Annotated in this window: 21 protein-coding genes and 1 tRNA gene; 20 read left to right on the top strand and 2 right to left on the bottom strand. The window is 72.6% G+C overall.

The annotated features are described in order from the left end of the window. Window positions 1-241 precede the first annotated feature (241 nt). Window positions 242-904, top strand: coding sequence for a GPP34 family phosphoprotein (locus AB0N03_RS44960; protein WP_364386318.1), 663 nt, complete (start codon window positions 242-244; stop codon window positions 902-904). A gap of 72 nt (window positions 905-976) precedes the next feature. Here the strand turns inward: AB0N03_RS44960 and AB0N03_RS44955 are convergent, their stop codons facing one another. Then, the gene (locus AB0N03_RS44955; RefSeq protein WP_364386316.1) at window positions 977-2,038 is read right to left on the bottom strand and encodes an LLM class flavin-dependent oxidoreductase; all 1,062 of its coding nucleotides are present in this window, start codon (window positions 2,036-2,038) and stop codon (window positions 977-979) included. Between the two features lie 236 nt (window positions 2,039-2,274). On the opposite strand from AB0N03_RS44955, the gene AB0N03_RS44950 reads away from it, so the two are divergent. From AB0N03_RS44950 to AB0N03_RS44910, 9 genes are all read left to right on the top strand, one after another. Then, window positions 2,275-3,234 carry a hypothetical protein gene (locus AB0N03_RS44950; protein ID WP_364386314.1) on the top strand — a complete coding sequence of 320 codons (960 nt, stop codon included), beginning with the start codon at window positions 2,275-2,277 and terminating at the stop codon, window positions 3,232-3,234. Between the two features lie 26 nt (window positions 3,235-3,260). Beyond that, window positions 3,261-4,340, top strand: a complete 1,080-nt coding sequence (locus tag AB0N03_RS44945; protein WP_364386313.1) for a hypothetical protein — start codon at window positions 3,261-3,263, stop codon at window positions 4,338-4,340. Beyond that, window positions 4,340-5,422, top strand: a complete 1,083-nt coding sequence (locus AB0N03_RS44940) for an FAD-dependent oxidoreductase (RefSeq protein ID WP_364386311.1) — start codon at window positions 4,340-4,342, stop codon at window positions 5,420-5,422. The genes AB0N03_RS44945 and AB0N03_RS44940 overlap by 1 nt, the downstream gene beginning before the upstream one ends. Window positions 5,423-5,484: 62 nt before the next feature. Continuing rightward, window positions 5,485-5,563, top strand: a tRNA-Trp gene (locus AB0N03_RS44935). A gap of 57 nt (window positions 5,564-5,620) precedes the next feature. Further along, on the top strand, window positions 5,621-6,490 hold the full coding sequence (locus AB0N03_RS44930; protein WP_364386309.1) for an alpha/beta fold hydrolase: 870 nt from the start codon (window positions 5,621-5,623) through the stop codon (window positions 6,488-6,490). Between the two features lie 20 nt (window positions 6,491-6,510). Next, window positions 6,511-7,377 (top strand): VOC family protein, encoded by an 867-nt coding sequence (locus tag AB0N03_RS44925; RefSeq protein WP_364386307.1) that lies wholly within the window; start codon window positions 6,511-6,513, stop codon window positions 7,375-7,377. Beyond that, window positions 7,374-8,738, top strand: a complete 1,365-nt coding sequence (locus tag AB0N03_RS44920) for a M20/M25/M40 family metallo-hydrolase (RefSeq protein WP_364386305.1) — start codon at window positions 7,374-7,376, stop codon at window positions 8,736-8,738. The genes AB0N03_RS44925 and AB0N03_RS44920 overlap by 4 nt, the downstream gene beginning before the upstream one ends. Continuing rightward, window positions 8,735-9,892, top strand: coding sequence for a Rieske 2Fe-2S domain-containing protein (locus AB0N03_RS44915; protein ID WP_364386303.1), 1,158 nt, complete (start codon window positions 8,735-8,737; stop codon window positions 9,890-9,892). Before AB0N03_RS44920 ends, AB0N03_RS44915 begins: the two co-directional genes overlap by 4 nt. Then, the gene (locus tag AB0N03_RS44910) at window positions 9,885-10,472 is read left to right on the top strand and encodes a UbiX family flavin prenyltransferase (protein ID WP_364386301.1); all 588 of its coding nucleotides are present in this window, start codon (window positions 9,885-9,887) and stop codon (window positions 10,470-10,472) included. Before AB0N03_RS44915 ends, AB0N03_RS44910 begins: the two co-directional genes overlap by 8 nt. A gap of 192 nt (window positions 10,473-10,664) precedes the next feature. Here the strand turns inward: AB0N03_RS44910 and AB0N03_RS44905 are convergent, their stop codons facing one another. Then, window positions 10,665-12,083, bottom strand: coding sequence for a UbiD family decarboxylase (locus tag AB0N03_RS44905; RefSeq protein WP_364386299.1), 1,419 nt, complete (start codon window positions 12,081-12,083; stop codon window positions 10,665-10,667). A 190-nt stretch (window positions 12,084-12,273) separates the two neighbouring features. Between AB0N03_RS44905 and aceA the strand changes: the two genes are divergently transcribed. The 10 genes from aceA to AB0N03_RS44855 all read left to right on the top strand — a co-directional run. Continuing rightward, on the top strand, window positions 12,274-13,569 hold the full coding sequence (aceA, locus tag AB0N03_RS44900; protein WP_364386297.1) for an isocitrate lyase: 1,296 nt from the start codon (window positions 12,274-12,276) through the stop codon (window positions 13,567-13,569). A gap of 82 nt (window positions 13,570-13,651) precedes the next feature. Further along, window positions 13,652-14,299: a hypothetical protein gene (locus AB0N03_RS44895; RefSeq protein WP_364386295.1), complete on the top strand. Its 648-nt coding sequence runs from the start codon at window positions 13,652-13,654 to the stop codon at window positions 14,297-14,299. A gap of 62 nt (window positions 14,300-14,361) precedes the next feature. Beyond that, window positions 14,362-14,634 carry an acyl carrier protein gene (locus AB0N03_RS44890; protein WP_364386293.1) on the top strand — a complete coding sequence of 91 codons (273 nt, stop codon included), beginning with the start codon at window positions 14,362-14,364 and terminating at the stop codon, window positions 14,632-14,634. Between the two features lie 29 nt (window positions 14,635-14,663). Continuing rightward, window positions 14,664-16,013 carry an NAD(P)/FAD-dependent oxidoreductase gene (locus AB0N03_RS44885; RefSeq protein WP_364386291.1) on the top strand — a complete coding sequence of 450 codons (1,350 nt, stop codon included), beginning with the start codon at window positions 14,664-14,666 and terminating at the stop codon, window positions 16,011-16,013. Between the two features lie 90 nt (window positions 16,014-16,103). Next, on the top strand, window positions 16,104-17,531 hold the full coding sequence (locus AB0N03_RS44880) for a cation:proton antiporter (protein WP_364386289.1): 1,428 nt from the start codon (window positions 16,104-16,106) through the stop codon (window positions 17,529-17,531). 9 nt (window positions 17,532-17,540) lie between these two features. Beyond that, window positions 17,541-18,755: a macrolide family glycosyltransferase gene (locus AB0N03_RS44875; protein WP_364386287.1), complete on the top strand. Its 1,215-nt coding sequence runs from the start codon at window positions 17,541-17,543 to the stop codon at window positions 18,753-18,755. Further along, window positions 18,752-19,951 (top strand): cytochrome P450, encoded by a 1,200-nt coding sequence (locus tag AB0N03_RS44870; protein ID WP_364386285.1) that lies wholly within the window; start codon window positions 18,752-18,754, stop codon window positions 19,949-19,951. The genes AB0N03_RS44875 and AB0N03_RS44870 overlap by 4 nt, the downstream gene beginning before the upstream one ends. Window positions 19,952-20,071: 120 nt before the next feature. Beyond that, window positions 20,072-31,810, top strand: a complete 11,739-nt coding sequence (locus AB0N03_RS44865) for a type I polyketide synthase (RefSeq protein ID WP_364386283.1) — start codon at window positions 20,072-20,074, stop codon at window positions 31,808-31,810. A 1-nt stretch (window position 31,811) separates the two neighbouring features. Beyond that, a complete protein-coding gene (locus AB0N03_RS44860) occupies window positions 31,812-46,145 on the top strand; it encodes a type I polyketide synthase (RefSeq protein ID WP_364386281.1) in 14,334 nt (4,777 codons plus the stop codon). Between the two features lie 429 nt (window positions 46,146-46,574). Beyond that, window positions 46,575-56,640 (top strand): type I polyketide synthase (locus tag AB0N03_RS44855; protein WP_364386279.1); only part of this gene is annotated, 10,066 nt, incomplete at its 3' end.

Below are 56,640 nucleotides of genomic sequence, written 5' to 3'. Positions count from 1 at the left end.
TGGTCCTGCTTCCGCCGCCGACGACAACACCAAGCCCGCCTCAGCCATTACAAACGACGCGGCTACCCACTCACCTGAATGCCGTTGCAGTACTAAGCCGCGTTGCTCCGCACGCCGGAACAACTAAGGTTGTGAGCCGACAACCTTCCGTCACCGACTGTCAACCTTTGGCCGTTTTTGGGTGGGGGTCAGGTCCGTCAAGATCGAGTCGTACGCAATGCCACAGAAACGGGTGACGACCATGACCGAGACGCCGACCGCCGTCCACTACCGCGCCTACCTGCTCGCTTACGACCTCGAGAAGGAAGACCTGTACGACCGCACCCGCACGGCGTTCCTGACCCGCGCCGGCGTGCTGACGGAGCTGGCGCTGCGCGGCAACATCGCCGATGACGACGGCGACGCCGTGCTGGTCAAGCCGGACCCGACGGGCGACCCGGTGCTCGACCGGCTGCTGGCCCAGATCGGCAACGAGAAGCGCAGCTGGAAGTCGTGGCTGCGCCACGACTACAAGGAGACCCTCGACCAGATCGAGGAGCAGCTCGTGGAGCAGAAGCTGCTGACGGTCCAGGAGAAGAAGGTCCTGGGCGTCGTGCCGAAGACCCACGTGACGGCCACCGACCCGGCCCTGGCCAAGGCGCTGCAGGAGCACGCGGTCGAGGTGCTGCACGGCTCGACCCCGGCCGCCCAGGTCGGCGCGGACGACGCCGCGCTCGTCGCGCTCGCCGCCGCCGGAACGGTGCCGAGCGTCGTCACGCGCAAGGAGAGCAAGGGCGAGTACAAGGACCGGATCGAGGAGCTGACCGACCGCGTCGGCGAGGTCGCCCCGGGCCTGGAGAAGGCCCTGCGCGGCATCCGGCTGACGATGATCGCCGCCCAGGGCGGCCTCGGCTTCAGCGGCTGACCCCGTGGTGACGGAAGGACCCGGTGGCCGCTCGGCCGCCGGGTCCTTCCGCTTCTTCACCCCTGGGAGGGGTCATCCGAGCGCGGGCAGCACCTTGTCCGCGAACAGGTTCAGCGTGCGGGACATCGTTTCGTACGACTGGCCGCCGAAGTCGAGGTTCCACAGGATGACGTCCGGGCCGAGCACGTCGCGGACCTCTTCGATCCGGCCCAGCACCGTGTCCGGCGAGCCGACGACGGCCTTGGATTCCAGGCCGTCGGTCTCCAGGTCGAAGCTGGCCATCTGGCGCGCCATCGCCGTGTAGCCCTCGTACGCGGGCGATTCGACGTTGTGCCAGGACAGGATCGCTTCCTTGAAGGCGTTGAACGACTTCACCATGAACGGCACGGCCAGGTCGCGCGCCTCCTCGTCGGTGTCGGCGATCAGCAGCGGGATGCTCACGGCGAACTTCGGCTCGCGGCCCGAGTCGCCGTGCTCCTCCATGAAGGCGTTGCGGTACAGCTCGACGTACTCGCGCTTGCGGGCCATCTCGTTCAGCTGGGTCGAGCTGATGAGCAGGTTGAAGCCCTTGCGGCCGGTCCAGTCGAAGCTGGCCGGGGTCGCCAGCGCGGCCACCCACACCGGCGGGCCGGGCTGCTGCACCGGCGCGGGCAGCGAATTCGCGTTCTCGTATTCGAAGAACGGCGTTTTCTCGGTGACGTCCTTTTCGTTCCACAGCCGGACGACGGCCTCGATCGTGGCGAGGAACCGCTCGCGGCTGGTGTCCATGTCGACGCCGAAGGCCTCGAACTCGTACGGCAGGAAGGCCCGCGCGAAGCCGACGTCCAGACGTCCGCCGCTCATCACGTCGACCTGCGCGGCGTGCGCGGCGATCTGGATGGGGTGGTGGAACGAGGCCTGGATGCCGCCGGTCATCAGGCGGATGGACCGGGTGCGCGCGGCCACGGCCGACAGGAAGGCCAGCGGGCTGGGGGAATATCCGCCGTAGGAGCGCAGGTAGTGCTCGGTCATCTTGACGTAGTTCAGGCCGAGCTGATCGGCGAGCACACTGACCTGCAGCACATCCTGGAAGTACTGCGAGGCGGTCGTGGTCTCCGGGTCGCAGTCCGGCAACAGCGAGACGCCATACTCCACGTTCTGATACCTCCGGCGAATAGGGTGACGAGCCTGGATGGGCCGGCTGCCACCTTTTTCCCACCCGCTGTAATCGCGATAGCCGCCTTAGCAAGCCAATCCTGGGGGAACTCTTAAAGAGTCCCGCGCCCGGAGCTGAGGTTTTGCCTAGAGACCCCATGCTAGCCGGGATTCCCGTGTGAGGGGATGCGTAGCGTCGCGGAAGCCGCGTCAGACACGTTCGTTAGGGGAATTCGGTGACTCTGGGGTATCTCTTCGGCGCGAACATCTCCGATCCCGACCCGGAACACGGCGCGAAGCTCTACGAGGCGTACCCGGCCATGCGCCGCTCCTACGAGCAGGTGCGCGACTGGACCGGCCTCGAACCCCGCGCCCTGCTGCGCGGTGAGTTCGAGCCGCGGGGCGACCACGACCGCTTCAGCCTCGCCGGCATCCGGCTGGCCGCGCTGGCCTTCGGCATCCACGACGTGCTCGCCGAGTCCGACATCCACCCGGGCGTCGCCGGCGGCATCAGCCTCGGCGGCCTGATCGCGAGCTCCGTCGCGGGCGCGGTCGACCGCCGTACCCTGTTCGACCTGCTGGTGCGCGAGGCCAAGACGCCGCTGCCCGACCCGGCGCCCCCGGCGCAGGGCGCGGCCATCGCCTTCCTCCCGGTGACCGAGGACCCGACTTTCTACTACGGCGCCCGGCGCCCCGGGGTGTTCCTCGGCGGCGACTTCGGCGTGCTCTCGGACGGCACCGCCCGGCTGCTCATGCTCAGCGGCACGGCCGAGGCGCTGGCCGAGCTCGTCGCGCAGAGCCCGCCCGGCATGATCAGCGTCATCGACGGCCAGCCGTTCGCCGTGCATTCCCCGCTGCGCCAGTACGCGACCGACTTCATGGCGCCCGCGGTCGCCGCGATGGCGGTCGCCGACCCGCGGATCCCGGTGTGCTCGTTCCTCGAGGAGCGCGCGCTGACGACGGCCGACGAAGTCCGCGATCTGTTTCAGCGCAACAAGACCACCACGATGAGCCTGCCGCACGTGTGCGCCGGGATGAAGGACCGGGGTGTCCGGCTCGCCTTCGTCCTCGGCCCGACGCTGCCGGTCGGCGTGCTCGACTTCCCGTTCCCCGTCGTGCGCATCACCGAGCCGCACCACGTCACCGAAGCCATGACCGCGATCTACGACCACGCCGTCGACCTGGTCGCCCCCTGATCGGCATGCAGAACAAGGAGAAAACCGTGAGCACCCGCACGCACGAACGTGCCAGCCTGACCGGCCACTGGTTGTCCCTCGACCTCGACGCGTGGACGAGGCACGTGGTGCGGCGGCACTTCAACCCGGAGCTCGGCAGCCCGTACTGGCTCAAGCGGGCGACCGAGCTGTCGTTCGACCCGATGGACATCACCCGGTACGACCAGCTCGCCGAGTTCGGCCCGTTCCCGCCCGGCGACCTGCGCGGCATCGACCCCGGCGACCTGGTGCCGCGCACCGTGCCCCGGCCGCTGATCGGGCGCGTGTGGGAGTCCGGCGGCACCACCGGCGACCCCGTGCGCGTGTTCTACACCGAAGACATGATGACCCACCGCGTCGAATGGCGGCACTGGTCGTACCTGTTCGACGGCTACCAGGCCGGTCGCACCTGGCTGCAGGCGACGCCGAGCGGGCCGCACCAGATCGGCAACGGCGCGATCGAGCTGTCCGAGCAGCTGGCCGGGCTCGTGTACGGCATCGACATGGACCCGCGGTGGATCAAGCAGCTCATCCGCGCCGGCAAGATGAAGGAGCTGGGGGAGTACACCGACCACGTGCTCGCGCAGATCGTCGACATCCTGCGCTCGCAGCACGTCCACTACCTCAACACCACGCCCGCGCTGCTGCAGAAGCTGATCGCGCGGCAGCCGGAGCTGGTCGCGGCGCTCGACGGCGTGCGCCTCGGCGGCACGCACATGAGCCCGCGGATGTACCAGGACTTCGTCAAGGCCCTCGACGGCGGGCTCGTGCGTTCGGGCTACGGCAACACCTTCGGCAACGCGGTGAGCCTGCACCCGGAGGACGGCGGCGCGATCCTTCCCTACGCGCCGACGTACCCGCAGGTGACGATGTCCGTCGTGGACCCGGCAGACTTCCGCACCACCGTCGACAAGGGACAGTCCGGGCAGCTGAAGCTGACCGTGCTGCACGAAGACCTCTTCCTGCCCAACCTGCTGGAGCGCGACGAGGCGACCCGCTACGACACCAAGGGCGAGTGGCCGGTCGACGGCGTCTTCAACGTGCGCCCGCTGCAGGTCAGCCAGGCCGCTCCGGAAGGGCTCTACTGATGCCGCCGAAGGTGGTCGTCGTCGGCGCCGGGGTCATCGGCGCCTCGGTGGCCTACCACCTCGCCCGGCGCGGTGCCCGCGTGCACTGCGTCGACCGCGCGGACCGGGCCGCCTCGGGCACCACGGAGATCGGGTTCGCCACCGCGACGGCCTACCGGCGCTTTCCGAAGTCTTACTTCGAGCTGAACCAGGCGGGCATCGCCGAGCACGCGGCGCTGGCCGGGGAGTTCGCGCCCGCGCCCTGGTGGCACCGCACCGGGACGGTCGCCTGGACCGACGACGAGTCATTCGCCGGCTACCTCGCGCAGCTCGACGAGTGGGGCTGCCCGGTCGACCGGTACGCCGGTCCCGACGCGGCCCGGGCGCTCGGCTCGTCGGTCGCCTTCCCCGCCACGGGCACGGTCGCCGTGCTGCCGGCCGAGGGCTGGATCGACGCGGTCGCGTTCACCCGGCACCTGCTCGACCAGGCCGTCTCCCTCGGCGCCACGCTGGAACTCGGCGCCGAAGTGACGTCGGTGTCGCGCGACGGCGTCGGGCTGGCGGACGGCCGCCGGCTCGAGGCCGAGGTCGTGGTCAACGCCGCCGGCTCGGCCGCGGACGAGATCGGCGCGCTGGCCGGTGCGCGTCCGTTCCTCGGCCCGCCGCGGCGCAGCCTGATCGCGCACCTGCTGGTCGACGGCGACCCGCTGCCGTACATCCTGCGCGCCCCCGAGGTCAGCCTCCGCCCGGACGGGCCCGGGCGGGTGGTCCTGCGCTCGGACCGCGTCGACCGCGGACTGCCCCCGCGCTCGGGCGCGCCGGACCCGGAGTTCGTGAAGGACCTCCTGGATCGCGCGGCGAAGGTGGTGCCGTTGCTGGGCACCGCGACCGTGCGGACGGCCGACGTCGTGGACGCGCGTTGTGCGCATGACGAACTGCCGAGCGTCGGCCCGCTGTCGGCCGTGCCGGGGTACTACGAGGCCGTCGCGAGTGCCGGGGTCACGCTGGGGCCGCTGTTCGGGCGTGCGCTGGCCGGCCGCATCGTCGACGGCGTGGGCGACGAGCTCGTGGACGTCTTCAGCCCGGACCGCCTCACCGGCTGACAAGCTAGGTGGTTCCCCAAAAAATCCGCCGCATAATGATCTCGCACCGGAAAGCGGTGCGAAGGGGTGTAGCTCTCAATTGGCCAGAGCAGCGGTTTCCAACACCGACGGTTGCAGGTTCGAGTCCTGCCGCCCCTGCCACGAACACCAGTGCCACCGGTTCCGGCCGGGCCCGCCGAACCGTTGGGAGTGACCGAGGTGACCATCTGGACCGAGCTGCTCGGCAGCCAGACCCACGTCCTCGGCGAGAAGTACCGGACGCGCGTCATCGAGGCCGGCGACGGCGAACCGCTGGTGCTGCTGCACGGCGTCGGCGGGCACGCCGAGGCCTACGCGCGCAACGTGAGCCGGCTCGGCCGGCACTACCGCACGATGGCGATGGACCTGCTGTGGCACGGCTACTCCGCCAAGCCCGAGTTCACCCACGACGCCGTCGGCACCTACGTCGAGCAGGTGCTCGACCTGCTGGACTCCCAAGGCATCGAGCGCGCGCACTTCGAAGGCGAGTCGCTCGGCGGGTGGGTCGCACTGACCCTGGCGCTGGAGCACCCCGAGCGCGTCGGGAAGCTCGTGCTCAACACCACCGCCGGCATCAAGTGGGCACCGGGCTCGGTCGACGAGCGCCCCGCCGAAGGGCGTGAGGCCCTGCGTACCCGTTCGCTGGCCGCCATCGAGAACCCGACCTCCGAGACCATCCGTACCCGGCTCGAGTGGCTGATGGCCACCCCCGAACGGGTTACCGACGAGCTGGTCGAGGTGCGCCGCCGGATCTACGCCGAGCCCGCGACCAACGCCGCGTTGCGCACGGTGTTCGAGAACTCCTTCGGCTTCGGCTCCGGGCCGAACCGGAAGATCTCCGAAGACCGGCTGGCGACGGTGAGCGTGCCGACGCTGGTGCTGTGGTCGGACCACAACCCCGGCAGCGGGCCCGACGTGGGCCGCCGGATCGCGAAACTCATCCCGGGCGCGGCCTTCCACTGCGTCGCCGACGCCGCGCACTGGCCGCAGTGGGAGCAGCCCGAGGAACACGACCGCGTGGTCCTCGGCTTCCTGGGCCGTGCGGAGTGACCAGCAGGAGGACGGACCCCATGCGCATCCGCAGTCTCGCCTACGTCGGACTGTCCACCCGGGAGCTCGCGGCGTGGGAGACGTTCGCCGCGGACGTCCTGGGCCTGCCCGGCGAGCGGGCGGACGACGGGCGCCTGCTGCTGCGCATGGACGAGCGGGCCTACCGCTTCGACGTGCGCCGCGGCGAGAGCGAAGCGCTGTCCTGGCTGGGCTGGGAGGTGGCGAGCGCCGCCGACCTGGCTGCGCTCGAACACGAGCTGGCCGCGGCGGGCGTCGCGGTGACCCGGGCGACCGCCGCCGAGTGCGCCGACCGGCGCGTCGCGGGCATGGCCTGGCTCGAAGACCCGTCCGGGCTGCGCCACGAGCTGTTCTACGGCCAGGAGGCCGACTTCCGGCCGCTGCGCCTGACCCGGACGCTGGCCGGCTACCGGACCGGCGAGCACGGGATGGGCCACGCCGTCGTCGGCGTCACGAACTACGCCGAGACGCTGGCGTTCCTGGTGGACACACTGGGCTTCGGGGTCAGCGACACGTTCAAGGGCTTCATCGCCTTCCTGCACTGCAACCCGCGCCACCACTCCATCGCGCTGGTGGAGACCGACGAGCCCGGCCTGCGCCACATCATGTTGGAGACGACGACGCTCGACGACGTCGGCTCGACCATCGACGTCGCCTACGACCGCCGCATCGTGACCCGCACGCTGGGCCGGCACACCAACGACCGCGCCGTGTCGTTCTACCTCGAGACGCCGTCGGGCTGGGAGATCGAGTACGGCTGGGACGGCCTGGACGTCGATACTGCCGACTGGTCGACGCGGCAGCTGGCCGGGCCGACCAGCCTGTGGGGGCACCACCACGTGACCGGCACCGAGATCAAGACCTCATGACGCCCGACCCCCTCGACCCGGACATCACGAAGCTGTCCGGCTGGCAGCGGGAGTGGGTCAAGGCCGCCCGCGGCGAGGTCGACGAAGAAGAGCTGGCGCTGCTGTGCCAGTCGGCCGCCGACATCCCCAGCCCGACCGGCTGCGAGCGGGAGCTGGCCGAGTACTTCCGCGACGTGATGACCTCGGCCGGGATCGACAGCCGGGTGCAGGCGATCGACGAACGCCAGGCCAACCTCGTCACCCGCGTCGGCACCGGCCGCACGGGCGCGCAGCTGCTCCTGCTGGCGCCGCTCGACACCGCGTTCGCGCCGGGCCCGGAGGACGCACCGTGGCTCGGGGAACGGCCGCGCGCCGACTTCACGCTGCCCGCGCAGCGCTACGGCGACAAGATCGTCGGGCTCGGCGCGGAGAACCCCAAGGCGTTCGCCAGCTGCGCGCTGGCCGCCGCGCTCGCCGTGCACCGCTCCGGTGTGCCGCTGGACGGGCAGCTGGTGGTCGCGCTGGTCGGCGGCAGCATGCCGGTGCTGGCCGGGGAGCAGTCCTCGCGGCGCAACTCGGGCATGCACGTCGGCACCCAGTTCCTGCTGGACCACGGCCAGTCCTCCGCCGACCTCGCGATCGTGCTCAAACCGGGTTACTCGGTGGTGCACGAGGAGGTCGGGTTCGTGATCTTCCGCGTCGTCGTGCGCGGCTCGGTCGGCTACACCGGCAGCCGGCACAAGGGGCACTACAACAACGCGATCCTCGCCGGTGCCCGGATGATCGGGCGGCTGGAGAGCTGGTTCGCCGAGTACACCGCGCGCAACTCCTCGGGCCAGGTGGCGCCGCAGGGCGCGGTCACCGCGATCCGGGCCGGCGACGGGACCAAGCCGGCGTTCAACCCGGCGACCTGCGAGTTCTGGGTCGACCTGCGGGTCAACCCGCGGACCACGGTCAACCACGTGGCCGGCCAGTTCGAGGCGATCGTCGCCGAGCTGCGCGCGACGGAACCCGCCGTCGGGATCGAAGTCGAGCTGGTGGCCGGCCAGGCGGGCTCGGCCACCCCCGCCGACAGCCCGGTCGTCACCCGGCTGGTCCGGGCCTGGGAAGAGGTCGAGGGCCGGCCGCACGTGCCGGGCAAGCCGGGCAGCGGGCTGTCCGACGGCGGCGTGCTGCGCCGCCACGGCATCCCGACCGCGCGGATCGGCCTGCCCATGGCGGCCGAGCCCGGTCCGTTCGAAGGGTTTTCCATGGGTGTCGCGGACCTGCCGGCCATGCGCCGGCTGGTCGACCTGCTGGTCGGCGTCGTCGTGGACGTGACCACGCGGCAGCGCGCCGAACTGTGTGAGCCTCCCGCGAGTTCTCGAGGAGACAACCGATGACCGACACTGTTGGCGACGAGCAGGCCCCTCCGGCGCGGCGGCAGGCCACCGTCGGCGGCCCCGGCCGCCGCGACTGGTCGACGTGGCCGCGTTACGAGGCGGCGGCGCTCGGCTTCCGCGAGTACTGGTACCCGGTGGCGTGGTCGCGCAAGATCGGCCGCAAGCCCCGCGCGGTCCAGGTGCTCGGCGAGAAGATCATGCTGATCCGCGACGGCGGCGAAGTCCGCGCGCTGCACGACCGGTGCCCGCACCGCGGGGTCCCGCTGAGCCACAAGATGTCCTCGCAGGAGTTCCCCGGCACGTGGAGCTGCTGCTACCACGGCTGGACGTTCGACCTGGAGACCGGCGTGCTGGTCGCGGCGATCACCGACGGCCCGGAGTCGCCGATCTGCGGCAAGGTCACCGTGCGCACCTACCCGGTCGAGGAAGCCCGCGGCCTGGTCTGGGTGTGGCTGGGCGACGGCCCGGCCCGCCCGTTCGCCGAGGACGTCCCGGAGGAGCTGCTCGACCCGGACGCCGTCGTCGTCGGCCGGATCACCGTGCGGGACGGCAACTGGCGCTTCGGGGCGGAGAACGGCTTCGACGACGGCCACGCGAAATGGCTGCACCGCAACGCGTTGTGGACCAAGCGGGTCAAGATGCCGGTGTGGAGCGAGATGAAGGTCATCCGCGACGGGCCGTGGATCACCCGGCGCAAGGACAAGATGCACTACAGCGCGTCGTTCCCCGGCCTCGGCGACTTCCCGAAGAAGACGTGGTACCGGCGGCGCGAGGGCAACAAGACGAAGGTGTCGCTGCGGCTGCCGGGCACGCTGCGGGTGAAGTACGCGGAGTGGTCGCACTTCGAGTGGTGGGTCGCCGCGACGGCGGAGAACCACACGTACGTCCAGCTCGCGGTGATGAACAAAGGCAAGTGGCGCAACCGTCGTTTTCGGCTCTACTACTGGACTTGGGCGCGCTGGGTGTTCCACGGCATGTTCAACGACGAGGACCGGCTGATGGTGGAGGTCACCGACGCCCCACCGGAGCGGCTGTACCGTCCCGACGTCTCGCTGACCGAGTGGCGGCGGATGGTCGAGGAGGAGGCCCGGCGCGGTCCGGTCGAGGTCGTCAAGGAGCGCCAGGCGGAGAAGAGGCGGGCGAAGCATGACTGAGCCGACGCGGCTGGTGATCGGGATGTCCGGCTCCAGCGGGGCGATCTACGGGATCCGCTTGCTGGAGATCTTGAAGGGCATGCCGGAGGTCGAGACGCACCTGGTGGTGACGCCGGCGGCGCGGCAGACGATCGCTTTCGAGACGGACTGGACGCCGGAGTCCGTTGCTTCCCTGGCGGATGTCACTTACCGGCCGGGCGACATCGCGGCGCCGATCTCGAGCGGGTCGTTCCCGATCGACGCGATGATCGTGCTGCCGTGTTCGGTGCGGAGCCTGGGGGCGATCGCTTGGTCGCAGAACGACAGTCTGCTGGTGCGCGCGGCCGATGTGACTCTGAAGGAGCGGCGGAAGCTGGTGGTCGCTTTGCGCGAGACGCCGCTGCATCTGGGGCACCTGCGGGCGATGACCCAGGTGACCGAGATGGGCGGGATCATCGCGCCGCTGATGCCGGCGTTCTATGGGCGCCCTGCGACTTTGGGGGACTTGGTGGACCACCAAGTCGGGCGGCTGTGCGATCTCTTGGGGATTCGGCCGCCGGACGAGCTGGTCGAGCGCTGGCACGGCCCCTCGACCCACTGACCGGCTTCCGGCCCGGATGGCATGAACGACTCTTTCATGTCGTCCGGCGCCGTGAAAGAGTCGTTCATGACGTTCCGGCCCGGCTCGCACCCCCGCACCCGGCCACCGAAAAGGCCCCCTCCGCCGGAGGGGGCCTTCTTCGTCCGTGGTGGAAGATCGCCCCCACCGGCGGTGAGCCGGTGAGGGCGACCTTCAGTCCAAATAGGACGCCAAGGCGTCCCCGTCTTCCAGCAGCCCGCGGTGGTCCACCCGCGCCACCACCTCCGGCGGTACCCGGCACGAAGGCGGGAACACCGCCGGCGGCACGGGCTTCGTGCAGTCGAAGATCAGCTTCGTCTCCATCGGGCCCTTCTCCTCCCGGTTGTGCCCGTAGGTCACCGGGTTGAGCTGGCCGCCGAGGAAACCCGGCATGATCGTCAGGTCACGGTCCGCCTGGAAGCGCGTCGCCAGGCACCACAGCGTCTCGACCTCGTTGAACACGTCCACGTCGTCGTCCACCACGAACACGTGCTTCAACAGAGGGTCGACCGCCAAAGCCGCACAAGCCGCGAGCTTCGGCTCGCCCTCCACGCGCTTGCTCATCGACAGGTACAGGTGCGACCGCGCCATGCCCGACAGCGGCAGGTGCACGCCGGTCACCGTGGGCACCGCATCCTTGACCCGGCGGTAGATGCTGCCCATCCGGGGGAGCCCGCCCAGCATGCTGTGCTCGGTGTGCGCGTTGAACACGTCGACGAAGATGGGCTTGCGGCGCATGGTGATCGCGGTGATCTTCACGTAGGGCTGCGGGCCGGTGCGGGTGTAGAACCGCGGGTACTCGCCGAACGGGCCTTCGACGGCCGTCGCGTCGGGGTCGGTGTCGATCACGCCCTCGATGACGATCTCCGCGCGGGCCGGCACCTCGAGGTCGACCGTCTTGCAGGGCACCATTTCCAGCGGCTCGCCGAGCAGGCCGCCCACGACGTCGAGCTCGCCACCGATACCCTCCAGTTTGGACACCGCGCCCATCAGCAGGGCCGGGTGGTGGCCGATGACCAGCGCCACCTCCATCGGCTGCTTCTGCTCGCGCAGCTTGCGCAGCACGTAAGCCGTGTGGTGGGCCGGGTTGACCTGGATGCCGACCTGGTCGCGACCCTGCTGCTGGTGGCGGAAGATGCCCGCGTTGATCTTGCCGCTGTCCGGGTCGCGGCAGATGGTCACCGCCGAGGTGATGTACTTGCCCGCGTCCAGCTCCTGGTGCTTGAGCAGCGGCAGCAGGCCGACGTCGATGTCGTCGCCGGTGAGCACGACGTCCTGCACCGGCGCGGTGTCGACCGTGACGGGCTTGATCCCGGACCCCTCGCGCAGGGCGTACTCCGGCACCATCGAGTGCACGTCCGAGCCGATGCTGCGCGCGAGCCGCTCGTAGGTGCCGTGCAGGTTGATGAGCAACGGGATCTCGGAACCGCCGACGTTTTCGCACAGCACCGCGGGGAAGCCGGGGTACGCGGGGTCGTCCTCCATGCGGTCGACGAGCGCGGTGACCTCGAACTCGGGGTCGACCGGCTTGCGCACGACCTTGATCTGGTCCGGGTCCAGCTCGGCCAGGAATGTCCGCAGATCCTTTGCCATCAAACGCCTTCCGTTCGCAAGGTGGCTCGCCGGCCGATTATCGGCCCCGGTCACGACGCCGGCCGGGCCCGACCGGCAAGAACTAGGGGAATGCTTCGTCCTGACTCCGGGGTGACGCCGGGCCGGGGTTGCCGGGTGCTAAATGGTCTCGTCCACGAAGCCGCGCGTCGTCGTACGTCAGGAGAACGACATGACCGTCACCGCAGCGCCGCCCCGCGAAGCCGCGGCGGCCGAACTGGCCCGGTCCTGGGCCGAGGACCCCCGGTGGCGCGGAGTCCGCCGGGACTACTCCGCCGAGGACGTCCTGCGGCTGCGCGGCAGCGTGACCGAGGAGCACACGCTCGCCCGGCTCGGCGCGGAGCGGCTCTGGAAGCTCCTGCACACCGAGGACTACGTCCACTCGCTCGGCGCGCTGACCGGCAATCAGGCCGTGCAGCAGGTGCGCGCCGGCCTCAAGGCCATCTACCTGTCCGGCTGGCAGGTCGCCGCCGACGCCAACCTGTCCGGCCACACCTACCCGGACCAGAGCCTCTACCCGGCCAACTCCGTCCCGCAGGTCGTGCGCCGGATCAACAACGCGCTGCTGCGCGCCGATCAGATCAGCTGGGCCGAGGACGAAAAGGACGCCCCGCACTGGCTGGCCCCGATCGTCGCGGACGCCGAAGCCGGCTTCGGCGGCGTGCTCAACGCCTTCGAGCTGATGAAGGGCATGATCGCCGGCGGCGCCGCCGGCGTGCACTGGGAAGACCAGCTGGCCGCGGAGAAGAAGTGCGGCCACCTCGGCGGCAAGGTGCTCATCCCGACCTCCCAGCACGTCCGCACGCTGCAGGCCGCGCGCCTGGCCGCCGACGTCTCCGACGTCCCCAGCCTCGTCATCGCCCGCACCGACGCCCAGGCCGCGAACCTCATCACCAGCGACGTCGACGACCGGGACAAGCCGTTCCTGACCGGCGAGCGCACTCCCGAGGGCTACCACCGCGTGCGCGGCGGCATCGAGCCGTGCATCGCTCGCGGTCTCGCCTACGCGCCCTACTCCGACCTGCTGTGGATGGAGACGTCCAAGCCGGACCTCGAAGTCGCGCGCCAGTTCGCCGAAGCGATCAAGGCCGAGTACCCCGACCAGCTGCTGGCCTACAACTGTTCGCCGTCGTTCAACTGGAAGCAGCACCTCGACGACGCGACGATCGCGAAGTTCCAGCGCGAGCTCGGGCACATGGGCTACAAGTTCCAGTTCATCACCCTCGCCGGGTTCCACGCGCTGAACCATTCGATGTTCGCCCTGGCGCGCGACTACGCCGACGAAGGCATGACGGCCTACGTCGAACTCCAGGAGCGCGAGTTCGCCGCCGAGGCCGCCGGCTACACCGCGACGCGCCACCAGCGCGAGGTCGGCACCGGCTACTTCGACCTCGTCAGCACGGTCGTCAACCCGTCCAGCAACACCGTCGCGCTGATGGACTCCACGGAGAAGTCGCAATTCTACTGAGCATTTCCCCAGCCGGACCCGTGCTAGAAACGAATAGACGACACATCAGCCACGCGAAAACTGGAATTCAGGACGGTTGCCCATGCGCATGCCCGAGAACCTCGAAGACATGGTGTACGGAGTCTATGGAACCACTGAAATCGCGGTGAAGCCATGCCCGTTCACGCAGGCCGAGATCGATGAGCTCGAATCCACCAACGAAATGCTCATCTACGTGCCCCAGGAGATCTCCGAGGCGCAGATGATCGAGACCGGCAAGCTCAACACGAACTTCCGCTGGGAAGTCGAGCAGAACATGATCAAGAGCCCGATGACCGACGAGTCGCACTGGCTCGTCTGCTCGGCCTCGCCGATCCCCGAGATGCTCGGCCAGAGCACCCAGGCCATTTCCCGCGTCTACGACGAAGAGGGTCTCGACGGCATGGACTTCCGCCGTTACCTGGCCTTCGTGCTCACCTACCGGCACCTGACCAACGAGTACCCCGACTTCCGCCAGTGGTGCCTGCTCGTCGGCGGCCACTACGACCGCAGCGGCATCTCGCTGGTCGGCTTCGACAAGCACGGCAACTTCGGCCACCACGGCTGGATGAAGAACTTCAAGGCCAAGATGTCCGGCGGCCGGTACGTCGCCTTCGCCCCGCGCAAGCACATCAACGCCGAGACCGAGCGGCTCGAGCGTCCCCGCCGTGGCGCGCGCAACAAGGCCACGCACGACGCCGGCACCGACTGACCCTTTCCCGGATCCCAGCACAACCCTGTGCGTGGAGCTGTGCCGTCACTGGAGGAACAACCATGGCAGACGACGAGCGCGTGGACATCACGCGGAAGCTCGTTGAGTTCGTCGAGAAGCACCTGTTGGACGGCAAGGACGTGGGAGAACTGACCACGACCACGCCGTTGCTGGACTGGGGCCTGCTGAACTCGATCGAAACCACCCGGCTGGTCGCCTACCTCCGTGAGGAGTTCTCCGTGCGGGTTCCGCCCACGGAGATGGTGGCCCGTCACTTCAAGGACATCGAAAGCATCGCCGACCTGGTGATTTCGCTGCGCGCGCCGGTCGCCTGACCCCTGTTTCGATCTAGAACGGAGAACCTGTGTCTTACGACTACGATGTCGGCATCATCGGCGGTGGCCCGGCCGGTTCCACGGCGGCGTCCTACCTGGCCAAGGCCGGCCTTTCGGTGGTGGTCTTCGAGGGCGAGACGTTCCCTCGCGAGCACGTCGGCGAGTCCCTCGTCCCCGCGGTCATCCCGGTGATGCACGACATCGGGGTCATCGGCAAGGTGGAAGCCGCCGGCTTCCCCCGCAAGTACGGTGCCGCGTGGACGTCTTCGGACACCCGCCCGACCAGCACGCTCGACTTCGACGCCGGGTCGCACGGCCTCGGCGTGGCGGAAATCGCTTACGAGGAGCGTGACCAGAACGGCGTGGACCGCGTCTACGCCTGGCACGTCGACCGCGGCCAGTTCGACTCGATGCTGCTGAAGCACTCCGAGGAACTCGGCGCCAAGGTCTACCAGGGCGTCCGGGTCAACCGGGTCGACTTCACCGACCGCGACCGGCCGGTGCTGCAGGCCAAGATCGGCGACCAGCCCCTCGAGGTCGCCGTCCGCTGCGTGCTCGACGCCTCCGGCCGCCAGACGCTGCTGGGTCAGCAGCTCAAGGTCAAGGTGCCGGACAAGGTGTTCAACCAGTACGCGGTGCACACCTGGTTCGAGGGCCTCGACCGCGCGTCGCTGGCGCGCCGTCCCGAGGACGCGGACTACATCCACGTGCACTTCCTGCCGCAGGAGAACACCTGGGTCTGGCAGATCCCGATCACCGAGACCATCACCTCGATCGGCGTCGTCACCCAGAAGGAGAAGTTCAAGGAGCACAAGGACGACCTCGAGGGCTTCTTCTGGGATTCCGTCGGCACCCGGCCGGAAATGCTCGACGCGCTCAAGAACGCCAAGCGCGTCCGGAAGTTCAAGACCGAGGGCGACTACAGCTACGGCATGAAGCAGATCGCCGGTGACGCGCTGGTGCTCATCGGCGACGCCGCCCGCTTCGTCGACCCGATCTTCTCCAGCGGCGTCAGCGTCGCGATGAACAGTGCCCGCCTGGCGGCCAAGGACGTCATCGCCGCGCACCAGGCCGGTGACTTCCGCCGCGAGCGGTTCGACAACTACGTCACCACGCTCCGCAAGGGCGTCAACATCTGGTACGACTTCATCTCGATGTACTACCGGCTGAACGTGCTGTTCACCGCGTTCATCGACGACGACCGCTACCGCAAGGACGTCATCCAGATGCTCCAGGGCGACGTCTACGACGCCGAGGAGCCGGCGGCCCTGACCGCGATGAAGGAGTACGTCGCCGCCGTCGAGGCCGACCCCACGCACCTGTGGCACGGGCACCTCGGCAGCCTCAAGGCCTCTTCTTCGGCACTGGCGCTGTTCTAAGCAAGACACCGGTCGTGAGTGAGAAACAGTGTTCCAACACTGTTTCTCACTCACGACCTTTTCCGGCGGCGTTGATCGGAGAGGCCAGTCATGTCATCGCTCGACGAGCGCACCACCGAGTCCGCGACGCCCGCCACCCGGCGGGGCCGCGCGTGGATCGCCTACTTGGCCATGGTGGTCCTCCCGGTCGTGGCCGCGTTCTTCCTGCTGCGCACCGGCGGCAGCGGCGACGGACACGCGCCGGCCGGGCACCCCGGCGGCGCGGCCGACCCGGTGGCCAAGCTCCTGTTCGCCCTGCCGATCATCTTCCTGGCCTGCCGCCTGCTCTCGGCGGCGGCCCGGCGGCTGGCGCAGCCGACGGTGATCGGCGAGATCTTCGCCGGGATCCTGCTCGGCCCGTCGTTCCTCGGCTGGGTGTGGCCCGCCGCCTACCACTGGATCTTCCCCGACTACCTGGCCTCGACGATCAACACGCTCGCCCAGATCGGGCTCGTGATCTTCATGTTCCTGGTGGGCTACGAGCTCGACGTCGAGCTGGTCCGCCGCCGCAGCAAGGCCGCGGTGCTGGTGAGCCACGTGAGCGTCGCGATCCCGTTCCTGTCCGGGGTGCTGCTCGCGTTCGTCCTGCACCCCACGCTCGGCGCCGGCGTCGACCGGCTGCCGTTCTCGCTGTTCCTCGCGATTTCGATGAGCATCACCGCGTTCCCCGTGCTGGCGCGGATCATCACCGACCGCGGGATGACGAAGCTGCCGATCGCCGCGCTCGCGCTCAGCTGCGCGGCCGTCGACGACATCACCGCGTGGTGCCTGCTGGCGCTCGTGGTCGCCATCGCGAGCGCGACGTCGATGGCCGCCACCGCGCTGACCATCGGGCTCACCGTCGCGTTCTTCGCGTTCATGCTGTTCGTCGTGCGCCCGCTGCTGCGCCGGCTGTTCGCGCCCACGGAGCAGGGACAGAAAGCGCTGCCGACGACGGCGGTGGTGTCGGTGCTGCTGGCCGGGCTGCTGCTGTCCGCGCTCGCCACCAACGCCATCGGCATCCACCCGATCTTCGGCGCGTTCCTCTTCGGCGCCGTGACGCCGCGCGGCTCGCTGCCGATCCGCCAAGCCACCGAACAGATGCACGCGCTGACGGTCACGCTGCTGCTGCCGCTGTTCTTCGTCTACACCGGACTCCGCACGAAGTTCGACCTGATCGGCGCCGACCCCACGTTGTGGCTCTGGTGCCTGCTGATCGTCGCCGTGGCGATGCTGGGCAAGTGGGGCGGGAGCCTGGCCGCCGCGCGGCTGTCGGGGATCGGCAGACGGGACGCGTGGTCCCTCGGCGCGTTGATGAACTGCCGGGGCCTCACCGAGCTGGCGGTGCTGAACATCGGCCTCGACCTCAAGGTGATCAGCCCGACGATGTTCGCCATGTTGGTCGTCATGACGCTGGTCACCACCGTGGCCACCTCGCCCGCGCTTTCGCTCATCGAACGCTACAAGCGGCGGACCGGCGATCCCGTTCCCGCCGGGTAGGAGCCGGTCTTGACCCAGGCACGCGACATCACCTTCCTGCCCTACCCGGCCTACGGGCACATGACTCCGGTGCTGCCGGTGGTCGCCGAGCTCGTCCGCCGCGGTCACCGGGTCACCTGTTTCACCTCCGGCGAATTCGCCGAGCGGGTCGTCGCTCTCGGCGCCCGTGCCGAGGCGTACGGCTGCGACTTGTCCACCGCGCAGCCGGACATCACCGACGCCGACGAGGCCGCCCGGGCCCCGCTGCACCTGCTGGAGCAGAGCATGGCCGTGCTGCCCGCCGTGGAGCGCGCCTTCGACCGGGGCGCGCCGGACCTGCTCGTCTACGACACGACGCTGTGGGCGCCGGGACGGCTGCTGGCCCGCAAGCACGGGCTGCCGACCGTGCAGCTTTCGGCCACCGTGGCGTCCAACGAGCACTTCTCGCTCACCAAGGAGAACCAGGCCTACGGCGAGCCGGTCGACCCGGCGCACCCGGCGATCGCCCGGTTCGTCACGCGCCTCGGCGAGCACCTGGCCGCCCACGGTCTCGGGGACCTGACCCTGGAGGAGTTCTTCACCGGCGGCGACGAGTTCACGCTGGTGTTCCTGCCGCGAGCGTTCCAGCCGGCCGGCGAGACCTTCGACGAGCGGTTCGCCTTCGTGGGACCGTCCGCCGGTCCGCCGTCCGGGGCGTGGCAACCGCCCACCGACGGCCGGCCGGTCGTGCTGATCACCTTGGGCACGACCGTCAACGACCGGCCGGAGTTCTTCCGCACCTGCGCCGAAGCCTTCGCGGACGTGCCGTGGCAGGTGGTGCTCACCCTGGGGAAGAAGGTGGACCCGGCGACGCTCGGGCCGCTTCCGACCCATGTGGAGGCTCATCGGTGGGTCTCGCACGGCGACGTCCTCCCGCACTGCTCGGTGTTCCTCTGCCAAGGCGGCATGGGCAGCCTGATGGAGGCGCTGTCCTTCGGCGTCCCCGTGATCGCCGTGCCGCACCACCCGGAGCAGCACATCAACGCCCGGCAGATCCGGCGGCTCGGCCTCGGTGCCTCCCTGGACAAGGAAACCGTGACCGCCGAACGGATCCGCGACACGGTGCTCGCCGTCGACCGGGACGACGCCGTGCGCCGGCGCGTCCAGCTGATGCGGCGTGAGGTGCACGCCGCGGGCGGGGCCGTCCGCGCCGCCGACGAGATCGAGGCCCGGGTCGCACCCCTGGCCGGAGGGAGCCGGAAGTGACCGAGCCGTCGTCGTTGCCCGTCAAGCGGAGCTGCCCGTTCGACCCGCCCGACGAGTACCGGGCGCGGCCGGGAATCAGCCCCCTCGCGTTCGACGCCAGTCCCGGCCCGGCCACCGGCTGGCTCGTCACCAAGCTGTCCGACGTCCGCGCGGTGCTCGCCGACGCCCGGTTCAGCCACCGCAACGACCTCGTTGCGCTCGCCGTGCCGCCGCCGTTCCCGATGGACACCTACGAGCCCGAACCGGCCGCACCCGGCGCGTTCCCGAAGATGGACGGCGCGGACCACGCGCGGTACCGGAAACTGATCGCGAAGTACTTCACCGTGCGGCGCACCAGGGAGCTCGTCCCGGCCGCGGAGCGGATCGCCGGCGAGCTGCTGGACGCCATGGCCTCGCGGGGTACGGAGGCCGAGCTGGTCGCCGCCTACGCCGAGCCGCTGGCGACCCGGCTGATGTGCGAGCTGGTCGGCGTCCCCGAGGCGGATCGCGAGGAACTGCTGCACCACCTGAACGTGGTCGCCCGGATGCGGTACTCCCTCGAGGAGCTGATCGCCGCGATCACCGTGGTCGGCGGCACGCTGGAACGGCTCGTCGACGCCGCGTTCGACGCGCCGGGCGACGACCTGCTCGGCGAGCTGGCCCGCACCGGCGAGCTGGACCGGCCGGAGCTGGTGAACCTGGCGTGGGCGCTCGTCGGCGGCGGGTTCGACACGACGACGAACATGCTGGCGCTGGGCACCTTCGCGTTGTTCGACCACCGTGACCAGCTCGAGCGGCTGCGGGCCGACCCGGCGTTGTGGCCCAACGCCGTCGAAGAACTGTTGCGGTACCTGACGGTCTCGCACCTCGGCGCGAGCCGGGCGGCGCTGGAAGACGTCGAGCTGGGGGAGCAGGTGATCCGCGCGGGCGAGACGGTCGTCGTCGCGCTGCCGGCGGCCAACCGCGATCCCGAGCGCTTCCCGGACCCCCACCGGCTCGACATCGGCCGGGTCACCCAGGGCCACGTCGCGTTCGGCCACGGCGTGCACCAGTGCATCGGCCAGCACCTGGCCCGGTTCACGATGCAGGCGGGGTTCCAGGCGCTCTTCACACGCTTCCCGTCGCTGCGGCTGGCCGTGCCGCCGGAGCAGGTCCCGCTGCGCGACGACATGTTGCACTACGGGGTCCACGCGCTGCCCGTCACCTGGACCTCCTGAGTCCTCTAGGCACCGCACTAGACCTGACCTGTCCGCCGTGGACAGCGTTGCCGCGCCTGTGTTGCCGTGGACGTCGAGCAGTCTCCCCAGGAAGGAAGCCGCCCGCCGATGGAGCGTGAGATGACGGGTTTTGCGAGCACTCCGGGCGAGCCGGTCGCCGTGGTCGGGCTTTCCTGCCGCCTCCCCGGCGCGGACGGGCCCGCCGCCTTCTGGCGGCTGCTGACCGAGGGCCGCAGCGCGATCACCGACGTCCCCGCCGGCCGGTGGGACGCCGCGGAAACCGGCGTCCGCCGAGGGGGGTTCCTCGACGACGTCGACCGCTTCGACGCCGCGTTCTTCGGAATCTCGCCGCGTGAGGCCACGGCGATGGACCCGCAGCAGCGGCTGGTGCTGGAACTCGCGTGGGAAGCCCTCGAGCACGCCGGGATCGTGCCCGCGAGCCTCGGCGGAAGCTCCGCGGGCGTGTTCGTCGGCGCCATGTGGGACGACTACGCCGCGCTCGTGCACGCGAGCGCCCCCGAAGCGATCACCCACCACACCATCACCGGCGTCCACCGCAGCCTGCTGGGCAACCGTGTCTCCCACCTGCTCGGCGCGCACGGCCCGAGCTTCACCGTCGACTCCGGGCAGTCGTCCTCGCTCGTCGCCGTCCACCTCGCGGTGCAGAGCCTGCGCCGCGGCGAGTGCCCGGTCGCGCTGGCGGGCGGGGTCAACCTGATCTTCTCGCCGGGCAACGCGGTCACCACTGCTCGCTTCGGTGGGCTTTCGCCGGACGGGCAGTGCTTCACCTTCGACGCCCGCGCCAACGGCTTCGTGCGGGGCGAGGGCGGCGGGCTCGTCGTCCTCAAGACGCTCTCGCGGGCCCGGGCCGACGGCGATGAGATCTTCGCCGTCATCCGCGGCACCGCGGTCAACAACGACGGCGCCGGCGACGGCCTGACCGTTCCGGACGCCCAGGCCCAGGCCGCGGTGGTGCGCGGCGCCCACACCGACGCCGGGATCGAGCCGTCCGCCGTGGGCTACGTCGAACTGCACGGGACCGGGACCAAGGTCGGCGACCCGATCGAGGCGGCCGCGCTCGGCGACGTCTTCGCCGCCGGGCGCGACGAACCGCTGCCGGTCGGCTCCGTCAAGACCAACCTCGGGCACCTGGAGGGCGCGGCGGGCATCGCCGGGCTGCTCAAGGCCGTCCTTTCCGTCCGGCACGCCACGCTGCCCGCGAGCCTCGACTTCGCGACGCCGAACCCGGCGATCCCCCTGGACGAGCTGAAGCTGCGCGTCGTGGCGGAGAACGCCGGCTGGGACGCCGAACGCCGGATCGCCGGAGTCAGCTCGTTCGGCATGGGCGGGACCAACGCCCACGTCGTGCTCGAAGCGGCCGATCCGGTCGCGCCTCGCGAGGCGACGGACGCGACGGCGCCGTGGCTGCTCTCGGCCCGTACCGCCGTGGCTTTGCGGGCGCAGGCGGCCCGCCTGCTGTCGCATGTGGACGAGCACCCAGGACTGTCCGCTGTGGACGTCGGGTGGTCGCTCGCCAACCGCCGCACGGCGTTCGCGCACCGCGCGGTCGCCGGCAGCCGGGACGCGCTGCGCGCGGTCGCCGACGGACTGGGCCTCGTCCAGGGCGTCACCGCCACAAGCGACGATCGCGTCGTCTTCGTCTTCCCCGGGCAGGGCGGCCAATGGGCCGGGATGGCCGCCGAACTGCTGGATGGGTCGCCGGTGTTCGCCGCGCGGCTGGCCGAGTGCGCCGCCGCGCTCGCGCCGCACCTCGACTGGGACGTCATCGATGTCCTCCGCCAAGGGACGCCTTCCCTCGACCGCACCGATGTCCTACAGCCCGTGTTCTGGTCCGTCGCGGTGTCCCTGGCCGCCGAGTGGCGGGCGCACGGCGTGGAACCCGCCGCCGTGCTCGGCCACAGCCAGGGCGAGCTGGCGGCCGCCGTCGTCGCGGGCGCGTTGTCGCTGGAGGACGCGGCGCGGATCGTCGCGCTCCGGGCCAAGCTCCTCGCCGACCGGATGGCGGGCCACGGCGGAATGCTGTCGGTCGACCTTCCGGTCACGGCCGTGACCGAGCTGCTCGAGGCGTACCCCGGCCGGCTGTCGGTCGGCGCGGTCAACGGCCCCGCGACCACCGCGGTCTCCGGCGACCTCGACGCCCTCGACGAGCTCCAAGCCGAGCTGACCGCGCGCGAGGTGCGTTCGCGCCGGATCGCCATCGCCTACGCGTCGCATTCCGCGCAGGCCGAGCCGCTCAAGGACGAGCTGCCGCGGCTGATCGCCGGGATCCGGCCGAGGGCTTCGGAGATCCCGTTCTACTCCTCGACCGCGGGCGGCCTGCTCGACACCGAGCGGCTCGACGCGGACCACTGGTTCGCGAACCTGCGGCAGCCCGTGCTGTTCGACCCGGCCGTGCGTGCCGTGCTGGACGCCGGGATCGGTGTGTTCGCCGAGATCAGCCCGCACCCGGTGCTCGTCGGCGGCCTGCTGGCGACCGCGGCCGACCACGACCGCCCGGCCGCCGCGGTCGGCACCCTCCGCCGGGACGACGGCGGCCCGGCCCGCTTCGCCACCTCGGTCGCCGAGCTGTGGACCCGCGGCGGCGGCGTCGACTGGACGGCCGCGTTCCCCGGCGCGCGCCCGGTCGACCTGCCGACGTATGCCTTCCAGCGCGAGCGCTTCTGGCTCGAAGGCGACATCGCCGAAACTGTCGGTGCCCACCGATACGCTGGAAGCCGGGGGCCGGAGGCGCGCCCCGACCCGGCCGCACCGCCGGTCCGCGACGTCCTGGAAACCGTCCGCGCCCACACCGCGCTGGTGCTCGGCCACCCCGGCCCGGAGGCGATCGATCCGGCGGCGTCGTTCAAGGACCTCGGCTTCGACTCGATCATCGGCGTCGAGTTCTGCACGCGCCTCTCGGCCGCCACCGGCCTGAAGGTGGCCGCCACCTCGGTCTTCGACCACCCGACGCCCGCCCGGCTCGCGGCGATGCTGACCGGCAGCTCGAAAACCGTCCGGACCGAGGTCACGACCCGCGCCGACGAGCCCATCGCGATCATCGCGATGAGCTGCCGGTACCCGGGCGGCGTCCGCTCGGCGGACGAGCTGTGGCAGCTCGTCGCCGACGGCCGGGACGTCATCGGCGGCCTGCCCACCGACCGCGGCTGGGACCTCGACGACCTGTACGACGCCAACCCGGGCAAGGCGGGCAAGTCCTACGCGCGCCACGGCGGCTTCCTCACCGACGTCGCCGAGTTCGACGCGGACTTCTTCGGCATCTCACCGCGCGAAGCCCTCGCCATGGACCCGCAGCAGCGGCTGCTGCTCGAGACCACGTGGGAGGCCTTCGAGCACGCGGGCATCGACCCGGCGTCGCTGAAGGGCAGCCGCACCGGCGTCTACGTCGGCGCCACGTCGTCCGAGTACGGCCCGCGCCTGTACGAAGGCGGCGAAGGCTTCGACGGGCACCTGCTCACCGGCACCACCGGCAGCGTCGCGTCGGGCCGGCTGGCCTACGTCCTCGGGCTGGAGGGCCCGGCACTGACGGTCGACACCGCGTGCTCGTCCTCGCTGGTCGCGCTGCACCTCGCCGTGCGCGCGCTGCTGGCGGGGGAGTGCACGCTGGCGGTGGCCGGCGGCGCGGCCGTGCTGGCCGGCCCCGGGATGCTGGTCGAGTTCAGCCGGCAGCGCGGCCTCTCCCGCGACGGCCGCTGCCGGGCCTTCTCGGCCGACGCCGACGGCACGGGCTGGGCCGAAGGCGCCGGCGTCGTGCTGGTCGAACGGCTGTCCGACGCCCAGCGGCTGGGCCACCCCGTGCTCGCCGTCGTGCGGGGCACGGCGGTCAACTCCGACGGCGCGTCCAACGGCCTGACCGCGCCCAACGGTCCCTCACAGCAACGCGTGATCCGCTCCGCGCTGGCCGACGCCGGGCTCACACCGTCCGAAGTGGACGTCGTCGAGGCGCACGGCACCGGCACGCCGCTCGGGGACCCGATCGAGGCCCAGGCGTTGCTCGCCGCTTACGGCCAGGACCGCGAACGGCCGTTGCTGCTCGGCTCGCTGAAGTCGAACCTCGGGCACACGCAAGCCGCGGCGGGCATCGGCGGCGTGATCAAGATGGTCCAGGCCCTGCGCCACGGCGTCGTGCCGCGGACCCTGCACGCCGACGAACCCAGCCCGCGGGTCGACTGGTCCGCCGGCGCGGTGACGCTGGCCTCGGCCGAGCAGCCGTGGCCGGAGACCGGCGCGCCCCGCCGGGCCGGGGTGTCGTCGTTCGGCATCAGCGGAACGAACGCGCACGTCATCGTCGAACAGGCCCCGGAAGCCGTGCCCACGGTGTCCGAAGAGGACGGGTTGGGCGTGTGGATGCTGTCCGGTCGCTCGGAAGCCGCGGTGGCGGACCGGGCGTCGGCGCTGGCGGAGACGGACCACGGCGTCGCCGAAGTCGGCTGGTCCCTGGCGACGACGCGGACCGCCTTCGAGCACCGGGCCGCCGTGGTCGGCGAACGCCCCGAGCTTCTCGAAGGGCTCCGCGAGATCACCACACGAACCCCGGGCGCGTCCGTGGTCACCGGCATCACCGGTCCGGTGGGCCGCACGGTCTTCGTGTTCCCAGGGCAGGGCGCCCAGTGGGTCGGCATGGCGGCCGGACTGCTCGACGAGGCGACGGTCTTCGCCGACCGGTTCGCCGAGTGTGCGGCCGCGCTCGAGTCCTTTGTCGACTGGTCGCCTTTCGACATCCTCCGCGAAGGCGCGCTGGACCGGGTCGACGTGGTGCAGCCGATGTCGTGGGCGGTGATGGTTTCGCTGGCGGCGCTGTGGCAGTCGTACGGCGTCACGCCGGACGCGGTGGTGGGGCACTCCCAGGGCGAGATCGCCGCGGCGGTCGTCGCGGGTGGACTGTCCCTTGAGGATGGTGCCCGCGTGGTCGCCCTGCGCAGCAAGGCGATCGCGGCCGGGCTGGCCGGCCGGGGCGGGATGGCGTCGATCGCGCTGGACGCCGAGCGGGTGAAGTCCTTGCTCGACGACCGGATTTCGATCGCGGCGTTCAACAGCCCGTCGTCGACGGTCGTGTGCGGCGACCCCGCTGCCTTGCAGGAACTGGTCGCGCGCTGCGAAGCCGACGGCGTCCGCGCGCGAGTGATCCCGGTGGACTACGCGTCGCACTCGGCGCACGTCGAGGCGATCGAAGCCGAACTGCGGGACGTCCTGGCCCCGATCCGGCCGCGGACCGGGGACATCCCGTTCTACTCGACCGTGACGGCCGAACCGATCGACACCGCGACCCTGGACGCCGGGTACTGGTACCGCAACCTGCGGCAGCCGGTCCGGTTCCGGGACACCGCCGACGTCCTCGCCGAGCGCGGGCACCGGTTCTTCGTCGAGGTCAGCCCGCACCCGGTCCTCGGCGGCGGGCTCCAGGAAACCCGCGAAGAAGCAGCCGTCGTGGGGACGCTCCGCCGCGGCGAAGGGGGCCTCCGCCGGTTCTTGCTCTCCGTGGCCCAGCTCTGGACGCACGGCCACGACGTCGACTGGTCGACCCTCTACCCGCGGCCGCAGACGGTGAGCCTGCCCACCTACCCCTTCCAGCGACGGCGTTTCTGGATCGAACCGGCGGCCAAGCCCGCCGACGACAGCCGGTTCTGGACCGCGCTCGCCGACGACACGTTCGGCCTGGCCGAGGACACGCCGTGGCGCGACGCACGGATCGCGTTGGCCCGATGGCGGCGGCAAGCCGATCCGGACAGCCGGCGCCACCGCATCACCTGGCGCGCCCTGCCCGAGCCGGCCGCCACCCCGCTCACGGGCACCTGGCTCGTGCTCACGCCCACCGCCGGAGCGTTCTCCGGGCTGGACGCCGATCTCGTCGAGGTGCTCGTCACCGCGGACGACAACCGCGCCTCCCTCGCCGAGCGGCTGACCGGCCTGACTCCCGACGGAGTCCTTTCGCTGGTGACCTCCGCCGACCCGATCCACGCGGTCACGAGCGCGGCCGTGCTCGTCCGAGCTCTTGGCGACGCCGGGATCGACGCACCGCTGTGGTGCCTGACCAGCGGCGCGGTCGCGCTCGACACCGACCCCGCGCCGAAGCCGGCGCAAGCGGCGGTCTGGGGCCTCGGCCGGGTGGCCGCGCTGGAACACCCCGGCCGCTGGGGCGGGCTGATCGACTTACCCGGGACATGGGACGCCGAGGTCGCCGCGCGGCTGGCCGCCGTGCTGGCCGGCGACGAGGACCAGGTGGCGATCCGGCCGTCCGGGGTGTTCGTCCGCCGGCTGGTCCCCGCGCCCCTGCGGGGAAAGGCCCCGGCCCGGACCTGGGAAACCCGGGGCACGGCCCTGGTCACCGGCGGCACGGGAGCGCTCGGCAGGCACCTCGCCCGGTGGCTCGTGGCCCGCGGTGCCGAGCACGTCGTCTTGACCGGTCGCCGCGGCGCCGACGCGCCCGGCGTGGCCGAACTGCAGGCGGAGCTGGGCACGCGGGTGAGTGTCGTGGCCTGCGACGTCGCCGACGCCGACGCCGTCCGCGGGCTCGTCGACGGCATCGAAGACCTCCGCACGGTCGTCCACGCCGCGGGTGTCGGCACGCTCGCCGCGCTCGACGACACCGATCCCGAGGCGATCGCCGAGGTCCTGCGGGCCAAGGTGCTCGGCGCGCGGCACCTTGACGACGTGCTCGGCGACCGCGAGCTGGACGCCTTCGTGCTCTTCTCCTCGATCTCCGGCGTCTGGGGCGTCGCCGACCACGCCGCCTACGCCGCGTCGAACGCTTACCTCGACGCGTTCGCCCTGCGCCGCCGGGCGCTCGGCCGCACCGCGCTGTCGATGGCCTGGGGTCCCTGGGCGGGCGGCGGCATGATCGCCGAGAGCCTGCACGACGTCCTCGCCCGCCGCGGCGTCCCGGTCATCGAGCCCGAACCGGCCTTGACCGGCCTCGGACAGGCTCTGGACCACGACGAGACGTTCGTCGCGCTGGCCGAGATCGACTGGCCGGTGTTCGCCGAGGTCTTCACCGCCGTCCGGCCGAGCCCGCTGCTCGCCGAGCGGCCCGAGGTGAAGCAGCTCCGGGAAGAAGCCCCGGACTCGTCCGGCTGGGCCGCGCAGCTCGCCGCCCTCGCCCCGCCGGAGCGCGAGAAGCTGGTGTCCACTGTGGTCCGGCAGCAGGTCGCCGCGGCGCTCGGGCACGCGAGCCCGGAGACCGTCGACATCCGGCGCGCGTTCAAGGACCTCGGCTTCGATTCGCTCACCGCCGTCGAACTGCGCAACCGGCTGAGCGCGGCGACCGGCCTGAAGCTGCCGAGCACCCTGGTCTTCGACCACCCCACGACCGCCCTGCTGACCGAACACCTGCTGGCATCGGTCGCACCTTCATCCATTGTGGACACTGTGGACGAAACTTCCACGGCGGCCGACGACGACCCGATCGCCATCGTCGCGATGGGCTGCCGCTTCCCCGGCGGCGTCACCACGCCCGAACAGCTCTGGACCCTGCTGACCGACGGCGTCGACGCGATCTCCGGCCTGCCCGCCGACCGCGGCTGGGACCTCGGTTCGCTCTACGACGCCGACGCGAGCCGCCCCGGCACCACCTACGCCCGCCACGGCGGGTTCCTGGCCGACGCCACCCGGTTCGACCCGGCGTTCTTCGGGATTTCGCCGCGCGAAGCCGTCGCGATGGATCCGCAGCAGCGGCTGCTCCTGGAGGTTTGCTGGGAGGTGTTCGAGCGCGCCGGGATCGACCCCGCCGCGCTCCAGGGCACCCCGGCGGGCGTGTTCGTCGGCATGACCGACCAGGCGTACGGCTCGGGGGGTTCCGAGGGCGAGGACTACCTGGTCACCGGCGCGGTGTCCAGCGTCGCCTCCGGCCGGATCGCCTACGTCCTCGGCCTGGAGGGGCCGGCCGTCACGGTCGACACGGCGTGCTCGTCCTCGCTGGTGGCCCTGCACCTCGCGGCGCAGTCGCTGCGCTCGGGCGAGTGCTCGATGGCGCTGGCCGGTGCGTCGATGGTGATGTCGACGCCGAGCCAGTTCCTCGGCTTCAGCCGCCAGCGCGGGCTCGCGCCCGACGGCCGCTGCAAGCCGTTCGCCGCCTCCGCCGACGGGTTCGCCCTCGCCGAGGGCGTCGGCGTCCTGCTGGTGGAGCGGCTGTCCGACGCGCGCCGCCACGGGCACCCGGTGCTCGCGGTGCTGCGCGGGTCGGCGATCAACTCCGACGGCGCGTCCAACGGCCTGACCGCCCCGAACGGCCGGTCCCAGCAGCGGGTCATCCGCGCCGCGCTGGCCGGCGCGGGCCTGCGGCCGTCCGAAGTGGACGTCGTGGAGGCGCACGGCACCGGGACCCCGCTGGGCGACCCGATCGAGGCGCAGGCCCTGATCGCCGCGTACGGGCCGGACCGCGAACGTCCGTTGCTCGTGGGGTCGCTGAAGTCGAACCTCGGGCACACACAGACCGCGTCCGGTGTCGCCGGCGTGATCAAGATGGTCGAAGCGATGCGGCACGGGCAGCTGCCGAAGACCCTGCACCTCGACGAGCCGACCGCGGAGGTCGACTGGTCGTCCGGCGTGGTGGAGCTGGCGGCCGAGGACCGGGCGTGGCCCGAGACCGGGGCCCCGCGACGCGCGGGCGTGTCGGCGTTCGGCATCAGCGGCACCAACGCGCACGTGATCCTGGAGCAAGCACCCGAAGCGGCTCCGGTGGACGCATTGCCGGACACCGTGGGTACGTGGGTCCTGTCGGCCCGGTCCGAGGCGGCTGTGCGCGAGCAGGCAGCGGCACTGGCGGAGACCGAGCACGGCGTCGCCGAGGTCGGCTGGTCGCTGGTCAGCACCCGGTCGGCGTTCGAGTACCGGGCCGCGGTCGTCGGCGATCGGGACGACCTCCTGGCCGGGTTGCACGAGCTGGCTGCCGGAGGCCCGGTAACCACCGGGACCGCGGGGGAGACCGTGTTCGTCTTCCCCGGTCAGGGCGCGCAGTGGGCAGGCATGGCCGTCGACCTGCTCGACGAGGCCGCCTTCGCCGAACGGATCGCCGAGTGCGCGGCCGCGCTGGCCCCGCACGTGGACTGGTCGCTGACCGACGTCCTGGGCGACGCCGAGGCCCTGGAACGGGTCGAGGTCGTGCAGCCGGCGTCGTGGGCGGTGATGGTTTCCCTGGCCGCGCTCTGGCGGGCGCACGGGGTCGAGCCCGACGCCGTCGTCGGCCACTCGCAGGGCGAGATCGCCGCCGCCGTGGTCGCGGGTGGACTGTCTCTTGAGGACGGTGCCCGGATCGTCGCCCTGCGCAGCAAGGCGATCGCCGCCGGACTCGCCGGGCGCGGCGGGATGGCGTGGATCGCGGCCCCGGAAGCCGTGCTCACGCCGCTGCTGGAGCCGTACGACGGCCGGATCTCCGTCGCCGCCGTGAACGGGCCGGGCTCGGTCGTCGTCTCCGGCGAGGTCGAGGCCCTGGAAGCGCTGCTCGCCGAAGCCGGTGACCTGCGGGTCCGCCGGGTCCCGGTGGACTACGCCTCGCACTCGGCCGCGGTCGAAGCGATCGAGGCCGAACTGCGCGACGTCCTCGCGCCGGTCCGGCCCCGGCCGTCGGCGATCACCTACATCTCCGGCGTCACCGGTACGCGGGTGGACACCGAAACGCTCGACGCCGGGTACTGGTACCGCAACCTGCGTCAGCCGGTCCGGTTCCACGACGCCACGAAGACGCTCATCGAAGCCGGACATCGGTTCTTCGTCGAGGTCAGCCCGCACCCGGTGCTCGGCGGCGGTATCGAAGAGACCCTGGACGAGGCGCAGGAGAGCGCCGCCGTCGTCGGCACCCTGCGCCGCAACGCGGGCGACCCCCGGCGGTTCCTGACCTCGCTGGCGCAGCTGTGGGCCCACGGCCACGATGTCGACTGGTCGGTCCGCTATCCGGTCAAGCGCACGGTTCCGCTCCCGACCTACCCGTTCCAGCGTAACCGGTTCTGGCTCGAACCCCGGTCCGCGGCACCGGCGGTCCGGTCCACAGTGGATGAACTGCGCTACGAGGTCCGCTGGAGTCCCGTGGCCACCCCGCGTGCCGCCTCGCTCGATGCCGGCTGGCTGGCCGTCGTGCCCGCCGGGCACGACTTCCGGGAGCTGCTCGGCCTGGACCTCCGCCTGCTCGAAGTGTCCACGGAGGACCGTGAAGAGCTGGCGGAGCTGCTGGCCGCGGAAGCACCGCCCACCGGTGTCGTCTCCCTGCTGGCGCTCGACGACGAGCCGCACGCCGAACACCCCGTGCTCACCGCGGGTCTGGCCGGCAACGTCCTGCTGACGCAAGCCCTGGCCGACGCCGGGATCATCGCTCCGCTGTGGTTCGCGACCCGCGGCGCCGTCTCGGCCGAGCCGGGCGAACCCCTGGTGAACGCCGCCCAGGCGATGGCCTGGGGCCTCGGCGGGATCCTCGGGCTCGACCAGCCCGACCGCTGGGGCGGCCTCGTCGACCTGCCGCCCGTCGCCGACGCCGCGACCGCCGGCCGGCTCGCGGCCGTGCTCACCGGCCACGACGGTGAGGACCAGGTGGCGCTGCGACCGTCCGGGGTGTTCGCCCGCCGGCTGGTCCGCGCGGCGGCGTCCCCGCCCGTCCGCTGGCGGCCGCACGGCACAGCGCTGGTCACCGGCGGTACCGGCGCGCTCGGCGGACAGGTTGCCCGCTGGCTCGCCGCGAACGGTGCCGAGCACGTGGTGCTCGTGAGCCGCAAGGGCGAAGACGCGCCCGGGGCCGCGGAACTCATGGGCGAGCTGTCCGCACTCGGAGCGAAGGTCACCGTCGCGGCCTGCGACGTCTCGGACCGCGACGCGCTGCGCGAGCTGCTCGCGGAGCTACCGCCGGTGAACGCCGTGGTCCACACGGCGGGCGCGGTGGACGTCGAACGCCCGATCACCGCCGTCACCCTGGCCGACTTCGCCGAGCTGGCCGAGGCCAAGGTGCGCGGTGCGCGGAACCTCGACGAGCTGTGCGGCGACCTGGACGCGTTCATCCTGTTCTCCTCCGGCGCCGGCGTCTGGGGCAACGCGGGCCAGGCGGGCTACGCCGCCGCGAACGCCTTCCTCGACGCGCTGGCTCACCAGCGCCGCGACCGCGGGGTGCCGGCGACGTCGATCGCCTGGGGTGCCTGGGCGGGCGGGGGCATGGTGGACGAGAACGTCGGCGCGCAGCTCGAGCGGCGCGGGGTCCCGATGATGCGGCCCGAGCTGGCCGTCACCGCGATCCAGCCGTCGGTCGACACCGGCCGCCCGGCCGGCGTCGTCGCCGACATCGACTGGGCGAAGTTTACCCCGCTCTACACCGCGGCGCGACCGCGCCCCCTGCTGCGCGAGCTACCCGAAGCGCAGCAAGAGTCCTCTGTGGACAGCGACGGCGAGCTGGTGAAGCGGCTGCGGGCGGCGTCGGAAAGCGAACGCGAGCGGGTCGTGCTCGACCTGGTCCGCGGCGAGGTCGCCACGGTGCTCGGCTTCCCCGGCCGCGACGTCGTCCGGCCTGCGCAGACGCTGAAGGAGCTGGGGTTCGACTCGCTGACCGCGCTCGACCTGCGCAACCGGCTCGCCGCGGCGACCGGCCTGAGGCTGCCCGCCACGCTGGTCTTCGACTACCCGACGCCCACCGCCGTCGCGCAGCACGTGCTCGAAGGCCTCTTCACCGAGGACACCGCAGCCGACGAGCTGGACCGGATCGAGGCCGCACTGGCAGCCCTGCCGACCGAGCTGGTCACCGCCCGGCTGCGGAAGCTGCTGTGGAAGTGGGACGACGCGGGCGACGACGGCGACGACGACGGCCTGGAACTCGACACCGCGACCGACGACGAGATGTTCGCGGCGATCGACCGAGAACTCGGAATCTCTTGACGTGACCGAATACCAGGAGCGGACGCAGATGCGCAACGAGGACAAGCTCCGTGACTACCTCAAGCGGGTCACGGCCGATCTGAAGCTGGCCAACCGCCGCCTGCAGGACGTCACCGAGCGCCGCGGCGAACCGATCGCCGTGGTGTCGATGAGCTGCCGGTTCCCGGGCGGGGTCAACGATCCCGAGCAGCTCTGGGACCTGCTCGCCGAGGGCCGGGACGCCGTCTCGCCCTGGCCCGCCGACCGCGGCTGGGACCCCGACCTCTACGACCCCGACCCCGAACGGGTCGGCCGCAGTTACGTGCGCGACGGCTGCTTCCTGACCGACGCCGCGCAGTTCGACCCCGCGTTCTTCGGCATCTCCCCGCGCGAGGCCGTGGCGATGGACCCGCAGCAGCGGCTCCTGCTGGAGACCACTTGGGAGGCCTTCGAGCGCGCGAAGCTCGACGCGGCGGCCCTGCGCGGCAGCTCGACCGGCGTGTTCGTCGGGGCCAGCAACCAGGGTTACGCCGGCGGCATGGTCACCGCGCCCGAAGGTCTGGAGGGGCTGCTGCTCACCGGCGGTTCGGCCGCCGTGCTGTCCGGCCGGCTCGCCTACACGTTCGGGCTGGAGGGCCCGGCCGTCACCGTCGACACCATGTGCTCGTCGTCGCTGGTCGCCCTGCACCTGGCGGTTTCCGCGCTGCGCAACGACGAGTGCTCGATGGCGCTGGCGTGCGGCGCGACCGTGATGGCCAACCCCCGCAACTTCGTCGAGTTCAGCCGCCAGCGCGGCCTGTCCGCCGACGGCCGCTGCCGCGCCTTCTCCGCCGACGCCGACGGGACCGGCTGGGGCGAGGGCGTCGGCGTCGTGCTGCTGGAGCGGCTGTCCGACGCGCGCCGCAACGGCCACCCGGTGCTCGCGGTCATCCGCGGCACCGCGATCAACCAGGACGGCGCGTCGAACGGCCTGACCGCCCCCAACGGGCTTTCGCAGCAGCGCGTGATCGAGGCCGCCCTGGCCAACGCGCGGCTGGCGCCCGAGCAGGTCGACGTCGTCGAGGCGCACGGCACCGGCACCAAGCTGGGCGACCCCATCGAGGCGCAGGCCCTGCAGGCCACCTACGGCCGCGACCGCGAACGACCGCTGCTGCTCGGCACGGTCAAGTCGAACATCGGCCACACCCAGGCGGCCTCCGGGGTCGCCGGCGTGATCAAGATGGTCCTGGCCCTGCGCGCGGGCATCCTGCCGAAGACGCTGTTCGTCGGCGAGCCGACCCCGCACGTCGACTGGACCGACGGCGCGGTCTCGCTGCTCACCGAGCAGCAGGAATGGCCCGAGACGGGTGCGCCGCGCCGAGCCGGGGTCTCTTCATTCGGCGGCAGCGGCACCAACGCGCACGTCGTACTGGAAGGCGTCACCGACGAACCCGCGGTCGCCTCGGAGTCTACTGTGGACACCGCGGTGTGGGTGTTGTCGGGCCGTTCCGACGCCGCGTTGAAGGCCCGCGCGGCGGAGCTGGCGGAGCTGCGGGACGCGAACGTCGCCGACGTCGGCTGGTCCCTGGCCACCACGCGCTCGGCGTTCGAGCACCGCGCCGCGGTGATCGGCCGGGACCTGGTCGCGGGCCTCCGCGAGATCGCCGAAGCCGGCACGGCCGCCGGTGGCGCGGCGGTCGGTGGCGAGGCCCAGGTCGTGGGCGGCACCGTGCTGGTCTTCCCCGGCCAGGGCGCCCAGTGGGCCGGGATGGCCGTGGACCTGCTGGCTTCCTCACCGGTGTTCGCGGCCCGGATGGCCGAGTGCGCCTCGGCGCTGGAAACCTTCGTGGACTGGAAGCTGACCGACGTCCTCGGTGACGCGGCGGCCCTCGAACGCGTCGACGTCGTCCAGCCGGTTTCGTGGGCGGTCATGGTGTCGCTCGCCGCGTTGTGGGCGGCGCACGGCGTCACGCCGGACGCCGTCGTCGGGCACTCGCAGGGTGAGATTGCCGCCGCCGTGGTCGCCGGTGCGCTGTCGCTGTCCGACGGAGCCAAGGTCGTCGCGCTGCGTAGCAAGCTGATCGCCGGCCGGCTGGCCGGCCTCGGCGCGATGGCGTCGGTCGCCGCGGCGGAAGCCCAGGTCTCGACGCTGCTCGCGGACGGTGTCTCCATCGCGGCGGTCAACGGACCCGCGTCCGTGGTGATCTCCGGCGAGATCGCCGCCGTCGAGGAGGCCCTGGCCCGCGCCGAAGCCGAAGGATTGCGCGTACGCCGGATCCCGGTGGACTACGCGTCGCACTCCGCCGTGGTCGAGGTCCTCGAAGCCGAACTGCTCGAAGCCCTGGCGGACCTCGAACCCCGCGCCCCGCGGGTCACGTTCGTCTCCAGCGTCACCGGGGAGACCGCCGAGACACTCGACGCGGCCTACTGGTACCGGAACCTGCGGCAGCGCGTGCGGTTCCAGGACGCCACCCGGACCCTCATCGCCGACGGGCACCGGTTCTTCGTCGAGTCGAGCCCGCACCCCGTCCTCGGCGGCGGCATCCAGGAAACTCTCGACGACGCGCTCGACCCCGGTTCGGCGGCCGTCGTCGGCACGCTCCGGCGTGGCGAAGGCGGCTTGACGCGGTTCCTGACCTCGGTGGCTCAGCTGTGGACGCAGGGTCACGACGTCGACTGGGCGGCCGTCTACCCCGACGCGCGGCCGGTCGCTTTGCCGACATATCCCTTCCAGCGGCAGCGCTACTGGCTGGAGGCCCCGGTCGAGACCGCCGCGGCCGACCCGGAGTTCTGGGACGCCGTCGAGGACGGCGCGCTCACCGAAGAGCTGGGTGTCACGGCCGAAACGCCCTGGCAGGAGGTGCTGCCCGCGCTGGCGGACTGGCGCCACCGCCGCACCGAGCTGTCCACAGTGGACCGGTGGCGGTACCGGATCACCTGGCACCCGGTCGCCGCCCCGGCACCCGTGCTGTCCGGGACCTGGCTGGTCGTGCACGCGCCCGACGTCTGCCTCGACGCCCTGGAGAAGGCCGGTGCGGTCGTCCGCACCCTGCGGGTCGACGAGACCGACGACCGCGCGTCGCTGGCCGAGCGGCTGCGGGACGAGTCCGACGTCGCGGGCGTGCTGTCGCTGCTCGCGCTCGACGAGCGTCCCCACGCTATGCACCCGGTGCTCTCCCGGGGACTTGCGGCGAACCTCCTGCTCTCGCAGGCCCTCGGCGACGCCGGGATCGCCGCGCCGCTGTGGCTCGCGACGCAGGGCACCGCGGTCGTCGTGCCCGGCGACATGGCACCGAACCCGGGCCAGGCCACGACCTGGGGCCTCGGCCGGGTCCTCGCCCTCGAACACCCCGACCGCTGGGGTGGCCTGGTCGACCTGCCGGAAACCCTGGACGAGCAGGCCGCGGCCCGGCTCTGCGCCGCGCTCGCCGGGATCGGCGACGAGGACCAGCTGGCCGTCCGCGACTCCGGGATGTACCAGCGTCGCCTTCGTCGGGCTCCGGTCGAAGGCAGCGCCCCCGAGTGGCGGACCAGCGGCACCGCGCTGATCACCGGTGGCACCGGCGGGCTCGGCGCGCACGTCGCCCGCTGGCTCGTCGGCCGCGGGGCCGAGCACCTGGTGCTCACCAGCCGCCGCGGTCCCGGCGCACCCGGCGCCGCTGAGTTGCGCGAAGAACTCACGGCGCTCGGTGTCGAGGTGACCATCGCCGCCTGCGACGTCGCCGACCGCGAGGCACTGACTTCGCTGGTCAGCGGCCTGCCGGGCATCCGCGCGGTCGTGCACACCGCCGGGGTCGGCCTGCTGGCGCCGCTCACCGACACGACGTTGCCCGAGTTCGAAGAGGGCGCCCGCGCGAAGCTCGCCGGCGCCCGTCACCTCGACGCGCTGTTCGCTGAGGCCGACCTCGACGCTTTCGTCCTGTACTCCTCGGTCGCCGGCGTGTGGGGCAGTGGCGACCACGGCGCGTACGCCGCCGCGAACGCCTTCGTCGACGCGCTCGCCGAGAGCCGCCGCGCTCGCGGGCTCGCCGGGACCTCGGTCGCCTGGGGCATCTGGGCCGGCGACGGCATGGTCTCCGACGTCGTCGCCGATCAGCTCAAGTGGCGCGGGATCCCGTTCATGGCCCCGGAACCGGCCCTGCTCGGGCTCGGCCAGGTCCTCGACCACGACGAGCCGTTCCTGGCCGTCGCCGACATCGACTGGGAGCGGTTCGTCCCGGTCTTCACCGCCGCCCGCCCGCGGCCGCTGCTGTCCGAGGTGCCCGAGGTCGCGGCCGTGCTGGCCGCCGAGGCGGAGGTCACCGAGGAGGAGACCGGCGCGTCGGGAGCGTTGCGCGCCAAGCTGTCCGCACTGTCCGAACCGGACCAGGAGCGCGAACTGCTCGGGCTGGTCCGCAAGCACGCGGCCGCCGTGCTCGGGTACGCCGGGCCGGAGGACGTCGACGCCTCCCGCGCGTTCCGGGAGCTGGGCTTCGACTCGCTGACCGCGATCGAGCTGCGCAACCGGCTCACCGCCGCCACCGGCCTGAAGCTGTCCGCCACCCTCGTGTTCGACTACCCGAACGCGACGACCCTGGCGCGGCACGTCCGCACCGAGGTCCTCGGCGCCCCGGCGCCCGCTGTCGCCGCGCCGGTCACGGCGACCGACGAGCCCCTCGCCATCGTCGGCATGAGCTGCCGGTTCGCCGGCGGCATCGGCAGCCCGCGGCAGCTGTGGGACCTGATGATGGCCGAGGCGGACGCCATCGGCGAGTTCCCCGGCGACCGCGGCTGGCAGCCCGGCGCGCTCTACGACCCCGACCCGGACAGCGCCGGCCACAGCTACACCCGCGCGGGCGGCTTCCTCTACGACGCCGCCGAGTTCGACCCGGGCTTCTTCGGCATCAGCCCGCGCGAAGCCCTCGCGATGGACCCGCAGCAGCGCGTCGTCATGGAAGCGTCCTGGGAGGCTTTCGAAGACGCCGGGTTCGACCAGGCCGCCGTCCGCGGCAGCCGCACCGGCGTGTTCGTCGGCGCCAGCGGCCACGACTACGGCCAGCGGCTGCGCGAAGTCCCCGAAGGCGTCGAGGGTCACCTGGTCACCGGCGGCACCGGCAGCGTCACGTCGGGCCGCGTCGCCTACACCTTCGGGCTCGAAGGCCCGGCGGTCACGATCGACACCGGCTGCTCGTCGTCGCTGGTCGCGCTGCACCTGGCCGGCCAGGCGCTGCGGTCGGGGGAGTGCGACCTCGCGCTCGCCGGCGGCGTCGCGGTGATGTCGACCCCGGCGCCGTTCGTCGCGTTCAGCCGTCAGCGCGCGCTGGCCGCCGACGGCCGGAGCAAGCCGTTCTCCGCCGAGGCCGACGGCATGGGCCTGGCCGAGGGCGTCGGCATGCTGCTCGTCGAGCGGCTTTCCGACGCGAAGCGCAAGGGACACCGCGTACTCGCCGTGGTCCGCGGCACCGCGACCAACCAGGACGGCGCGTCCAACGGCCTGACCGCCCCGAACGGCCCGTCGCAGCAGCGCGTGATTCTCTCGGCGCTGGCCGCGGCCGGGCTCGAACCGTCCGAAGTGGACGCCGTCGAGGCGCACGGCACGGGCACCACGCTGGGCGACCCGATCGAGGCGCAGGCGCTGATGGCCACCTACGGCCGCGACCGCGTGGCCCCGCTGTGGCTCGGTTCGGTCAAGTCGAACATCGGGCACAGCCAGGCCGCCGCGGGCGCCGCCGGCGTCATCAAGATGGTGCTGGCCATGCGTCACGGCGTCCTGCCGCGCTCGCTGCACTCGGAGCACCCGTCGCCGCACGTCGACTGGTCGTCCGGGGCCCTCGAACTGCTCACCGAGGCCACGCCGTGGCCGGACAAGCCGGGACCGCGCCGCGTCGGCGTGTCCTCGTTCGGCGTCGGCGGCACCAACGCCCACGTCGTGCTCGAACACGATCCCGCTCCCGAACCGATCGCCGAGCGCGCGCCGGTCGCGGGACCGGTGCCGTGGGTGCTTTCGGCCCGCTCGGCGGCCGGACTGCCCGCGCAGGCCGCGAAACTGGCCGCCTCCGCGGCCGCGGACATCGCGGACGTCGGCTGGTCCCTCGCCTCGACGCGGACCGCGTTCGAGCACCGTGCCGTCGTGCTCGGCGACGACCGGGACGCGCTGCTGGCCGGCCTGAACGACCTCACCACCGGAACGCCGAACGCGTCGGTGGTCACTGGAGTGGCGGGTGCGGTGGGCCGGACGGTGTTCGTCTTCCCGGGCCAAGGTGCGCAATGGACCGGGATGGCGGCCGAACTGCTCGACTCGTCGCCGGTGTTCGCGGCGCGGTTCGCGGAGTGCGTGGCCGCTCTGGAATCCTTTGTGGACTGGTCGCCGATCGTCGAGCTGCGCGACGGGTCGCTGGACCGGGTCGATGTCGTGCAGCCCCTGTCGTGGGCGGTGATGGTCTCCCTGGCCGCGCTCTGGCAGTCACACGGTGTCGAGCCGGCCGCGGTGGTGGGTCACTCCCAGGGTGAGATCGCCGCGGCGGTGGTCACGGGTGGACTGTCGCTGGTGGACGGTGCCCGCGTGGTCGCGCTGCGGAGCAAGGCGATCGCCGCCGGGCTCGCGGGCCGGGGCGGGATGGCGTCGGTCGCGCTCGGCGCCGAGCAGCTCGAGAGGCTCCTGTCCGAATGGGCCGGCCGGATCACGATAGCGGCCTTCAACAGCCCGTCGTCGACCGTCGTCTGCGGCGAGCCCGACGCTCTGGTCGAACTGCTCGCCCAATGCGTGGCCGACGGCGTCCGCGCCCGGCTGATCCAGGTGGACTACGCCTCGCACTCGGCGCACGTGGAAGCGATCGAAGCCGAGCTGCTCGACGTGCTCGCCGCGATCGAACCGCGGACCGGCGAGGTCCCGTTCTACTCGACGGTGACGGCCGAGCCGATCGACACCGCGACGCTCGACGCCGGGTACTGGTACCGCAACCTGCGTCAACCGGTGCTGTTCACCCAGACCGTCGAGGCGCTCGCGGCGCGCGAGCACTCCGCGTTCGTCGAGGTCAGCCCGCATCCGGTCGTCACGTCCGCGATCGCCGAGGCCGTCCCGGACGCCGTCGCGACCGGTACGCTGCGGCGCGGCGAGGGCGGCCTCGCGCGGTTCCGGACGTCCCTATCCGAGCTGCACGTGCGCGGCGTCGACGTCGACTGGGCGCCGGTCTTCCCGGGTGCCGCGACGATCCCGCTGCCCACCTACGCCTTCCAGCACCAGCGCTACTGGCTGGACGTGCCCGACCACGCCACCGACCCGCTGGACGACGAGTTCTGGGCCGCCGTCGAGCAGGCCGACTTCGGAGCGCTCGCCGCCTGGCGTACCCAGCGGCAAGCCGGGTCCACTGTGGACGGCTGGCGGTACCGCGTCGAGTGGACCCCGCTCGCCGTCGCGTCCGGAACCATCGTCGCGAACTGGCTCGTCATCGCTCCGGCCGGGCACGACGCGCAGGAGCTGGCCGACGGACTCGGCGCGCGCCTGCTGGAACTCCCGTCCGATGTGGACCGCGAGCGATGTGCCGAGCTGCTTCGCGCCGCAGGACCGTGTGAAGGCGTGCTTTCGTTGCTCGCCCTCGACGGCTTCGAAGCGAACTTGACGCTGCTGCACGCCCTCGGCGACGCGGGCATCGACGCGCCGCTCTGGTGGGCCACCAACGGCGCGGTCAGCACCAGCGCCACCGACCCGATCCGGGCCGCCGACCAGGCGCTGACCTGGGGCTTCGGCCGGATCGCAGCCATGGAGTACCCGCAGCGCTTCGGCGGTCTCGTCGACCTTCCGGCCGACCTCGACGGCCGCGGGATCGCCCGGCTCGCCGCCATCCTCGGCGCGCCCGGCCCCGAGGACCAGGTCGCGGTGCGCGCCTCCGGCGTCTTCGGCCGCCGCTTGGTCCGCGCGGCACCGGCCGGCGACTCGGCGACGCCGTGGCAGGCGTCCGGCACCGTGCTGCTCACCGGCGGCACCGGCGGGATCGGCCCGCACCTCGCCCGCTGGCTCGCCCGCGCGGGCGCCGAACGGCTGGTGCTCACCAGCCGGCGTCACCAGGACGTCCCCGAGCTGACCGCCGAACTGGCGGACCTCGGCACCGAGCTGACCGTCGCGACCTGCGACGTCGCCGACCGCGACCAGCTGGGCGAACTGCTGGACGGGCTGCCGGACCTGACCGCGGTGGTGCACGCCGCCGCGGTGCTCGACGACGGCGTCCTCGACGGCCTCACCGCCGAGCGGATCGCCAACGTCCTGCGCCCCAAGGCCGACGCCGCGCGGCACCTGCACGAGCTGACCGCGGACCGCGACCTCGCGGCGTTCGTCCTGTTCTCCTCGCTGGCGGGCACGCTCGGCGGTCCGGGACAGGCGAGCTACGCCGCGGCCAACACCTACCTCGACGCGCTCGCCCGCGAGCGCCGCGCCGCCGGCCTGCCCGCGACGGCGATGGCGTGGGGTGCGTGGGCCGGCGGCCGAGGTGAAGGCCTCGCCGCGCAAGGCCTGCCCGCGATGGACCCCGAGCTGGCCCTCCTCGCTCTGCAACAGGCCCTCGACGAGGACGAGACCGTGCTCGCGGTCGCGGACATCCGCTGGGACCGTTACCGCAAGACCCTGGCTCAGGGGCGGCCGAGCGCCGCGCTGCTGGGGATCCCCGGAGCGGCGGCGCCGGAAGCGGTCGAAACCGGCTGGGGCCGGCGCCTGGCCGGCCTGGGCGAAGCCGAGCAGCACCGGCTGGTCCTGGCGCTGATCCAGGCCCAGGCCGCGGTGGCGCTCGGCTACCCCGGACCCGAGTCGATCGAGCCCACCCGCGCCTTCCGCGACCTCGGCTTCGACTCGCTCACCGCCGTCGACCTGCGCAACCGGCTCGGCGAGGTCACCGGCCTGCGGCTGCCGGTCACGCTGGTCTTCGACCACCCGACCGCCGTCGCGCTCGCCGGGCACGTCCGGCGCGAACTGGTGGGCGGCACAGTCGCCGAAACCGCGGTTCCGCTGGTGGCGGGTACCGACGAGCCGATCGCCATCGTCGCGATGTCCTGCCGCTACCCCGGCGGCGTGACCGGCCCCGAGGAGCTGTGGCGGCTTGTCGCCGACGGCGTCGACGCGGTCGGGGAGTTCCCGGCCGACCGCGGCTGGGACGTCGACGGGCTCTTCGACCCCGACCCGGACAAGCCGGGCACCTTCTACACGCGCGGCGGCGGCTTCCTGCACGACGCGGCCGACTTCGACCCGGCGTTCTTCGGGATCGCGCCGCGCGAGGCCCCCGCGATCGACCCGCAGCAGCGGCTGCTCCTGGAGACGTCGTGGGAGGCCGTCGAGCGCGCCGGCATCGACCCGGCGCTGCTGCGCGGCAGCCGGACCGGCGTGTTCGTCGGCTCCAACTACCACGACTACGGCGCCCGGGTGCGGCACGCGCCCGGCGAGTTCGAGGGACACCTCGCGACCGGCAGCGCGGGCAGCGTCGCGTCCGGCCGGATCGCCTACACCTTCGGCCTCGAAGGCCCGGCGGTCACGGTCGACACGGCGTGTTCGTCCTCCCTGGTCGCACTGCACTGGGCGGTCAAGGCCCTGCGCTCGGGCGAGTGCGACCTCGCGCTGGCCGGCGGCGTCACGGTGATCTCCTCGGTCGACACGTTCGTCGAGTTCAGCCGGCAGCGCGCCCTGTCGCCGGACGGCCGGTGCCGCGCGTTCTCCGCGGACGCCGACGGCGCGGGCTGGGCCGAGGGCGTCGGCATGGTGCTGGTGGAACGGCTTTCCGACGCGCGCCGCAACGGGCACCCGGTGCTGGCCGTCGTGCGGGGCAGCGCGGTCAACCAGGACGGCGCGTCCAACGGCATGACCGCGCCGAGCGGGCCCGCGCAGCAGCGGGTCATCCGCGCGGCGCTGGCCGACGCGGCCCTCACACCGTCCGATGTGGACGCCGTCGAGGCGCACGGGACGGGCACCCCGCTGGGCGACCCGATCGAGGCGCAGGCACTCATCGCCACCTACGGCCAGGACCGGGAACGGCCGCTGTGGCTGGGTTCGGTGAAGTCCAACATCGGGCACACCCAGGCCGCGTCGGGCATCGCGGGCGTGATCAAGATGGTGCAGGCGCTGCGCAACGGCGTCCTGCCGCGGACATTGCACGCCGAGACCCCCTCGCCGCACATCGACTGGTCCGCCGGGCAGGTCCGGCTGCTGTCCGAGCCGGTCGAGTGGGCCGCGAACGGCCACCCGCGTCGCGCCGCCGTGTCCTCGTTCGGAGTCAGCGGCACCAACGTGCACACGATCATCGAAGAGGCACCGTCACTGCCCGAGACGGCCGAAGTCGTCACGCGGCAACGATTCACGGCCTGGCCGGTGTCGGCCCGATCCGAAGCCGCGCTGCGCGGCCAGGCCCGGCGGCTGCTGGACGCGACCGAGTCCGAAGTGGACGCGGCCGACGTCGCCCGTTCCCTGTCCGCCCGCGCGAAGTTCGGGCACCGCGCGGTGGTCGTCGGCGAAAGCCTCGGCGAACTGCGCGAGGGGCTGGCCGCGCTGGCCGCGGACCGGCCCGCCGCCGGGCTGCGGCAGCACGTCGCCCGTTCCGGCCGGACGGCGTTCCTGTTCACCGGACAGGGTGCGCAGCGGCTCGGCATGGGACAGGAGCTGTACGAGCGGTTCCCCGTCTTCGCCGATGCCTTCGACGCGGTCTGCGCGCACTTCGACCTGCCGTTGCGTGACGTCGTCTTCGGCGACGACGCCGCCCGGCTTGACCGGACCGGCTGCACCCAGCCCGCGCTGTTCGCGGTCGAGGTGGCGTTGTTCCGGCTCCTGGAATCCTGGAACGTCCGCGCGGACTTCCTCGCGGGTCACTCGATCGGCGAACTGGCCGCGGCGCACGTCGCCGGCGTCTTTTCCCTGTCCGACGCGGCGAAGCTGGTCGCCGCGCGCGGCCGGTTGATGGAGGCCCTGCCCGAGGGCGGGGCCATGGTGGCGATCGGCGTCCCCGAGGACGATGTCGCCCCGCTGCTGGACGACCGGGTCTCGCTGGCCGCGGTGAACGGACCCGAAGCCGTTGTCGTCTCGGGTGAGACCGAAGCCGTGCTGGCGCTCAAGGAGCACTTCGACGCGCTGGGCCGCAAGACCAAGCGATTGGACGTCTCGCACGCCTTCCACTCGCCGCTGATGGACCCGATGCTCGCCGAGTTCGCCGCGGTCGCGGAGGGTCTGGCCTACGACCGGCCGCGGATCCCGATCGTGTCGGCCGGCGACGTCGCGACGCCGGAGTACTGGGTGCGGCACGTGCGGGAAGCCGTCCGGTTCGCCGACGGCATCCGCGAGCTGGCCGCGGAAGGCGTGAACCGGTTCGTCGAGCTGGGTCCGGACGCGGTGCTCGCCGCGCTGGTCCCGGACTGCGCCGGCCCCGCCGAGCTGAGCGTGGGATCGGTGCTGCGCAAGGGACACGACGAGGAACGGTCCCTGCTCACCGCACTCGCCGGATTGCACACCGCCGGCGTCGACGTCGACTGGGCCGCGGTGCTCACCGGCGGCCGGCACGTCGAACTGCCGACGTATGCGTTCCAGCGCGAACGCTACTGGCTCGACGTCCCGGCCGTGGCCGGTGACGTCACCGGCGCCGGGCTCAGCGGTACCGAGCACCCGCTGCTGGGCGCGTCGGTCTCGCTCGCCGGTTCGGATGGCGCGCTGTTCACGAGCCTGCTCTCGACGACCAGCCACCCGCTGCTCGCGCAGCACGTCGTGCTCGGCAGCGTGCTGCTGCCCGGGACGGCGTTCATGGAACTGGCCGTGCACGCGGCGGACAAGGTCGGCTGCGAACGCGTCGAGGAGCTGACCCTCGCCGCGCCGCTGGTGCTGCCGGAGACCGGCGGGGTGCGGCTGCAGGTCGCGGTCGGCGGGCCCGACCGGTTCGGCACCCGCTCGATCGACATCTACTCCCGCCCGGGCGAGGCCATGGAGGACGAGCCGTGGACCACGCACGCCAGTGGCTCGCTCGCCGCGGCGGCGGCCCCCGCGGCCGGTGACCTGACCGGGGCCTGGCCGCCCGCCGGCGCCGAGCCGATCGACCTGGACGGGCTCTACGACCGCATCGCGGCCAACGGGTTCGCCTACGGGCCCGCGTTCCAGGGCCTGCACCGGGCCTGGCGCGTCGGCGACGAGATCTTCGCCGAGGTCGACCTGCCGGAGGAAGAGCGGGCGGAGGCCGAACGCTTCGGCCTGCACCCGGCGCTGCTGGACGCGGCCCTGCACACCGTGGCCCTGCGCGACGAAAGCCGTGCGGTGCTGCCGTTCGCGTGGTCGGGGGTGACCCTGCACGCCGGCGGCGCGTCGGCGCTGCGGGTGCGTGTCACCGGGCAAGGCGACGACACGGTGGCCCTGGTGGTCGCCGACCAGCACGGGCTGCCGGTGGCCACCATCGGCTCGCTCACGCTGCGACCGGTGTCGGCCGAGCAGCTCGACGTCGCGCGGTCGGCGTACCACGAGTCGCTGTTCCGGGTGGGCTGGGTGATGGCCCCGATCACCCCGGTCAGCCACTCGGCGGCCGAGCGCTGGGCGGTCGTCGGGCACGACGTCGGCGTCCGCGTCACCAAGGCCCTCGGCACGGCGGGTGTCCCGGTGGAGTCCTACCCGGACTTCGACGCGCTCGGCGCGGCCGTGGCGGCGGGTGCCCCGGCGCCCGAGGTGGTCGTGATGACCAGCGGCCCGCAGGAGGACCAGGACGTCGCGCGCGCCGTCCGGACCGCGACGCACGGCGCGCTGGAGCAGGTGCAGGGGTGGCTGGCGAGCGAGCGGTTCGCCGGCTCGCGCCTGGTGTTCGTCACCCGGGGCGCGATCGCGACCCGCGTCGGCGAAGGCATCACCGACCTCGCGACGGCGGCGGTCGTCGGCCTGGTCCGCTCCGCGCAGTCGGAGAACCCCGGCCGGTTCGTGCTGGTCGACCTCGACGACCGCGAAGTCTCCTACGCGGCGCTCCCGTCGGCGGTGGCCTGCGGCGAGCCGCACGTCGCGGTCCGGATCGGCGCGATCCAGGTGCCGCGCCTCGCCCGCGTCCCGGCCACCAGCCCGGCGCCGGTCCCCGAGTGGGACCCCGAGGGCACGGTGCTGATCACCGGGGCCACCGGGACGCTCGGCACGCTCGTCGCCCGGCACCTGGTGACCGCCCGCGGCGCCCGGCGGCTGGTGCTGACCAGCCGGCGCGGGCCGGCCGCGGAAGGCGCCCGGGAGCTGGTCGAAGAGCTGACGGCGTGGGGCGCGGACGTCACCATGGCCGCCTGCGACGTCGCCGACCGGGATTCCCTGGCCGCGCTACTGGCGGCGGTGCCCGCCGAGCACCCGCTGACCGCGGTGGTGCACACGGCCGGCGTCCTCGACGACGGCGTCGTGTCCGCGTTGACCACCCGCCAGCTGGACACGGCGCTGCGGCCCAAGGTCGACGCGGCCTGGCACCTGCACGAGCTGACCGCCGGGATGAACCTGGCCGGGTTCGTGGTGTTCTCCTCGCTGGCCGGCACGTTCGGCGGCACGGGCCAGGCGAACTACGCGGCGGCCAACGCGTTCCTCGACGCGCTGGCGCACGTGCGCCGGGCGCAGGGCCTGCCGGGGCTGTCGCTGGCGTGGGGCCTGTGGGCCGAACGCAGCGGCATGACCGGCAAGCTCGGGGAGGCGGACCTTTCGCGGCTCGCGCGCGGCGGCGTCGAGCCGATGCCGTCGGAGGAGGGCCTGGACCTGTTCGACGTGGCCTGCACCCTCGACGAGGCGGTGCTGCTGCCGGTGCGGCTGGTCGTGGAGGCCATGCGCGACCGCGTCGGCGAAGACGCGATCCCGGTGATCCTCCGCAGCTTGATCCGCACCCCGGTCCGGCGCGCGGTCCGGGCGACGACGGCCCCGGCCGACCCGGTGGACAGCCTGACCCACCGCCTGGCGGGAATGTCGGAGGCCGAGCGCGACGGAGCGTTGCTGGACCTGGTCCGCACCCACGCGGCGACGGTCCTCGGTTACGCGGGCCCGGACGCGATCGAGCCGGACCGAGGGTTCTTGGAGCTGGGCTTCGACTCGCTGAGCGCGGTGGAGCTGCGCAATCTTTTGGGGGCGGCGACGGGCCTGAGGCTGCCGGCAACGCTGCTGTTCGACTACCCGTCGACGACGGTGCTGGTGGAGTACCTGAGGTCCGAGCTGGTCCCGGACGTCCCGGCGGCGATCCTTCCCGCGTTGGCCGAGCTGGATCGGGTGGAGTTCGCGTTGCCGGAGCTGCTGGCGGACGCACAGGCCCGGGAGACGTTGGGGAGCCGGCTGCAGGAGCTGCTGGCCCGGGTGAACGGCGCGTCGGCGACGGCAACGGCGGTCGAGGAGCGGCTGGAGTCGGCAACGGACGACGAGATGTTCGCCCTGATCGACGAACTCGACCTCGGCTGACCCACCAGGCGGTCCCCACCCATCCCTGGGGGCTGACCCCGGTCCAGTCTATCGGCCACCCCGGCGAAACCGGCCGAGAAGGGGAATTCCGGCGCGGTTGTCCACAACCGGGCCGGCCTGGGGACAGAGCTCCCGAGGCCGGTCCGCGGCCGCTCGCCGGCTGACCCGCGGCCGCTCGCCGACGCCGGCGTCGCGAATGACTCATTCGGGGCGCCGGAGGTCCCCAATGACCCATTCGCGACCTTGCCGGAGCGGCCGGACCCGCCACCGAGAGCCGTGACGACCTGAACGACTCGTTCATGTCGCCGGACGACATGAACGAGTCGTTCACCACGCGGCCCGCGCGGAAGGGACCGCGAAGTCTAGGGATTTGCGGGTGCCGCATGCGTTTCACTCGAGGCGACCACGCCGTGAACCTGGAGGTACCTGGTGGCACTGTCTTCGGACAAGGACAAGGTCGTCGAAGCGCTCCGGGCGTCCTTGCGGGACAACAAGCGGCTGCGGGAGCAGAACGACCGGCTCGCGGCCGCCGCCAGGGAACCGATCGCCGTCGTCGCGATGGGCTGCCGGTTCCCGGGCGGGGTGAACGACCCCGAACAGCTGTGGCAGCTGCTGCGCGACGGCACCGACGCCATCGGAACCTTCCCCGCCGACCGGAACTGGACCGCCGACGAACTCGCCGGCAGCAACACCGCCGAGGGCGGCTTCGTCGACAAAGCCGGTGACTTCGATCCCGGCTTCTTCGGCATCTCGCCGCGCGAAGCCCTCGCCATGGACCCGCAGCAGCGCCTGCTCCTCGAAGTCTCCTGGGAGACCTTCGAACGCGCGGGGCTGGACCGAAAAGCACTGCAAGCCAGCGACACCGGCGTGTTCATCGGCTGCAGCAACCAGGCCTACGGCTCCACCGACCTCGACGCCCTGCCCGACGAAGTCCGCGGCCACCTGCTCACCGGCAGCGCCGTGTCCGTCGCGTCGGGCCGGCTCGCCTACACCTTCGGCCTCGAAGGCCCCACCGTCACCGTCGACACCGCCTGCTCGTCCTCGCTCGTCGCGCTGCACCTCGCGGTGCAGGCGCTGCGCGCGGGGGAGTGCTCGATGGCGCTCGCCGGCGGCGTCACCGTGATGGCGACGCCCGCCGTGTTCGTCGAGTTCACCAGCCAGGGCGGGGTTTCCGCGTCCGGGCGCTGCCAGTCGTTCGCCGACACCGCCGACGGCACCGGCTGGGGCGAGGGCGCCGGCGTGCTGCTCGTCGAGCGGCTCTCCGACGCCCGCAAGAACGGCCACCCGGTCCTCGCCGTCCTGCGCGGCTCCGCGGTCAACTCCGACGGCGCGTCCAACGGCCTCACCGCACCCAACGGCCTGTCGCAGCAACGCGTCATCCGCGCCGCACTGGCGAACGCCGGCCTCAAACCGTCCGAAGTGGACGCCGTCGAAGCGCACGGCACCGGCACCACGCTCGGCGACCCGATCGAGGCGCAGGCCCTCCTGGCCACCTACGGCCGGGACCGCGAACACCCGCTCCGGCTGGGCTCGATCAAGTCGAACATCGGGCACACCCAGGCCGCCGCCGGCGTGGCCGGCGTGATGAAGATGGTCCTGGCCCTGCGCCACGGCGAGCTGCCCCGCACGCTGCACGTCACCGAGCCGTCCGCCCAGGTCGACTGGACGCGCGGCTCGGTCGAGCTGCTGACCGAGCACGCCGCCTGGCCCGAGACCGGCGCACCCCGCCGCGCCGGCGTGTCCTCGTTCGGTGTCGGCGGCACCAACGCCCACGTCGTCCTCGAAGCCGCACCCGCGTCCCCGCCCGAGGAAAGCGAAGCGCCGCAAGGCCCGACGACCTGGGTGTTGTCCGCCCGCACCGCCGAGGCCCTGCGCGAGCAAGCCGGCCTTCTTCGCAAGCACGTCACCGACCAGCGGCCCGGCGACGTCGGCCTGGCGCTGGCCACCGCCCGCACCGCCTGGGAACACCGCGCCGCCGTGGTCGGCGGCACCGTCGAAGACCTGGTCCGTGGGCTTGACGCGCTCGCGGACGCGACGCCGTCGGCCGAGGTCGTCCGGGGAATCGCCGCGCCGCCGGGCAAGACGGCTTTCGTCTTCCCCGGCCAGGGTGCGCAGTGGGCCGGGATGGCCGTCGGCCTGCTCGACGAGCCCGTCTTCGCGGCGCGGATGGCGGAGTGCGAGACCGCCCTGGAGTCCCATGTGGACTGGAAGCTGACCGACGTCCTGGGCGACGCGGACGCGCTGTCCCGGGTCGACGTCGTGCAGCCGGCCTCCTGGGCCGTGATGGTCTCGCTCGCCGCGCTGTGGCAGTCGGCGGGCGTGAAGCCCGGCGCCGTCGTCGGGCACTCCCAAGGTGAGATCGCCGCGGCGTGTGTCGCGGGTGCACTGTCCCTTGAGGACGGTGCCCGAGTGGTCGCGTTGCGCAGCCGGCTCATCGCCGAGCAACTCGCCGGCAAGGGCGGAATGGCGTCGGTGGCTCTGTCCCTTGAGGACGCCACCGCGCGCCTCGACGACCGGATCAGTGTCGCGGCCGTCAACGGCCCGGGCTCGGTCGTGCTTTCCGGCGAGCCGGAAGCGCTCGACGAGCTGATCGAAACCTGCGCGGCCGACGGCATCCGCGCCCGCCGCATCCCGGTGGACTACGCGTCCCACTCCGCGCACGTGGAAGCCATCGAGGACGCCCTGCGCACCGCGCTCGCCCCGATCACCCCGCGCGAAGCCGGGATCCCGCTGCACTCCTCGGTGCTCGGCGAGCGGATCGACACCAGCACGATGGACGCCGGCTACTGGTACCGGAACCTGCGTCGGACGGTCCTGTTCGACACGGCCGTGCGCGGCCTCGCCGAGGCGGGGTTCACCACGTTCGTCGAGGTCAGCGCCCATCCCGTGCTTGCCGCCGCGGTCGAGGAGACCCTGGACGAGCCCGTCGTCGTCGGGTCGCTGCGCCGCGGGGAGGGCGGCCTGCCGCGCTTCCTGACGTCGCTGGCCGAGCTGTGGAGCCACGGCGCGCCGGTCGAGTGGGCCGGGCTTTTCCCCGGCGCGCGGCTCGTCGACCTGCCCACCTACCCCTTCCAGCGCGAACGCTACTGGCTGACCGCCGCCGAAAAGGCGGCGGGCGCGGCCGACGAGCAGTTCTGGTCCGCAGTGGACAGTGGCGACACCGATGGACTCGCGGCTTCGCTGGACGTCGACGCGACCGCGCTCGCCGACGTCCTGCCCGGCCTCGCCCAGTGGCACAAACGCCGCACCGAACAGTCCGTTGTGGACAAGTGGCGTTACCGAATCGCCTGGCAGCCGGCGAGTCCGTCCCCAGTGGAGCTTTCCGGCCGCTGGCTGGTCATCGCCCCGGCCGGATACCCGGCCGGCGACCTCGTCGACGGCCTGGCCGCGCACGGCGCCGAGCCGATCCTGCTGACCGTCGATCCCGGCGCCCGGCTCCCGGAGCTGCCCACCGACGACGTCACCGGCGTCCTGTCCTTGCTCGCGTTCGCCGACGACGGCCTCTACGCCACCATCGAGCTGGTCCGGGCCGTGGCCGCGCCGCTGTGGCTGCTCACGCGCGGCGCCGTCTCCACCGGCCGCTCCGACCGGCTGACCAGCCCGGACCACGCCCGGATCTGGGGCTTGGGCCGGGTCGTGGGCCTGGAACACCCGGACCGCTGGGGCGGCCTCGTCGACCTGCCCGCAGACCTCGATGAACGCGCGTTCGGCCGCTTGGCCCGGGTGCTCGCCGACGCGAGCGAGGACCAGATCGCGATCCGCGCATCCGGAGTGCTGGCCCGCCGCCTGGTCCCGGCACCGCTCACCCGCCCGGCCCGCGAATGGCGCACGAGCGGAACCGCGCTGATCACCGGCGGCACCGGGGCGCTCGGCGCGCACGTGGCCCGCTGGCTGGCCGGCGCGGGCGCCGACCACCTCGTCTTGACCAGCCGCCGCGGCCTCGACGCGGACGGTGCCGCCGAACTCCGCGAAGAGCTGACGGCGCTCGGCGTCGAGGTGACCATCGCCGCCTGCGACGTCGCCGACCGCGACGCCCTGGCCGCCCTGCTCGCCGACATCGAGCCCCGGACCGTCGTGCACGCGGCCGGGTTGGGCCGCTCGGCCGCCCTCGCCGAGACCGACCGCGCCGAAGTCGCCGACACGCTGCGGGCGAAGGTCGAGGGCGCCGCGAACCTCGACGCTCTGCTCCCCGGAGACCTCGACGCGTTCGTGCTGTTCTCCTCCAACGCCGGCGTCTGGGGTGGTGGCGGCCAGGGTGCGTACGCCGCGGCCAACGCCTACCTCGACGCCCTCGCACAGCACCGCCGCGACCGTGGCCTGACCGCGACGTCGGTGGCGTGGGGCGCGTGGGCCGGCGCGGGCATGACCGGTGACGACTCGGGGGAGCAGCTGCGCCGCCGCGGTATCCGCGCGATGGACCCCACGCTCGCGCTCACCGTGCTGGGCCAGGCGCTCGACGCGGACGAGACCTTCTTGTCCGTCGCCGACATGGACTGGTCCCGGTTCGCCCCCGCCTTCACCGCGGGCCGCCCGCGGCCCCTGCTCGACGAGCTGCCCGGGGTCCGCGACGCCCTCGAGGCCGGGCCGGCCGAGGCCGATTCTTCCCTGGCGCACCGGCTTTCCGGCCTCACCGAGTCCGCGCGGGCGGAAGTCCTGCTGGACCTCGTGCGCGCCGAGACCGCCGCCGTGCTGGGTTACCCCGGGCCGGGTTCGGTCGAGCCGGACCGGGCCTTCCGCGACCTGGGCGTCGACTCCCTGATCGCCCTGGAAGTGCGCAACCGGCTCGTCGCGGCGACCGGGCTGAAGCTGCCCGCCGTGGTGCTCTTCGACCACCCGGACCCGCGGCGGCTCGCCGCGCTGCTGGGGCACAAGCTGCTCGGCGCCGGCCCCGTGGCGGCCGATCAGCTTGTGTCCCCAGTGGACCCCGACGAGCCGATCGCCATCGTGTCGATGGCGTGCCGCCTGCCCGGCGGCGTGCGCTCGCCGGAGGACCTGTGGGACCTGGTTTCCGCGGGCGCCGAGGGCCTGTCGGCCTTCCCCGTGAACCGAGGCTGGGCCGACAGCGTGGTCAGCGGGGTGGGCGGGTTCGTCCACGACGCCGACGAGTTCGACGCCGGCTTCTTCGGGATCTCACCGCGGGAAGCGGTCGCGATGGACCCGCAGCAGCGGCTGTTGCTGGAGAGCGCGTGGGAGGTCTTCGAGCGCGCCGGGATCGACCCGCGTTCGCTGCGCGGCAGCGCGGCCGGCGTGTTCGTCGGCTGCGGCACCCAGGGTTACGCGACCGGCCACGCCGAGGCCGCGGAGGAGGTCGAAGGACACCTGCTCACCGGGAACGCCGGCGCCGTCGTGTCCGGGCGAGTGTCCTATGTGCTCGGACTCGAAGGTCCCGCGGTGACCGTCGACACGGCGTGCTCGTCGTCGCTGGTGGCGCTGCACTTGGCCGCCCAATCGGTCCGTTCCGGCGAGTCGTCGATGGCGGTGGCGGGCGGCGTCACGGTGATGGCGACGCCGGGTGCGTTCCAGGAGTTCGCCAAGCAGGGCGGCCTCGCCGGCGACGGCCGGTGCAAGGCCTTCGCCGACGCGGCGGACGGCACCGGCTGGGGCGAGGGCGTCGCGCTGGTCCTGGTCGAGCGCCTGTCGGACGCGCGGCGGCTCGGCCACCCGGTGCTCGCGCTCCTGCGGGGTTCGGCGATGAACCAGGACGGCGCGTCGAACGGCCTGAGCGCTCCGAACGGCCCGTCGCAGCAGCGCGTGATCCGCGCGGCGCTGGCGAACGCGGGACTCGCACCGTCCGAAGTGGACGCCGTCGAGGCGCACGGCACGGGCACGGCGCTGGGTGACCCGATCGAGGCGCAGGCGCTGCTGGAGACCTACGGTCAGAACCGCGAACGGCCGCTGTGGCTCGGTTCGGTGAAGTCCAACCTGGGCCACACGCAGGCCGCGTCGGGTGCGGTCGGCGTGCTCAAGATGGTCCTCGCCCTGCGCGGCGGAACGCTGCCGAAGACGCTGCACGTGGACCGGCCGTCGGACCGGGTGGACTGGACGTCCGGCGAAGTCCGGCTGCTGACGGAGTCCCAGGAGTGGCCGGCAGGAACCCGGCCTCGCCGCGCGGGCGTGTCGTCGTTCGGGGTCAGCGGGACCAACGCGCACGTCATTCTCGAGGAGCCGCCCGCGGCTCCCGCTGTCCACAGTGAACCCGGGGCCGGTGTTGTGCCGTGGGTGCTTTCCGGCCGGACCGAGCAGGCGGTGCGTGACGCCGCCCGCGCGCTGCCCGACGGCGACCCGGTCGACATCGCGCTCGCGCTGGCCGCGCGGTCGGCCTTCGAATACCGGGCGGTGGTCGTGGGAGACGGCCGCGACGACTTGCTCGCCGGGCTCGGCGCGACGACCCCGGTCCTCGCGGAACCGGGCAAGACGGCGTTCCTGTTCTCCGGCCAGGGTTCGCAGCGCGTCGGGATGGGTGCCGAGCTGTACGAGCGGTTCCCCGTGTTCGCGGATGCCTTCGACGCGGTGTGCGCGCTGGTCGATGCGGAGCTGGACCGGCCGTTGCGCGAGGTGGTCTTCACGGATGCTTCGCTGCTGGACCAGACCGGGTACACGCAGCCCGCGTTGTTCGCGGTCGAGGTGGCGTTGTTCCGGTTGCTGGAGTCGTGGGGCGTGGTCCCGGACCACGTCGCCGGGCACTCGATCGGCGAGGTGGCCGCGGCACACGTCGCCGGAGTTCTGTCCCTCGAGGACGCTTGCCGATTGGTGGCGGCCCGGGCGGCCCTGATGCAGGCGCTGCCCGGTGGCGGGGCGATGCTGGCCGTGCAGGCCACCGAAGACGAGGTCACCGCCGTGCTGGGTGACGGCGCCGGGCTGGCCGCGGTGAACGGACCCGAGGCCGTGGTCGTGTCCGGCGAGGCCGACGCGGTCGAGCTGATCCATGCCCACTTCGCCCGGCTGGGCCGGAAGGTCCGGCGGCTCACGGTGTCGCACGCGTTCCACTCCGCGCTGATGGACCCGATGCTGGACGGTTTCGCCCGCGTCGCCGGTTCACTGTCTTTCGCCGCGCCGAAGATCCCGCTCATGTCCACTGTGTCCGGTCGCCTCGCGGGAGACGAAATCCTGACCCCGGAGTACTGGGTGCGCCAGGTCCGCGAGCCGGTGCGGTTCGCCGACGCATCTACCGCGCTCGCCGGGCTCGGCGTCACGCGGGGCCTCGAACTCGGACCCGATGGCGTGCTCTCGGCACTGGCCGCGTTCCCCGCGCTTCCGTTGCTGCGCAAGGACCGTGCCGAGTACCCGAGTCTGCTGACCGCGCTGGCCGACGTGCACACGCGGGGCCACACCGTCGACTGGCGGGCGGTCCTGCACGCGGCGCACCCCGGCCGTCGCGGTGGGGTCGTCACCTTGCCGACCTATCCGTTCCAGCGCACGCGCTACTGGCTGGAGACCCGGCCGGCGCCGGACGCGCGGTTCTGGGCCGCCGTCGAAAGCGGTGACCTCGAGGCCCTGACGGCCTGGCGTGAGCGTGGCCAGGCCCCGGCCGGCCAGTACGAAGTCACCTGGCAGCCTGTCGCCGACCCCGGGCCGGGCACGCTACCCGGCCGGTGGCTCGCGGTGGTGCCCGCAGGAGCGGACACGCACCTCCTCGACGACGTCCTCGAAGTCGCGCCCGAGGACGATCGTGCCACCCTCGCCGCGCGGCTGCGGGGCCGGGAACTCACCGGCGTTGTGTCTACTTTGGACGTCGCAGATCAGCTCGCGTTGGTCCAGGCGCTGGGCGACGCGGAGATCGACGCGCCGCTGTGGTGTGTGACTCGCGGGGCGGTCGCCGCGGCCGAAGGTGACGTGCCGGATCCGGCGCAGGCGATGGTCTGGGGCTTCGGGCGCACGGTCGCCTTGGAGCACCCCCACCGCTGGGGCGGGCTCGTCGACCTGTCCGCCGACGCCGACGCCGAGACGTTCCGCGCGATCCTCGGCGGCGCGACCGGCGAAGACCAGGTCGCCGTCCGCGGGACGCAGGTACTGGCCCGCCGGCTCGTCCGGCGCACCGCACGGCCGGCGACGCCGTGGCAGCCGAACGGCACGGTCCTGGTCACCGGCGGCACCGGCGCCCTCGGCCGGCACGTCGCGAGGTGGCTGGCCCAGGCCGGCGCCGAGCGTCTCGTCCTGACGAGCCGCCGGGGCCCGGACGCACCCGGCGCCGCGGACCTGGTGGCCGAGCTGACCGAACTCGGCGCCCGGGTCGACGTCCTGGCCTGCGACGTCACCGACCGCGCCGCGCTCGAAGCCGCCCTCGGCACGGTCGGCGAACTCACCGCCGTCGTGCACACCGCGGGCGTGCTGGCCGATGGCGTCCTCGAAGCCCTCACTCCGGAGCGCCTGGCCGAGGTCGTCGACGCCAAGGCCGTCTCCGCTCGGCATCTGCACGAGCTCACCGCGGCGCACCCGCTGGAGGCGTTCGTCCTCTTCTCCTCCTGCGCGGGCACCTTCGGCGCGGCCGGCCAGGGCAACTACGCCGCCGCGAACGCCTACCTCGACGCCCTCGCCGAACAGCGCCGGGCCCAGGGGCTGGTCGCGACCTCGATCGCGTGGGGGCCGTGGGCCGACGGCGGGATGGCCGCCGCGGCCGCCGCCGAGGAGCACCTCGGCCGCACCGGGCTCGCCCCGCTGCGGCCCGACCGGGCCATCACGGCGCTGCGGACCGCGATCGACAGCGGCCATGCGGCCGTCACCGTCGCCGACGTCGACTGGGAGCGGTTCGCGGCCGCGCTCACCGCGCACCGCCCGAGCCCGCTCATCGCCGGCCTGCCCGAGGTACGGCAGCTCGCGCTGGCCACCGCGGGCTCGCTCGACCTCGCCGGGCTGTCCACTACGGACGCCGACCGGCTACTGCTCAAGCTGGTGCGCGAGCAAGTCGCCTTCGCGCTCGGCCACCGCTCGGCCGACGACGTCGCGGCCGGCCGCACCTTCAAGGAACTCGGCTTCGACTCGCTGACCGCCGTCGAGCTGCGCAACCGCCTCGACACCGCCACCGGGCTGCGGCTCCCGGCCACCCTCGCGTTCGATTACCCGACCGCGACAGCCCTATCCGCGTACCTGCGCGACGAGCTGCTGGGGGGCGCCGAAGCCGAACCCACCGCGGTCGTACAGAACACCGACGAACCGATCGCCATCGTCGGCATGAGCTGCCGGTTCCCCGGCGGCGTGCGGAACCCGGACGAACTCTGGAAACTGCTCGCCGAGGGTCGTGACGTCGTCTCGGAGTTCCCCGCCGACCGCGGCTGGGACACCGACGCCCTCTACGACCCCGACCCCGATCATGCCGGGACGACCTACGTGCGCGAAGGCGGCTTCCTGGCCGGTGCCGACCAGTTCGACGCCGAGTTCTTCGGGATCTCGCCGCGCGAGGCGCTGGCCATGGACCCCCAGCAGCGGCTGCTGCTGGAGGCCTCCTGGGAAGCCCTGGAACAGGCGGGCATCGACCCCCTGTCCGTGCGCGGCGCGCCGGTCGGGGTGTTCGCCGGGACCAACGGGCAGGACTACACCGCGGCGCTGCACTTCGGCGAGGAGAGCGTCGACGGCTACCTCGCCACCGGCAGTGCGGGCAGTGTCCTTTCCGGACGGATCGCCTACGAGCTCGGCCTGGAAGGCCCGGCGATGACCGTCGACACGGCGTGCTCGTCGTCGCTGGTCGCCCTGCACCTGGCCGCCCAGTCGCTGCGGGCGGGCGAATGCTCGCTGGCGCTGGCCGGCGGCGTGACGATCATGTCCACGCCCGGCCTGTTCGTCGAGTTCAGCCGGCAGCGCGGGCTGGCGAAAGACGGCCGGTGCAAAGCCTTCGCCGACGAGGCGGACGGCACCGGCTGGGGTGAAGGCGTCGGCGTCGTCCTCGTCGAGCGGCTTTCCGACGCCCGCCGCCACGGCCACCCGGTGCTCGCGATCGTCCGGGGAAGCGCGGTCAACCAGGACGGTGCATCGAACGGCCTGACCGCCCCGAACGGTCCGTCGCAGCAACGCGTGATCCGCGCGGCGCTGGCGAACGCGGGCTTGACACCGTCCGATGTGGACGCCGTCGAGGCGCACGGTACCGGCACGACGCTGGGTGACCCGATCGAAGCACAGGCGCTGCTGGCGACCTACGGCCGGGACCGCGCCGCGGAAGAACCGCTGTGGCTCGGTTCGATCAAGTCGAACGTCGGGCACACGCAGGCCGCGGCCGGCGTCGCCGGGGTCATCAAGATGGTCCTCGCCCTGCGTCACGGCGTGCTGCCCGCGACCTTGCACGTCGGCGAGCCCTCGCGGCACGTCGACTGGAACAGCGGCGCGGTGTCCCTGCTGACCGAGCCGCGGCCGTGGCCCGAGCGTGAAGGACCGCGTCGCGCCGGGATCTCGTCGTTCGGCGTCAGCGGCACGAACGCGCACATCATCGTGGAGCAGGTTCCGGAGCGCCCCAATGTGGCCTTCGGTGCGTTGAACGCACCGAAGGGCCCCTTGGGTGCGTTCAACG

The organism is Amycolatopsis sp. NPDC051061 (assembly GCF_040682935.1).
GTDB lineage: Bacteria > Actinomycetota > Actinomycetes > Mycobacteriales > Pseudonocardiaceae > Amycolatopsis.
The sequence above is the reverse complement of the archived record's forward strand: the minus strand, read 5'-3'. Positions and strand labels throughout refer to the sequence as shown.

Bases quoted from the DNA above. Each gene is read 5' to 3' on its own strand.
- AB0N03_RS44960 (WP_364386318.1), top strand. From the start codon at position 242: ATGACCGAGACGCCGACCGCCGTCCACTACCGCGCCTACCTGCTCGCT.
- AB0N03_RS44915 (WP_364386303.1), top strand. From the start codon at position 8,735: ATGACCGACACTGTTGGCGACGAGCAGGCCCCTCCGGCGCGGCGGCAG.
- AB0N03_RS44865 (WP_364386283.1), top strand. From the start codon at position 20,072: ATGACGGGTTTTGCGAGCACTCCGGGCGAGCCGGTCGCCGTGGTCGGG.
- AB0N03_RS44880 (WP_364386289.1), top strand. From the start codon at position 16,104: ATGTCATCGCTCGACGAGCGCACCACCGAGTCCGCGACGCCCGCCACC.
- AB0N03_RS44905 (WP_364386299.1), bottom strand. From the start codon at position 12,083: ATGGCAAAGGATCTGCGGACATTCCTGGCCGAGCTGGACCCGGACCAG.
- AB0N03_RS44920 (WP_364386305.1), top strand. From the start codon at position 7,374: ATGACGCCCGACCCCCTCGACCCGGACATCACGAAGCTGTCCGGCTGG.
- AB0N03_RS44910 (WP_364386301.1), top strand. From the start codon at position 9,885: ATGACTGAGCCGACGCGGCTGGTGATCGGGATGTCCGGCTCCAGCGGG.
- AB0N03_RS44940 (WP_364386311.1), top strand. From the start codon at position 4,340: ATGCCGCCGAAGGTGGTCGTCGTCGGCGCCGGGGTCATCGGCGCCTCG.
- aceA (WP_364386297.1), top strand. From the start codon at position 12,274: ATGACCGTCACCGCAGCGCCGCCCCGCGAAGCCGCGGCGGCCGAACTG.
- AB0N03_RS44895 (WP_364386295.1), top strand. From the start codon at position 13,652: ATGCGCATGCCCGAGAACCTCGAAGACATGGTGTACGGAGTCTATGGA.
- AB0N03_RS44890 (WP_364386293.1), top strand. From the start codon at position 14,362: ATGGCAGACGACGAGCGCGTGGACATCACGCGGAAGCTCGTTGAGTTC.
- AB0N03_RS44925 (WP_364386307.1), top strand. From the start codon at position 6,511: ATGCGCATCCGCAGTCTCGCCTACGTCGGACTGTCCACCCGGGAGCTC.